Below are 55,530 nucleotides of genomic sequence, written 5' to 3' on the forward strand. Positions count from 1 at the left end.
TGCAGACCCCGGCCCGGAGTGGTCATGCACTCAGAGTACGCGGTAGATCACGAAGCTAAAAAGTCAGACTTATTCATCACAGCCTCTTGAATTCGTCGTACCTAATCGGTTTCAGTGTCGTCGGCGCCCGTTGGCGTCAGGTGTCGATGAAGACAGCGAGGCGAAGATGCGCACCCCCCAGGTCGTCGTGGTGATGGGCGTCGCCGGCACGGGCAAGACCACCATCGGTCCGCTGCTCGCCGCCCGGCTGGGCGTCCCGTACGCGGAGGGCGACGACTTCCATCCGCCGGCCAACATCGCCAAGATGTCGGTCGGCACCCCGCTCGACGACGACGACCGGTGGCCGTGGCTCGACGCCATCGGCGCCTGGGCGGACGAGCGGGCCGGGCTCGGCGGGGTGGTCAGCTGCTCGGCGCTGAAGCGGGCGTACCGCGACCGGCTCCGGGCCGCGGCCCCGGGAGTCGTCTTCGTGCACCTGGCCGGCGACCGGTCCCTGATCGAGGACCGCATGGAGCACCGGCAGGGTCACTTCATGCCGACCGCGCTGCTGGACTCCCAGTTCGCCACGCTGCAGCCGCTCCAGGCCGACGAGACGGGCGTCGCCGTCGACGTCTCCGGCAGCCCGGAGGCCATCGCCGGCCGGGCCGTGACGGCGCTCGCCGCCCTTCCCGAGCCGGCCGCGTAACCCCCTCACCCTCCCCCGTCACCGATAACCGCAAGGAAACCCCCGTGACCAGACTCAGCGTCGAGATGCTGGCGGCGGACACGGTCGAGCCGATCACCTCGGCCGGCCACGCGCAGCTGGGCATCGCCGTCCTGGCAGGCATCGCCTTGATCGTCCTGCTCATCACCAAGTTCAAGCTTCACGCCTTCCTGGCCCTGACCGTCGGCTCGCTCGCGCTCGGCGCATTCGCCGGGGCGCCCCTCGACAAGACCATCGCCTCCTTCACCGCCGGGCTTGGTTCCACGGTCGCCGGGGTGGGCGTGCTGATCGCGCTGGGCGCGATCCTCGGCAAGCTGCTCGCGGACTCCGGGGGCGCCGACCAGATCGTGGACACGATCCTCGCCAAGGCCGGCGGGCGCTCGATGCCGTGGGCGATGGTGCTGATCGCCTCCGTGATCGGCCTGCCGCTGTTCTTCGAGGTCGGCGTGGTGCTGCTGATCCCGGTGGTGCTGATGGTCGCCAAGCGGGGCAACTACTCGCTCATGCGGATCGGCATCCCGGCGCTGGCCGGGCTGTCGGTGATGCACGGACTCGTCCCGCCGCACCCCGGTCCGCTGGTCGCGATCGACGCGGTCGGCGCCAACCTGGGCGTCACCCTGGCGTTCGGCGTGCTCGTCGCCGTGCCGACGGTCGTCATCGCCGGTCCGCTGTTCTCGAAGGTCGCCGCCCGCTGGGTCGACGTCCCCGCCCCCGACCGCATGACACCGCAGCGGCCCTCCGAGGAGCTGGAGAGGCGCCCCGGCTTCGGCGCCACGCTGGCCACCATCCTCCTGCCGGTCGTGCTGATGCTGTCCAAGGCACTCGTCGACATCGTCGTGGACGACCCCGAGCACACCGTGCAGCGCGTGTTCGACGTCGTCGGCTCGCCCCTGATCGCGTTGCTCGCCGCCGTGCTCGTCGGCATCTTCACGCTGGGCCGGCCCGCGGGGTTCAGCAAGGAGCGGATCTCGCACCTCGTGGACAAGGGGCTCGCGCCCATCGCGGGCATCCTGCTGATCGTCGGCGCCGGCGGCGGCTTCAAGCAGACGCTGATCGACTGCGGCGTGGGCCGGATGGTCCTGGAGGTCTCCAAGGACTGGTCGATACCGGCCCTGCTGCTGGCCTGGCTGATCGCGGTGGCGATCCGGCTGGCGACCGGTTCGGCGACCGTGGCGACGATCTCGGCGGCCGGCCTGGTCGCGCCGCTCGCCGCCGACATGTCGACCGCGCACACCGCCCTGCTGGTCCTGGCCATCGGCGCCGGCTCGCTGTTCTTCAGCCATGTCAACGACGCCGGCTTCTGGCTGGTCAAGGAGTACTTCGGGCTGAGCGTCGGCCAGAACATCAAGACCTGGTCGGTCATGGAGACCATCATCTCGGTGGTCGCCGGCGGCCTGGTCCTGCTGATCTCGCTCGTCGTCTAGGAGATCGCGGGGCTTGCGGAGAAGGAATCGCGGGACTTGAGGAGAAGGAGAGGGGCACGCGGATGAGTCATCCCCTGTTCGACATCGGCGGCCAAACGGCGCTGGTCACCGGCTCCAGCCGGGGCATCGGCCTCGCCCTCGCGCGGGGCCTGGCGGAGGCCGGCTGCACGGTGGTACTCAACGGCCGCGACGCCGGGCGTCTGGAGCGGGCCGCCGCCGAGCTGCCCGGCGAGCGGGTCCACACGGCCGCCTTCGACGTCACCGACGGCCCGTCCGTCGCCGCCGGGATCGCCGACGTCGAGGAACGGGTCGGTCCGCTCGACATCCTGGTCAACAACGCGGGCGTACAACTGCGCGCCCCGCTCCTGGAGTTCGCGGACGCCGACTGGCACCGGCTGCTGGACACCAACCTCACCAGCGCGTTCCTGGTGGGGCGGGAAGCCGCCCGCCGGATGACGGAACGCGGCCACGGGAAGATCGTCAACATCTGCTCCCTGCAGAGCGAGGTGGTGCGGCCCGGCATCGCGCCGTACGCGGCCACCAAGGGCGCGCTGAAGATGCTCACCAAGGGCATGTGCGCGGACTGGGGTCCGTACGGCGTGCAGGTCAACGGGCTCGGCCCCGGCTACATCGAGACCGAGCTGACCCGGCCCCTGGTCGAGGACGAGGAGTTCAGCGCCTGGGTGCGCCGCCGCACCCCGGCCGGGCGGTGGGGCCGCACCGAGGACCTGGTGGGCGGGGTGCTGTTCCTCGTCTCTCCCGCGGCGGACTTCGTCAGCGGTCAGGTGCTGTACGTCGACGGCGGTATGACGAGTGTGCTCTGAGGGGACGTGCGGCGGATGCTGGGCTGTGTGATCCATGGTCGGGGCGACCTGCGCGTCGAGGAGCTCCCGACGCCGTCGCCCGGACCGGGCGAGGTGCTGGTCGCCGTCCGCTACGGCGGGATCTGCGGCTCCGACCTGCACTACTGGCGGCACGGCGGGGTGGGCGACTTCCGGCTGCGCGAGCCGATGGTGCTCGGGCACGAGGTGGTGGGGACGGTGCTCGCGCACGGCTCCCCCGCGCCGCGGGGCGTCCCGGCCGGCGCCGAGGTCGCCGTGCACCCCGCCACCCCGTGCGGGACGTGCCCCGAGTGCGCGCGGGGCCGGCGCAACATCTGCCGGGACGCCCGCTACCTGGGCAGCGCGGCCCGCACGCCGCACGTCCAGGGCGGGTTCGCGGCCCGGATCGTCGTTCCCGCCGATCAGGTACGACCGCTTCCCGCGGGACTCCCGTCGCGGCGGGCCGCGCTCGCCGAGCCGCTGTCGGTGGCGCTGCACGCGGTGCGGCGGGCCGGCCCGGTGGCCGGCCGCCACGTCCTGGTCACGGGGGCCGGACCGATCGGCTGCCTGGTGGTCGCGGCGGCGAAGGCCGCGGGCGCGGCCCAGGTGACCGTGACGGATCTGCTGCCGGCCGCGCTCGGGTACGCGCGCGCCGCGGGCGCCGACACGACCGTCCTCGCCGCGGATCCGGCGGATCCGGCGGATCCGGCGGATCCGGCCCGGCCGGACGAGGCGGAGGCGGACGTGGCCGTCGAGGCGTCCGGAGCGGCCGCGGGGCTCGACGCCTGTCTGCGGCGGGTGCGGCGCGGCGGCACCGTCGTCCAGCTCGGAATGCTGCCGCCGGGGCAGAGCCCGTTCGCGGGGAACCTGGTGGTCGGCCGGGAGATCGAGCTGCGCGGTGCGTTCCGCTTCGACGCCGAGTTCGACGACGCCCTGGCGCTGCTGGCGGGACAGCCCGCGTTCGACGGGCTGATCAGCGCGGTGGCGCCGGTGTCGGAGGCGGAGTCGGCGTTCGCGCTGGCGGCCGACCGGGAGCGCTCCTGCAAGGTCCTGCTGGACTTCGCAAGCTGACCGTCCGGCACCGTCGAGGGCCCGCCCCGGACCCGGCCCTCACGCGAGCCGCCGGGGGCCAGGGCAGAGGACCGGGGCGGGAGCGCCCTCCTGGCCGAGGTGACCGAGGCGGCCGAGCTGGGCGAGGCGATCCCGCGCCGGGCGGAGCAGCCGGAGGCCGGCCGTCTGCTCTGTGCGGCCGTCTGCTCTGTGCGGCCGTCTGCTCTGTGCGGCCGTCTGCTCTGTGCGCCATGGCCCGGACGCGGGCGCTCTCGCCTCGGCGAAGGGCAAGGGCAAGGGCAAGGGCAAGGGCAAGGGGCACGGTGGACCCGGCGGTCACGGCCGCCACAGGCGGTGTTCTCGCTCCGCCCACTCCCGGCTCACCGAGCCGGTGCGCATGCCGCGTCTGGCCTCCGGGTCGCCCAGGGCCATGCCGATGTGGCCGGCCAGGACGACGCCGATGGTCAGAGCCAGCCAGTCGTGGACGAAGGTCGCACTGGTGCGCCACATGATCGGGGTGAGGTGGGTGAACCACATGAGCAGGCCCGTGCCGAGCATGACCAGGGTCGCCCCCGCGATCCAGGACGCGTAGACCTTCTGCCCGGCGTTGAACTTGGCCGCCGGACGCGACTCCCGGCGCTTGTCCCGGCGCAGGGCGGCCCGCAGCCAGCGCCGGTCGTGCGGGCCGAAGCGGTTGAGGTGTCCGAGGTCGGCGCGGAACGCGCGGGAGACCAGGCCCGCCAGGACGGGCACGGGCAGGGCCAGCCCGGCCCACTCGTGGACGCGGACCACCAGCTCGCGGCGGCCCACGAGCTGGGCGAACTCGGGGACGTACAGGAAGGACGCGGTCACCACGCACACGCCCATCAGCAGGGCGGTGGTGCGGTGCACCCACCGCACGGCGCGGGTGAAGCGGCGCACGTCCGCGGCGGGTCGCGCCTCAGCTCGTAGGATCATCGTCCCGCCCGTTCGAACGACCGACCCAGGCGTCGACGTCATAGCCGCGGTCCTCCCAGTAGCCGGGGCGCACCTTCTCGGTGACGGTGATGCCCGAGAGCCACTTGGCGGACTTGTAGAAGTACATGGGCGCCACATAGAGGCGGACGGGTCCGCCGTGGTCGTGGCCGAGGTCCTTGTCCTGCATCCGCAGCGCGACCAGGACGTCGGCGCGGCGGGCCTGGGCCAGGGTGAGGCTCTCGCTGTAGGCGCCGTCGAAGCAGGTGAAGCGGACCGCGCCGGCCTTGGCCTGCACTCCGGCCGCGTCCAGCAGCGCGGACAGCCGTACGCCCTCGAAGGGGGTGCCGGGCACCCGCCAGCCGGTGACGCACTGGACGTCCTTGACCATCCGGGTCTGGGGCATCGCCCGCAGCTCGTCCAGGGTGTAGGTGACGGGCCGGTCGACGAGGCCGTCCACGGTGAGGCGGTAGTTCGCCGCGTTCTTGTGCGGCACGGACGAGGTCACCGAGTAGTAGCGGAAGCCGCCGCCGTTGGGGAGCAGCCCGGTGAGACCGGTGGGGTCCTTGACGGCGGCGCTGGCGAGGAAGGCTTCGAGGCCGCGCTGCAGGGGCGGCGCGGCGATCACTCCCACGGCGCCCAGGGCGAGCGTGCCGAGGAACACGCGCCGGCCGACGGGCGCACCGCGCTCACCGGACGACCCGGACGCACCCGGCGGCTCGTGCCGGTCCGGTCGCCCGGCCCGGTCCGGTCGCCCGGACGCACCCGGCGGTTCGGACGGGCGCGGCCGATCGGACGGTCCCGGTCGTTCGGACGGTCCCGGTCGTTCGGACGGTCCCGGTCGTTCGGACGGTCCCGGTCGTTCGGGTCGTTCGGGTGGTTCGGGTTGCTCGGACGGTTGGGGGTTCACCCTTCCATTCGAGCACCACGGGGCCCACCGGGGCCAGGGATCCAGAACCGCCGTCAGACTTCCGTCACACTTCTCACCCGCTTCTCAGCTGCGGCGCGGCCCCGCCGGTCCGGAGCGCGCCGGCCCGGGCCCTCCGGAACGCCTCGCCCGGGTCGCGGTCCGGGTACGACCAGGGCCTGCGGGTGACATGCCGGCCGATGCGCTGGAAGAGGGCGGCGGCCTCGGCTCCCCGGCCCCCGCACACCTTGGCGTGGGCGAGGAAGTTCAGGTCCACCAGATGCCGGGGGTGACCGTCGTGCTCCCACTCCAGCCACCAGTCGAAGGCCGCCTTCATCACGTCCCGGGCCCGGCTGTCGCGCCAGTGCCCGCAGGCGGCGGGGTCGGCCGGCGCGAAGCCGTGGGCGGCCAGCACCCGGTAGCGCTCGGCGTGCGCGACGACCGGGAGGATGGCCAGCGGGGAGTCCGCGGGCGCCTGCTCGGCGGCCCAGGCGGCGAAGTCGTACACCTCGTGCAGCGGGTCGGGGCCGCCGTCCGCGCGGCGTCCGGCGAGCCGGGCCACCATGAGGTGGTGCGCGTGGTGGTGGTCGCGGTGCCGGGAGCGGATCTCCTCGAAGATCCGCACCGCCTCGGCCCCGCCCGTCCGCTCCAGCCGCAGCAGGCCGAGCCAGGGGGTGGGATCGGCGGGAGCCAGCTCGGCGGCCGACCGGCACGCGGCGCGCGCGAGGGCCGGATCCTCCTTGCCGCGCAGGGCCCGGCGGACCCGGGCCAGGGCGAGCAGGACGGCGGCGTCGGCGCAGCCGGGTTCGGCGAGCAGCCAGTCGTCGGCCCAGGCGGCCGCATACGGTTCGAGGGCGAGGACGCAGACCCGGTGTGCGCGCCGGTCCCAGTCGTCGCCGGTACGGGCCAGCAGGGAGCGCACGGGCTGTCGACGGCCCTGGACCAACGCGGCGCGGGCGACGCCGAGTTCGACGTCGTCCAGGGCCGGGTCGGGGATCGGACCCGGGCGCTGCCGGCCGGGGCCGAGGGGTGGCGGGGGTAAATGCACCGCGGGACTTCCTCATCCTCCTCGGCGGCGGCTCTGGCATCGGCCCGCGATCGGCCGATCACACACAGCCAATCCCCGGTCGGCGCCCACCGTCAAGAGCCGGGAACCGTGACCCGCGCCGGCCGCCGCACGGCCTCGGCGGGCCGACGGGGGCCCGCCGCTGGTGGGACCGGTCGCGGGCGGGGCCGCCCGGTGCCGGTGTGGCGTACGCCATGGCGCTGCCCGGCCGCAGCCCACACCATGGCGATACGGCCACCACGGCCGTACGGTCGCGCCCCGGCCCTCGGGCCCGGCGCCTCGGGCGGGTCGACCGCCCGGTCAGGGGCACTCCCGGAAGCGTCGTCCCGGGACGGGCCCGAAGCGAAGGTTTCCGGCACTCCCAGGAGCACTGGGGGCGCGGGGACGCTACAGTCGGCCACACGCACCCCGTCCGTGGTCCGACCGGATGATCGAGGTACGCAGCGTGTCGGTACTGGTTCTGGTTCTCGCCGTGAGCGCCGCCTGCTGCCTGGGCTTCGGGTTCGTGCTCCAGCAGAACGCGGCCCAGCGGGCGCCGCTCGGCGACTTCCTCTCGCCGCGGCTGCTGCTCGACCTGATGAAGGTGCCGCGCTGGCTCGGCGGCATCGGCCTGATGGTGGCCGGCATGGCGCTGGGCGCGGTCGCGCTCGGCCAGGGCGAGATCTCCCTGGTGGAGCCGCTGCTGGCGACGAACCTGCTCTTCGCCCTCGCGCTCTCCCGGCACCAGACGAAACAGCCGCTGGGCCGCCAGGGCTGGTCCGGTCTGCTCCTGCTCGCGGGCGGGGTGACGGCCTTCATCGTGGCGGGCCAGCCGCGCGGCGGCCACGCGGTCGCGGATCCGCTGCGGCACTGGCTGCTCATCGGCGTGATGGTCGGGCTGGCGCTGCTGCTGACGACGTACGCCAGGCGTTCCCGGCTGAGTTCGGGTCCGGTCCTGCTCTCCCTGGCGGCCGGTCTGCTGTACGGCGTGCAGGACGCCCTGACCAGGGTCAGCGGGCAGCGTTTCGGCGCGGGCGGCCTCGGTGAGCTGCTCACCGGCTGGCAGCCGTACGCGGTGCTCGCGCTCGGCGTGACCGGGCTCGTGCTGGTCCAGAGCGCGTTCGAGACGGCGCCCCTGCGGATGTCGCTGCCCGCGCTGACCGCGGCCCAGCCGCTCGCGGGGATCCTCTGCGGCGTGGGCTTCCTCGGCGACCGGCTGCACACCGACACCGGCGCTCTGGCCTGGGAGGCGGCGGGACTCGCGGCGATCGTCGCGGGCATCGTGCTCCTCGGACTGCATCCGGCGATGCCCCGGGGCGCGGCGCCGCGCGAGCGCGTGCCGGACTTCCAGCCGCAGTGACCGACCGGCCGTCGCCGCGCCGGGCCGGCCCTCTCCCGGTTCCCGCCGCCGCGGCCGTCCTCGACCCGCCGGACCGGCCGTCCTCGTCCGAACGGCGCGGCCCGCCCTCCGGCGCCGGCCGCCTGCTTGGATGGGCGCATGAGCGCTGCTGACGAGATCCTCGACGTCGTCGACGAGAACGACCAGGTCGTGGGGCGTTTTCCACGGGGCAGGGTGTACGCCGAAGGGCTGCGGCACCGCTGCGTCTTCATCCAGGCCCGGGACGCCGACGGCCGGCTCTTCGTGCACCGCCGGACCGCGACCAAGCTGGTCTTCCCCTCGTTGTACGACATGTTCGTGGGCGGGGTGGTCGGCGCGGGCGAGGCGTACGACGACGCCGCCCTGCGCGAGGCCGAGGAGGAGCTCGGCGTGAGCGGTCTGCCCCGGCCGGAGTTCCTCTTCAAGTTCCTCTACGAGGGCGGGCCGGCCGGGAGCTGGTGGTCGGCCGTCTACGAGGTCCGCTGCGAGTTGCCGGTGAACCCCCAGGCGGAGGAGGTGGCCTGGCACGCGTTCCTGCCCGAGGAGGAGGTCGAACGCCGGCTGCCCGTCTGGGAGTGGGTGCCGGACGGGCTGGACGCGTACCGGCGTCTGAAGGAGTTCCGGCCGACGGGCTGAGCGGGGCCTCCGGGCGGCGGCGGACGGCTCCGGGCGGGACGCCGGAGGGCGGGTAGGGTCCGTCGGGTGATCGAGTTCGTGCAGAACGTCAGGCTGTGGTTCGCGCCCGAGCAGGTCCGGGAGGAGGGCAGCACACCCGACTACCGGTTCTCGCTGGCCAACGAGCGCACCTTCCTGGCCTGGATGCGCACCGCGCTGGCCCTGATCGGCGGGGGTTTCGCGGTGGACCAGTTCCTGCCGGACCTGCGCTGGGGCTGGCGGGTGGGGCTGGCGCTGGCCCTGCTCGGGGCGGGCGTGCTGTGCTCGTTGCGCGCGGTGAACCACTGGATGCGCTGCGAGCGGGCGATGCGCCGGGGCGAGGACCTGCCGGCGTCCCGCTTCCCGGCGCTGCTGGGCGTGGTGGTCGCGGTGGTGGCCGTGGCGATGGTCGTGGTGGTGCTGGTGGGGTGGGAGGGGTGAGCGGCGAGGCACTGTCCGTGCGCGATCCCGGGCTCCAGCCGGAGCGGACGCGGCTGGCCTGGCGGCGTACCACGCTGGCGAGCACCGTCACCGCCGTGCTGGCCGTGAAGGCGGCGCTGCACGGCGGGCCCTCGGCGTTCGGGATCGTCGCCTGTGCGCTGTGCTGCGGACTGTGGCTGGCCTTCCTGCTGCTCGCCCACGAGCGGATCCGGGCCCTCGCCGCCACGGCGAGTCCGGCGCCCCTCGCTCCGCGGCACGCCGCGTCGGTGGTCCTGTGCACGCTCGCGACGGCGGCGTGCGCCCTGGCACTGGTGATCTAGGGTCTGCCCTCCCGGGCCGGGTGTCGGGGCCGAGTGCTCGTGCCGGGCCGGGCCGTGCCGGGCCGGGCCGTGCCGGGCCGTGCCGGGCCGTGCCGGGCTGGGCCGGGCCGGGCCGTGCCGGGCCGGGCCGTGCCGGGCCGTGCCGGGCCGTGCCGTGCCGGGCCGTGCCGGGCCGGGCCGTGCCGGGCCGTGCCGGGCCGGGCCGTGCCGGGCCGGGCCGTGCCGGGCCCCGGCTTCTACCAGGGGCCGGCGTCCGCGCTCGCGCCGTCCCCGCCCGTCGCCGTCTCCTCGCCCGTCGCTGTCTCCGCGCCGTCCGTCGGGTCCCAGGCCACCGTGACGACGATCTTGCCGCGGGTGCGGCCCTCCTCGTTCAGGCGGTGGGCCTCCGCCGCGCGTTCCAGCGGGAACGTCCGGGAGACGTGCACGCGGAGCACGCCCTGTTCGGCCAGTTCCGCCACTCGGGTGAGGTCCTCGGCGTCGGGCCTGACCCAGTAGTAGCGGCCGCCGTAGCCGATGACTTCGCCGTCGGCGATCGACACCAGGCGTCCCTCCGGAGCCAGCAGGTTGGCGGAGACCTTCAGGGACTCCCCGCCGACCGTGTCGAAGGCCGCGTCCACCCCCTCGGGGGCCAGCCCGCGCACCCGCTCGGCCAGTCCCGCGCCGTGGGCGACCGGCTCGCCGCCCAGCGAGCGCACGAAGTCGTGGTTGGCCTCGCTCGCCGTGCCGATCACCCGTGCGCCCAGGTGGCGGGCCAGTTGCACGGCCATGGAGCCGACCCCGCCCGCGGCCGCGTGGACGAGGACGGTCTCGCCCCGCTTCACCTGGAGGGCCCCGGTCAGCACCTGGTAGGCGGTGAGGCCGGTCAGCGGCAGGCCCGCGGCCTCCTCCCAGGTGAGATGGCGCGGCTTGCGGGCGAGGGTGCGCACCGGCGCGGCCACGTACTCGGCGAAGGTCCCGCGGGAGAGGAAGTCCTCGCGGACGTAGCCGATGACCTCGTCGCCCACGGCGTACTCCGCGACGGACACGCCGAGCTGGACGACGACGCCCGAGACGTCCCAGCCGGGGACCACCGGGAAGACGGCGTCGAGCATCGGGTCCAGATGACCCTCACGGCACTTCCAGTCGACGGGGTTCACCGCCGCCGCCCGGACCTTCACGAGCACCGAGTCGGGGCCGACCTTGGGCTCGCGGACGTCCCCGTACACGAGCGTCTCGGGGCCGCCGTAGCGGGAGTAGCTGATGGCCTTCATGGGTCCGACCCTCAGGGGTCCCCGAACGCCACGCAAGCGGAATGACCCGATACGGGCGGTTCGCATGGCAGCCTGTCCGACGTCATCGCCCGCAGCGTCGAAGGTGAGCCCCCCATGACCGCCACCCACGCCGAACACGCCGCCCACTCGCACGCGCACGGCCCCGACTGCGGGCACGCGCGCGTGCAGCACGGCGACCATGTCGACTACGCCCACGACGGGCATCTGCACCGCGAGCACGGCGGCCACTGGGACGAGTGCGAGCCCGTGGGACACGTGACCCACGGCGGGCACGAGCACCGGCACGGCGAGGACTGCGGGCACGCGCGCGTGCAGCACGGCGACCATGTGGACTACCTGCACGACGGCCACCGCCACGCCGAGCACGAAGGCCACTGGGACGACCACTGACGCCGGGCGGGGCGTCCGCGCCAGGTCGGGCGGGCGGCCGGCGATCGTCCGCCGAGGGCTCCGCGGGTGTCGCCCGGGGAGCCTTCGTCCTATCGTGGCCCCGATCACGTTGGGCGGGACCACTGGACGGCATACCGACCGGTCGGCATCATGGGGCGAGTCCTGTTCACCCGTCCCGCCCACAGGAGCGACGCATGAGCCCCGACCACCCGCCCGGACTCGACCTCGACCGGCTGCGCGCCCTGTTGGAGCGCGAGCGTCCCGGCCTGGTCCACGGCCCCCTGACCGGCCGGCTGATCGAGGGCGGACGGTCGAACCTCACCTACGCGGTCTCCGACGGCGAGGCAAAGTGGGTCGTGCGGCGGCCTCCGCTCGGGCACGTGCTGGCCACCGCGCACGACATGCGGCGCGAGCACCGGGTGATCAGCGCGCTGCACCCGACGAGCGTGCCGGTGCCGCGACCGGTGCTGCTCTGCGAGGACGAGCAGGTGCTCGGGGCGCCCTTCTACGTCATGGAGTTCGTCGAGGGCACCCCGTACCGGACGGCGGACGAGCTCGTCCCGCTCGGCGAGCGGCGCACCCGGGACGCGATCCTGTCGCTGGTGGACACCCTGGTGGAGCTGCACGCGGTGGACCCCGCCGAGGTGGGCCTGGCCGACTTCGGCCGCCCCGAGGGCTTCTTGGACCGGCAGCTGCGCCGCTGGGGCAAGCAGCTGGACGCCTCCCGCAGCCGCGACCTGGCCGGGGTCGACGAGCTGCATGCGGCCCTCGGCCGCGAGCTGCCGCACTCCCCCGCGCCCGCCGTCGTGCACGGCGACTACCGGCTCGACAACGTGCTGATCGGCCCGGACGACACCATCCGGGCCATCCTCGACTGGGAGATGTCGACGCTCGGCGATCCGCTGACCGACCTGGGCCTGCTGGTGATGTACAGCGTCCCCCTGCGGCTGCCGGACTCGCCGATCTCCACGACGGCCTCCGCCCCGGGGCACCCGTCGCCGGCCGAGCTGGTGGAACGGTACGCGGCCCGCTCCGGGCGGGACGTCTCGGCGGTCTCCTGGTACACGGCGTTCGCCTGGTTCAAGCTCGCCGTGATCCTGGAGGGGATCCACTACCGGTACACGCTGGGCCAGACGGTCGGGCGCGGCTTCGACCGGATCGGGGAGCTCGTCCCCGTCTTCATCGAACACGGACTGACCACTCTCCAGGAAGGCTGACCGGCATGGACTTCACGTTCGACGCCCGCACCGAGGAACTCCGCGCCAGGCTGCTCGCCTTCATGGACGAGTACGTCTACCCGGCCGAGGCCGTGGCGGAGGAGCAGCGGGCGGCGCTGGCCTCCCCCTGGGACACCCCGGCCGTGGTGGGGGAGCTGAAGGCGCAGGCGCGCCGGCAGGGCCTGTGGAACCTCTTCCTGCCCGACGCCGAGCACGGCGCGGGTCTGACGAACCTCCAGTACGCGCCCCTGGCCGAGATCACCGGCCGCTCGCCGCATCTGGCGCCTACGGCCCTGAACTGCGCCGCGCCGGACACCGGGAACATGGAGGTGCTCGCGCAGTTCGCGGACGAGCCGCAGAAGAAGCAGTGGCTGGAGCCGCTGCTCGGCGGGGAGATCCGCTCGGCGTTCGCGATGACCGAGCCGGAGGTGGCCTCCTCCGACGCCACCAACATCACCACGCTCATCGAGCGCGACGGCGACGACTACGTCGTCACGGGCCGCAAGTGGTACATCTCGGGGGCGATGAACCCGGACTGCGCGATCTTCATCGTGATGGGCAAGACGAACCCGGACGGCGCCGACGTGCGCCGCCAGCAGTCCATGGTGCTCGTGCCGCGCGACACCCCGGGCGTCACGGTCAAGCGGGCCATGAAGGTCTTCGGCTACGAGGACCACTCCCACGGCGGCCACGCCGAGGTGGTCTTCGACCACGCGCGCGTGCCGGTGACGAACCTGATCGGCGAGGAGGGCGGCGGCTTCGCCATCGCCCAGGCCCGGCTCGGCCCCGGCCGCATCCACCACTGCATGCGGCTGATCGGCATGGCCGAGCGGGCGATCGAGCTGATGTGCCGCCGGGCCGTCTCCCGCGACGCCTTCGGCAAGTCGCTGGCCCAGCAGGGCGTGGTCCACAACTGGATCGCGGACGCCCGGGTGACGGTCGAGCAGCTGCGGCTGCTGGTGCTGAAGACCGCCTGGATGATGGACACCGTCGGCAACCGGGGCGCCCACACGGAGATCCAGGCCATCAAGATCGCGACGCCACGGGCGGTCGTCGACATCATCGACCGGGCGATCCAGCTGCACGGCGCGGGCGGCGTCAGCCAGGACTTCCCGCTGGCCGAGCTGTACGCCAGTGCGCGCACGCTCATGATCGCGGACGGGCCGGACGAGGTCCACCAGCGGTCGCTGGCGCGCCGGGAGCTGAAGAAGTACCTCTAGGGACCCGGCAGCGGGAACCGGTGAGGGGCGGTCGCCGTGGCCGTGGCGACCGCCCCTCACGCGTGCACGCCTCCCACGGCGGGGGCGCGGGGCCTACGGCCGCAGCGCCCGCAGCAGCAGGTCGGCGAGGTGGTCGGCGACCTCCTGCGCGCCCATCGGGCCGTCCGGGCGGTACCAGGTCGACAGGTGGTGGACGGACCCGAAGTGGTAGTCCACGACCAGGTCGGCCGGGGTCGCCGTGGAGAAGACGCCGGCCCGCTGGCCCTCCTCGACCAGCGCGCGGAAGCGTTCGTGGTAGCGCCGCCGCTCGGCGCGCACCTGCTTGTTCTTCTCGGGGCTCAGATGGTGCATCGAACGGAAGAAGATCATCGCGTCGTCGAGGTTCTCGATCGTCGTGACGACGACGTCCGCCGCCGCGCCCCGCAGCCGCTTCTCGATCGGCTCGTCGGCGCCCGCGAACGCGTCGAGGCGCTCCTGCTGGACGCGCAGCACGCGCGCGTAGACCTCGTGCAGCAGGTCGTCCTTGGAGCCGAAGTAGTGGTACAGCGCCCCCTTGGTGACGCCTGCGGCCTCGACGATCTCCTGCACCGAGGTGCGGTCGTAGCCCTGCTCGGCGAAGAGCCGGGTGGCGGCGGCGAGCAGCCGCTGCGGCACCGGCGTCCCGTCGCCGTCCGTCGTCCTGGGCACTGCCGCCACCTGCCTTCTTCCTCGATGCGTCACTGGCCGTCGTGTGCGCGGGAACGCAGTTCCCGACGGAGGATCTTGCCACTCGCCGTCTTGGGCAGGTCGGGCAGGATCTCCACCTGACGCGGGTACTTGTACGCCGCCAGCCTTTCCTTGCAGTAGGCCGCGAGCGTACCGGCATCCGCGTCGGCGCCGGGACGCAGGCTGATGTAGGCCTTGACGGTCTCGCCCCGATAGCCGTCCGGCACCCCGACGACGGCCGCCTCGCGCACCGCCGGATGCGTGTACAGCACGTCCTCGACCTCGCGCGGCCACACCTTGAACCCGGACGCGTTGATCATGTCCTTCTTGCGGTCCACGACGTACAGCCAGCCCTGTTCGTCCATGAAACCGATGTCGCCGGTGCGCAGCTCCCCGTCGGGGAAGGTCTCCGCGGTGGCGTCGGGCCGCCGCCAGTACCCGGGCACGACCTGCGGGCCCCGGACGACGATCTCGCCCTGCTCGCCGAAGGGCGCCTCCGCGCCCTGGTCGTCGACGATGCGCACGACCGTGTCGGGGCCGGGCACGCCGACGGCGAGGGTTCCGGAGGCCGGGTCGACCGGCGCCTCCAGCTGCGGCGGGACGGAGGCGCAGGGCGCGGTGCACTCGGTGAGCCCGTAGCCGTTGCGGATGTAGGGCCCGAAGCCGGCCCGGAACTTCTCCACCAGGGCCGGCGGCAGCGGTGCGCCGCCGGAGGAGATGTGCGCGAAGGAGGCGAAGTGGTCCCGGGTGCAGGTGGGGTGGGCGGCCAGCGCCATGAAGGCGGTGGACGGGCCGACCGTGTAGTGCGGCCGGTGCTCGGCGAACGCCTCCAGCACGACGCCCGCGTCGAAGCGGTACGTGAGGACGAGCGTGCCCGCGCTGTTCAGACACGCGACGAGCTGGCAGACCATGCCGGTGATGTGGAACAGGGGCGCGAGCGCGTAGTACACGGGCGCCTCGGGCAGGCGCAGCCCGGTGCGCTGCCGCTCGGCGTTGTGCATGATGTTGCCGTGCGTGTTGGTGGCGCCCTTGGGGGCCCCGCTCGTGCCGGAGGTGTAGCTGATCAGGGCGATGTCGTCCGGGGCCGCCTCGCGGCCCTCGGGCGCCTTGTGGCCGGCCCGGGCGACGGCGGTGAGGTCGTCGGCGTCGGGCGCCTGCGGGAGGCGTTCGAAGGCGAGCACGCGCGCGTCGCCCCGCGTCTGGAAGTCCAGCTCGCAGCCGGTGAGCGCGATCCGCACGGGCGAGTCGGCGGCCGTGTCGCGCAGATACGTCTCCCACGCGCGGTCGGAGCAGATCAGCGCCGCGACCTCGCCGTCCCGCAGGACGTGGGCGACCTCCGCGGACTTGTACATCGGGTTCACCGGGACGACCGTCGCGCCCGCCTTCCACGCGCCGAGCAGGGCGAGGACGAAGAGCGGGGAGTTCTGCAGCAGGACGGCGACCCGGTCGCCCGGCGCCAGGCCGCGGGCGGCGAGGTGGCCGGCCACGGAGTCGCTGAGCTCGTCGACCTCGCGGTAGCTGAGCCGGCCGTCGAAGTAGGCGAGGCAGGCGCGGTCGGGGGCCTCGGCCACGGACCTGCGGAAGGCGTGCACAGGTGAGTCGGCGGGCTCGATCGGGGCGCGCTGGGCGTCGTCGAGGAGGGCCAGCCAGGGCTTGGCGGCGTACCGGGAGGCGGACTGGGTCATTCGGCGGTCTCCCACTTCTGCTGCAGGTGGTTCATGTTGGTCAGCCAGCGGTCGGGGTCGCCGGCCCGCACCTGGTAGTACCCGGCGACCTCGGGGTGCGGCAGGATCAGGAAGCGGTCCTCGGCGATGCCCTTGAACAGGGCGTCCGCGACGTCCTGCGGCTCGATCGCGGTCGGCTTGAGCACCAGGTCGCCCGCGCTGCCGGTGGCGTCCAGCATGTCGGTGCGCACGCCCTGCGGGCAGATCGCGTGGACCTGGATCCCCCGGTGGCGGTAGGTGAGCGACAGCCATTCGGCGAAGGCGTACGCGCCGTGCTTGGTGACGCTGTAGGGGGCCGCGCCGATCATGGTGAGCAGCCCGGCGGCGGAGACGGTCGAGACGAACCGGCCGCGGCCGCGCTCCAGCCAGTGCGGGAGCAGCGCGTGCGCCGCGCGGACGTGGGCCATGACGTTGACGTCCCAGGCCTGCGCCCAGACGGCCTCGCCGGCCGCCTCCGAGCCGCCCGAGGCGACCCCGGCGTTGGCGCAGTACACGTCGACGGCGCCGCCGAGCGCCTCGCGGGCCCGGTCGACGATCGTGGAGGCGTCGCCGGGCACCGCGATGCCGCCGATCTCGGCGGCCACCGCCTCGGCCCGCCCGGCGTCCAGGTCGTTGACGACGACCCGGGCGCCCTCGGCGGCGAAGCGGCGGGCCAGCGCGGCCCCGATGCCGCCTCCCGCTCCGGTCACGACCACTCCGGCATCCTGCACGGCTTCCACCATCGGTCTCCTTCGACGCGACTGCGGCACGAATCGGCTCTGCTCGCCAGACTAACCAGTCGGTATGTTGCGGCGGAAGGGTTACCCCGGGATCGCCGCCGAGTCCGGCGGCCGTGAACGGGGACGCCCTCTGTCCGTATGCGTCGTGGCGTGCGCACGGGCCCATGTTCGCAGGACACTGCCCGCACGGACCCGACCCTGCCCGTCGCTGCCCGTCCCTGCCCGTGTCCTCCGACTCCGGCGGGGAGGGGGAAGGGCGCGGGGAAGGGCACGCGGGCGCCGGTCCGGAGGCCGGTCGGGGAGGCGCCGGACGCCGGGCGGGTGTGCGGCGGCACGACGGGGGGCGGGCCGTGCCGGCCACGCGGGCGTGCGCGCTCCCCCACGCGCGTCCGGCCCGCACGCGCGCCGGCCCGCACGACGACGGCGGCGGGCGCAGGGCTCGCGCGAGACGCCGACGGCGGGCCGCGTCCGTCAGGACACGACCCGCCGTCGCGGGGACTACCGGTGCGAGGCGAACTCCACCACCTGCTGGAAGGTGGGGCGGTTCTGCCAGCTGATGTTGCCGTGCTTGATGCCGCCCAGCGTGCGCTGGACGATCGAGTCGGCGCACCACTGGTTGCCCGCGGCGCACAGGGTGTCGCCCGGGTAGACCTGGGCCGCGGTCTTGCCGGCCGCCGTCTTCAGGGTGCTGATCAGGACGTCGCGGCAGCCGCCGAGGGTGCCGCCGCCGCAGTACTTCTGCGTCAGCCCGCCCTGCACCGACTGGCCGAGCACCGCCCGGACGTCCTTGTCGACATAGCTCCACCAGCCGTACTGGAAGGAGCTGCCGGCGTGCGCCCCGGTCGGGCCGTGGGCGGCCGACGGGGCCTCGTCCACGGGTAGGTTGGCGGTGAACGCGCTGTACAGGCCGGTGCCGAGACCGGGTTCGAACTCCGCCTTCACCAGCAGCGGCCACCAGGCGTCCAGGATGCGGATCGCGTCGGCGTCGGCGTAGGTCTTCGAACCGGCCGTGGTCTCCGTGCGCTTGCCGCCCGCCGTCAGCCACGCCTGGAGCTTGGTCACCGCGGCCGCGGCCGTGGAGTCGGTGACCGCGGAGCTGTTGATCACCTTCAGCAGATCGGGCAGGACGTCCTCGGCCCGCAGGTCGACGAGCGCCGCCTCGGCCATCGCCTTCGCCAGGGACGCGCGCGTGACGCCGCCGGCCGCGACCAGCTTCTTCACCCGGTCCTCCAGCAGGTTGCCGCGGTGCACGGACCCGTCGCCCCAGGAGGCCGTCGCGTAGTCCTTGGCCTGCTTGTTGTTCCAGGAGATGTAGTAGTCCTGGTCGACGGAGTTGGGGTGCGCCGAGGCGGGCGTGTACGCGGCCGTGTTGGTGGCCGGGACCCAGTCCTTCCACTCGTACGCCGCCTGCGCCCACACCGGGAACTCGGCGTCGACGCCGCTCGCGCGCACCGGGTTGTCACCGCTGTTGTAGTAGGCGGTGTGGGAGGAGTCGGCGTAGAACCAGTTGAACGTGTAGTTGATGTGCTGCACCGCGCTCTGGAAGGTCTGCGGGCTCTTGACGTAGTCCGGGTCGTTCAGCATCTGGAAGCCGATGATCGAGTCGGCCTCGTGCATGAAGGACGAGCGCAGGGTGGTGTAGGCGACCTTCTTGCCGCCGACGGTCGCCCGGTACTGCACGGGGCCGTACTTGGTGCGGTAGACGCGCATGGTGTACGAGCCGGCGGCCGTCCCGTCGGCGGTGGTCGGCTTCCAGGCGTTCTTCTGCTCGACGACGTCCATGGCCGTGCAGGCGCCGTGGTACAGGTAGTGGTAGTCGTCCTGGCACAGTTCGACCGCGTAGGAGTCGATGATGTCCTGGCCGGAGGTCGTGGCGCTCCAGGCGTAGTCCTGGCCGCGGCCGAGCTCGACGTACATGCTCAGGCCCGCGAAGGAGGCGCCGCGGGCGCTGATGCCCGGACCCTGGATCTCCTGGAGCATGAGCAGCTGGGGGGCGAAGTAGCCGGTCTGCGGGCCGAAGACGGCGATCGGGTGGCCGCTCGCGGTCGACCTGCCGCTCACCACCAGGGCGTTGGACATGCCGCGCCGGGCCGAGCTGAGGGCTGACGCGGTGGCCGCCGCCGCGGTGGCGGAGGCGCTCTGGTCGCCGCCGGTGCCGGTGGCGTCGTAGACCAGCGGCTGCGTGGTCACCGAGCCGCCGTCGGGCAGCGCCTCGCCCTGCGGGCTCGCGGGTTTGGCGGCGTACGGGAAGCTCTCGCCGTTGTGGACGGTGAGGGCTGCCTCGGGGTCGTTGCGCTCGCGGAACGCCTCCCAGACCTGGGTGCCCTGCTCCACGCCGTACTTCTCCTGCGCCGCGAGCAGCGACACGGCGTTGTTGACCTCGCCGCCGCCGCCGGAGCCGAAGAGCGCGCCGATCACCGAGGCCAGCGCCACCATGTCGGTGATCTTGAAGTGATCGATGGTGCCGGCGTTGGTGATTGAGTCCTTGTGGCCGGTGAGGACGTATTCACCGGGGAAGTAGCGGCCGCTGTCGGAGGCGTCGATGTACGCGTTGATACCGGCCAGGTAGGCGCCTGCGTCGGCGAGGGCCTGCTGGCCGCGCGCGCCGTTGGTCGCGACGGCGTTGTCGATCTGAGCCTGGAGGTCTGCCTCGGTGTACGGAGCATTACGCCAGAACTGCTGTTCCAGACCCTGGTTGGAGGCGGCGCCGCCCGCGAAGCCCGTGAGCTGGCCGCGGCCGACATGACGGAAGACGTCCATGAGCCAGAGCCGGTCCTGGGCGGCGGCGTACCCGGCGCCGAACTCGGTGCCGTACCGGGTGGTGCCGGTGATGTGCGGAACGCCCGTCTTCTTGTCGCGGACGATCGTCACGTCGCTGCGGCCCGCCGGACTCAGGGTGGAGGCGACCTGATCGGAGGGAACGCCGAAGGAGGCGTCGTTGAAGAAGGTGTTGACCGTCGCGTTGGTGAGCGTGGGGTAGCCCTTGGCCAGGTTGGCGTAGGGGCCCAGCTGGTCCTCGGCGTGGTCGGGCTGGGTCCCGAAGGCCTGGTTGAGCAGGACCTGGGCGAGAGTGGCGTTGCCGTTCTCGCCCGGCGGCAGGATGTCGGAACACTGGCCGCCGCAGTAGTCGTTCGAGGCGGTCGTCGCCTCGGCGGCGGCCGCAGCCTGGGTGATCGGCGACAAAAGTCCTGCGATCAGCGCGCATACGGAGGCTGTCTTCAGGAACCCGGGGAATCTGCCGGGAGTTCTCAGTCTGTCGAGAGTGTTGCGTGGGGTTCGCCGTGGCATCGGCTGCTCCTAGCGATGGGGGTGGCCGGAAGGTTACCGCCGGTAGCCCCCGGATTTGAAGATGAACATGCGTCAAGTTTTCGGCTGGGGGAGGTCATCGGAGATCGGATGGAGCCGAATCGCATGTCGATACGTCTATTCGACGACGTCCGTACGACGACGCCGAAGTGACCGAAGTACAGGTGCAGATGTGACGGAGGTGCAAGGCGATGGCCGGTTTCCGGAGTCTGGCGAGACAGGTGCGAGACCCGCGCTGCGATCTGGCGCTGCGGCGGTATTCGCTGCGCAAGTGCCTTGAGCGGTTCGCCCCCTACGGACACAGGGCGACCTGGGACCACCTGTGCTCCCGGGCCGGGTTCGGTCCGGAGGACCGCTCCCCCGACCCTGCGCGGCTCGTGGCCGCGTTGGACGAGCTGGAGGAGGCACGGGCCGTATGGCTGGCCTACGAGGTCGAGTTCGCCGAACGCCGCAGGAAGGAGAAGCACGACGGACTGCGCAGGCCCGGCACCGTGGACGACTGGCACCGGCTGACCTGGGGCGGTTTCGGCGTCGCGTGGTGCGACGACCCGCGGGTCCACCCCCGTGAACCGCTGGCCGAGGTGCTGCGCAGGCTGATCGCCGCGCTGGAGCGCGCGCCGGGCGCCGTCTGCCCGGTGTGCGGCGGCGAGGAACTGCCCTGGAAGTACGAACTGGACCACGAGCCCTCGGCGGGTCCGGTCTGCGCGGACTGCGGGATCCTCGTGCCGCGCCCGGTCCTCACCCCCGAGGCCCTGGCGTACGCCCGGCGTGGACGACTGCTGATGTCGGCCTGAGAGCACGACGCGGGTGCCGAGCACAGCGGGGGCGCAGAGCACAGCGGGGGCGCAGAGCACGACGGGGGCGCAGAGCACGACGGGGTGGTGCGCCGGGGATGGCGCACCTCCCTGCTCCCCTCTGTTCCCCCCTGTTCCTCCCTGTTCCGCTCTGCTCCGCTCTCCTCCGCCGGCCCGGCGGGCCGCCGACGGCCGCCCGGTCGGTTGTCGGTGCCGGATGCCACCATCGGGACATGGTGCAGGTCTGTCTGAACGGAACACGGGGAGCGGCGGACGGCGCGGTCGTGCCGCTGACGCCCGAGGCGCTGGCCGAGTCCGCGGCGGAGGCCGTCGCCGCGGGGGCCGCCGACGTCCATGTCCACCCCAGGACGCCGTGCGGACGGGACTCGCTCTCGCCGCGCGTGGTCGCGGCGACCCTCGACGCGATACGGGCGCGGGTGGCGGTGCCGGTCGGCGTCACCACGGGCGCCTGGGCGGAGCCCGACCCCGCGCAGCGGCTCGCCCGGGTGCGCGGCTGGACGGTGCTCCCCGACCACGCCTCGGTCAACTGGCACGAGCCGGGCGCGGAGGAACTGGCGGCCGCCCTGATGGACCGGGGCGTCGGCGTGGAGGCGGGCATCTGGTCGGGAACGGACGGAGCGGCGCGGTTCGCGGCCTCGCCGCTCGGCCCCAGGGTGCTGCGGGTCCTCGCGGAGGTCACCGACACCGCCGGGCGGACGGCCGTGACGACCGCGCGCGCCCTCCTGGCCGAGCTGGGGCCCGCGCTCGGCCGCCCCGTGCTGCTGCACGGCGAGGACGGCGGGGCCTGGCCGGTGCTGCGGCTGGCGGAGCGGCTCGGGCTGGCCACCCGGATCGGCCTGGAGGACACCCTGTGCCTGCCGGACGGACAACGGGCCTCGTCCAACGCCCAGTTGGTGTCACAGGCGACGGCCGGGCACACGGGCGGGCCCGGGTGAGCGCGGGGCAGGCCCCTGGGGCGCACCGGGGAACGCACCGTCGAGCCATGGCAGTCGGGCGATCCGCCGGTCCGGGCGCGGGGCGCGGGAGGCCGAGGGGTGGGTGAAGCGGCCTGTGTCGTCCGGGACTTGGGCATCGAGCCCCCGCCGACGCTAGCAGCCGGTAATCCGGTCGCTCCACCGGTTTCCCGCAAGGACAGTAGGGGCCGATGAAACACGACTGAGGACCCATCGAGTCCCTGAGGAGCCCCTGATGTCGACGCTGCGCGTCACCGCCGAAGTGCTGACCGTCCACGAACACCCCGACGCCGACGCCCTCGAGCTGGCCCAGGTCGGGTTGTACCGGGCCGTGGTCGCCAAGGGCGCCTACCGAACCGGTGAGGCGGCCCTGTACATCCCCGAGCAGTCGGTGCTTCCCGCCGCGCTGATCGAGGAGCTGGGGCTCACCGGGCGGCTGGCGGGCAGCGGGGCGGACCGGGTCAAGGCGGTGCGGCTGCGGGGCGAGCTGTCGCAGGGGATCGTGTGCCGGCCCGAGGCGCTGGCCGGCGTCGACCTGGCGCGGGCGGCGGCGGAGGGCACCGACTTCGCGGAACGGCTCGGCATCGTCAAGTGGGTGCCGCCGATCCCGCCGACCATGAGCGGTGACGTCGAGGCCGCGCCGGATCTGCTGCCCTGGGTCGACATCGAGAACATCCAGCGCTACCCCGGCATCTTCGAAGCCGGCGAGCCCGTCGTCGTGACCGAGAAGCTGCACGGCTCGGCCTGCCTGCTCACGTACGTGGCCGGCCAGGAGCGGGTGTACGTCTCCTCGAAGGGCTTCGGCGCGAAGTCCCTCGCCCTGACGGAGGATCCGCGCAACCTGTACTGGCGGGCCGTGCGCGGTCACGGCGTCCCCGAAGCGGCGGCGCGCCTGGCCGGCCGGCTCGGCGCCCGCCGGGTCGGCGTCTTCGGGGAGGTCTACGGAGCGGGCGTGCAGGACCTGACGTACGGTGCGGACGGACGGCGCGCCACCCTCGGGTACGCGGTGTTCGACGTCTGCGCGGACATCGACGGCACGGTCCGCTGGCTGGACGCGGCGCAGCTGCTGGACGGCGAACTGCCCCTGGTGCCGCGCCTGTTCGAGGGTCCCTACGACAGCGAGCGGATCCTGGAGATCGCGACCGGCCGGGAGACGGTGACGGGACGCGGGCTGCACCTGCGCGAGGGTGTGGTGATCCGGCCGGCCGTCGAGCGCCACAGCCCCGTGACCGGGGGCAGGGCGATCGCGAAGGCGGTCAGCGGGGCGTATCTGACCCGCAAGGGCGGCACCGAGTACGAGTGAGACCGGGCGCGGACGCGACCGTGCGCGCGCGGGACGGGCGTGCGGGACGGCCGTGCGGGACGTGCTGGACCGCTCACGAGGACTGGCGGGACGGCTCAGAGGACGAGCGGGACGGCTCAGCGGTCGCCGCACGCACGGTCGTCCGACCTCTTGCGCCCCACCATCAGCCGCGAGCCGGAGGCCCGCTGGCCGAAGACGTCGTCGGGGTTGGACAGGACACAGGTCGCCAGGGACAGGCAGCCGCAGCCGATGCAGTCGGTGAGGTGGTCCCTCAGGCGGTTGAGCTGCTGGATCCGCTCGTCCAGTTCCGCGCGCCACGCCCGGGAGAGGCGGGCCCAGTCCTCCCGGGTCGGGGTCCGCTCCTCGGGGAGCTCGGCCAGGGCGTCGCGGATCGTGGCCAGCGGGATGCCGACCCGCTGCGCCGCGCGGACGAAGGCGACGCGGCGCAGCGCGTCACGGTGGTAGCGGCGTTGGTTGCCTGCCGTGCGGCGGCTGCTGATCAGGCCCTTGGACTCGTAGAAGTGCAGGGCGGAGACGGCGGCGCCGCTGCGCGCGGCGAGCTGACCGACCGTGAGCTCGTGGACCTTCTCGGGAATCTGCGGCATCCCTCGAACCCTACCCACCCCGCCCGCCGCCGGGTCCGTTGACATCGGCCCGACGGCGGACCATGCTAAGCAGTCGCTTAGACCTATGGCACGGTGACATGGGCAGCTAGTGACGCGAGAGGGCCGCAGACATGGCAGAGCCGAGGATCTTCACGTCCGCCGACGACCTGAAGGCGGCGGTGGGCGAGCAGCTGGGGCACACCGACTGGGTGGAGGTCGACCAGAAGCGGATCGACCTCTTCGCGGAGGCCACCGGCGACCACCAGTGGATCCACGTCGATCCGGAGAAGGCCGCCGCCGGCCCCTTCGGCACGACCATCGCACACGGCTACCTCACCCTCTCCCTGCTGCCGCTCTTCGGCCCGCAGCTGATCACGGTCGAGAACGTGAAGATGGGCGTCAACTACGGGACGAACAAGGTCCGTTTCCCGGCCCCCGTCCCGGTCGGCTCGCGCCTGCGCGCGACCGCGACGATCACCGGCGTGCAGGACGTCACCGGCGGCGTCCAGGTCGCCGTCGCCTTCACCGTGGAGCGCGAGGGCGGGGACAAGCCGGTGTGCGTGGCGGAGTCGGTGTCCCGGTACTACCTCTGACCCCGCCGCGGCGGCGCGGCTACTTCGCCGCGCCCACCATCCGCAGCACGAGGTCGGCGTACAGCGCGCCGACCTCGTCGGGCGTGCGGGGGCCGTCGACGTTGAACCAGCGGGCCACGTCGATGCAGAGGGACAGCACGGCGAGGGTCGTCCCGTGGACGTCCGGCACGTCGAACTCGCCCGTGGCCACACCGTCCTCGATGATGCCGCGCACCTCGGCGTCGACCTGCCGGCGCAGGTCGAGGATCTCGGCGCGGGCCTCGGGGCCAAGGGCGTCCAGTTCGTACTGGACGACGCGCGCCGTGGTGCGCCGCCCGGCGTGCCAGCGGACGAAGGAGCTCACGGCCTCGGCGAGGCGCAGGGTGGCGTCGCCGTCGCCGGCGGCCGCCGTGCGCAGGATGTCCAGCGCACGGTCGTGGCCGATCCGGCTGATGCGGTGGAGCAGCTCTTCCTTGGTCTTGTAGTGGATGTAGAGGGCGGCCGGGCTCATGCCCGCGCGGCCCGCGATGTCCCGGGTCGTCGTCGCGTGGTAGCCGCGCTCGGCGAAGGCCTCCACGGCGGCGACCAGCAGTCGCCGGGCCGCGTCAGGGGTGACCTCGTCCCACGGCTCGATCTCGCCGCCGGCCGTCTCCTCCGCCGTACTCATCGCTGATCCGCCCCTCTCGCTGCAGGAGCTACACCATACAGCCGAAACTGAGCGCTCGCTTAGAACGCTCGCTCAGAGCTTTTCGAAGGGACTGTAAGTGCGGGCCGCGGCGTCCTGCTTGTCCCGGATCACCTTGGCCAGGGTGAAGGCGGACGTGACGAGGTAGAGAACGGCGATCGCGAGGAAGGCCCGCACCCAGGCGTCGGCGTTCAGCTTGAAGATGCCGACGGCGGTCGCCGCCATGGCCACGGCGAAGGACGCGACCGCCTGGCCGTAGAAGGCGGCGGTGTTCTGCTTGACCGGTGTGTCGCTCATGGCGACAGCCTGGCCGCCGGAGTGCCCGCGCCGCATCCGTCCGGGTACTCAGGACGTACTCAGAACGCCGGGACGTCAGAACGCCGAGACGCCCGTCAGCGACCGCCCGATGAGCAGCTTCTGGATCTGGCTGGTGCCCTCGTAGAGGGTCATCACGCGGGCGTCGCGCAACAGCTTGCCCGCCGGGTACTCGTCGATGTAGCCGTAGCCGCCGAAGACCTGCAGGGCGTTGTTGGCGGCGCGCACGGCGGCCTCCGAGGCGAAGAGCTTGGCCTTGGAGGACTCGGTGGCGAAGGGCAGGCCGCGGTCGATCAGGTCGGCGACCCGCCAGGTCAGCAGCCGGGCCGCGTCCACGTCGACCGCGATGTCGCTGATCAGCTCCTGGATCAGCTGGTGGTGGGCGATGGTCCTGCCGAACTGTTCACGCTCCCCCGCGTACCGCACCGCCGCGTCCAGGGCGGCCTGCGCGATGCCGACACAGCCCGCGGCGACCGACATCCGCCCCTTGGCCAGCGCCGACATCGCGACCGAGAACCCCTTGCCCTCGGGCGCCAGCAGCGCGTCGGCAGGGACGCGGACGTCCTCCAGGACCAGTTCGGCGGTGGCCTGGCCGCGCAGTCCGAGCTTGCCGTGGATGGCACGGCGGGACAGGCCGGGAGTGTCGGTGGGGACGAGGAACGCGGAGACGCCCTTGTGGCCCGGGGCGTCGGTCGAGCGGGCGAAGAGCAGGACGACGTCGGCCCAGGTGCCGTTGGTGATGAACGTCTTGGCGCCGTTGATGACGTAGTCGCCGCCGTCGCGGACCGCGCGGGTGGCGAGGTTGCCGGCGTCCGAGCCGGTGCCGGGTTCGGTCAGTCCGAAGCAGCCCACGTACGCGCCGGACGTCAGCCCCGGGAGCCAGCGGCGCTTCTGCTCCTCGCTCCCCCAGGCCGCGACGCTCTTGGCGACCAGCCCCAGGGAGACGGACACGATCCCGCGCACGGACGAGTCCCCGCGCCCCAGCTCCTCCGTGACCAGGCAGTAGGCGAGATGGTCGCCGCCCGAGCCGCCGTACTGCTCGTCGACGGTCAGGCCGAGGAAACCGATCGCGCCGAGTTTCGCCACGATGGACCGGTCGACCTCCTCGGCCCGGTCCCAGGCGACGACGTGGGGGGCTATCTCACGGTCGACGAAGTCCTTGGCGAGCCGTTGCACGGCCGCCTGCTCCTCGCTGAGCCCCAGATTCACCACGAGATCACCCCACCGACGAAGTCACACTTTAAATTAGCACTGCTAGTTTACATGGCGCAGCCCTACTATGTGCGCCATGGCCCGACCGCGCAAGCCCCTTCTCAGCACCGACCGGATCGTCCAGGCCGCACGGGCGCTCGTGGACGCGGAGGGGCTCACGGCCGTCTCCACCCGCCGGCTCGCCGCCGAGCTGGGAGTGAGCGGGCCCTCGCTCTACAACCACTTCCGCACGAAGGACGAGATCCTGGAGGCCGTCGCCGACTCGGTGAGCGCCCAGGTCGACCTGTCGATGTTCGAGGACGACCGCGACTGGCGCACCGCGCTGCACGACTGGGCCGTCTCCTACCGCGCCGCCCTGCGCGACCATCCGAACATCGTCCCGGTGCTCGCCCGGGGTCCCGGCCGGCGTCCCGCCGGTCTGCGGCTGGCCGACGCGGTGTACGGCGCGATGGTCCGCGCGGGCTGGCCCCCCGCGCAGGCCACCTCCATCGGCGCGCTGATGCGCTACTTCGTCATGGGGTCCGCGCTCGGCTCGTTCGCCGGCGGCTTCGTCGACGACGTGAGCGCCTACGACCCCGCCGACTACCCCCACCTCGGCCAGGCCCATCTGCTCGCCGACCAGCAGGAGAAGATCGACGAGCGCGCCTTCGAGACCGGCCTGACGGCCCTGCTGGACGGACTCGCCCGGCAGTTCGAGCAGCTGCCCTAGCACGGGCGGGCGAGCACGGTTCGGTGTGGGCCGAACCGTCCGTCGCGCATGCTGGACCTCGTGAGCGACACACACGCGGGTGATCATCGGGACGCAAGGGCGCCGGGGCTGGCCGCGCTCGCCGGGCTGGTCGCGGACGAGACGCGGGCCGTCTGTCTGCTGGCGCTGCTCGACGGGCGGGCCCGGACCGCCGGCGAGCTGGCCCGGCACGCGGGCGTGGCCGCGTCGACGCTGAGCGAGCACCTGGGCAAGCTGGTCGCCGGCGGGCTGCTGGCCGAGGAACGGCAGGGGCGCCACCGGTACGTGCGGCTCCTCGACACCCGGGTCGCCCAGCTCCTGGAGGACCTCGCCGCCCAGGTCGCCCCGGACCCCGCCCGCAGGCCGCGCGGTCTGCGGGCCTCGACGGCCGGTTCGGCGATGGCCCGGGGACGCACCTGCTACGACCATCTCGCCGGGCGGCTCGGCATCGCCCTCACCGACGGGTTCACGGCGCGTGGGCTGCTGAGCGGTGCGGGCCGGCGGGAAGGCGGGGCCGCCGGGTTCGCGCTGACCGAGGCCGGGGCGCGCTGGTTCGCGGACAACGGCATCGCGCTCGACCGGACGGGCCGCCGGCCGCTCGCCCGCGCCTGCCTCGACTGGACCGAGCGCCGCCCCCACCTGGCGGGCGCCGCGGGCGCGGCCCTGTGCCGGCACGCGCTCGACGCGGGCTGGTGCGTGCGCATCGGTTCGGAGCGGGCGGTGAAGGTGACGCCGGCCGGCGAGCGGGCGCTGGCCGGACTCCTGGGCGTCGAGACGGCGGCGCTGCGCTGACCGGCCGGCCCGGCAAGGCGCTGCCCGGCCCGGGGCGCCGCGAGGCCGGAGCGTGCGCCCCCGCCGGTTCACCGTCCGGAATCCGCGAGACCCGGCACTCCCCCCTTCCCATCCTGGAGACCATGATGAACAGTCCACAGCGTGCAGGACGTCGTACGGAACGAGCGGCCGCGGGGGCGGCGGCGGTCAGCGTCGTGCTGTGGGCGTCCGCCTTCGTCTCCATCCGCAGTGCGGGGGACGCGTACTCGCCGGGGGCGCTGGCGCTCGGGCGGCTGCTGTCCGGCGCGGCGGTGCTGGGGGGCGTCTGCGCGATACGGCGTGAAGGGTGGCCGCCGCGGCCCACCTGGCGCGGGATCGCCGTGTCGGGGGTGCTGTGGTTCGGCTTCTACATGGTGGTGCTCAACTGGGGCGAGCAGCAGGTGGACGCGGGGACGGCGGCCCTGGTCGTCAACATCGGGCCGATCCTCATCGCGCTGCTCGGCGCGCGGCTGCTCGGCGACCTGATGCCGCCGCGGCTGCTGGCGGGGATGGCGGTGTCGTTCGCGGGCGCGGTCGCGGTGGGGCTGTCGATGTCCGGCCGGCGGATCATCCGTGCTGGGCGTGGTGTTGTGTCTGCTCGCCGCCGTCGGCTACGCGGGCGGTGTCGTCGCGCAGAAGCCGGCCCTGGCCCGGGCGAGCGCGTTGCAGGTGACGACGTTCGGGTGTGCCGTCGGGGCGGTGGTGTGCCTGCCGTTCGCGGGACAGCTGGTCCACGAGACGGCCGACGCGCCGCTCTCCGCGACGCTGAACATGGTCTACCTGGGCGTCTTCCCGACCGCGCTGGCGTTCACCACGTGGGCGTACGCGCTGGCCCGGACGACGGCCGGCCGCATGGGGGCGACCACGTACGCGGTGCCCGCGCTGGTCGTCGGGATGTCGTGGCTGGTGCTGGCCGAGGCGCCGGGGCCGCTCACCCTTGCGGGCGGGGCGCTGTGTCTGGCGGGGGTGGCCGTGTCCCGGTCGGGGCCGCGAGCGGCGCCCCCGGCCACGACGGCGGGGACCGCGGGGACCGTGACCGCAGGGCCTGCGCCTGCGGGGACTGCGCCCGCTGGGACCACGGGCGCACAAACCACGACCGCGGGGACCGCGAGCACGGAGACCGGGACCTGAGGGGCCGCGACCGGGGAGGCGTCCCTGCTGTCCTCCCCGCTGTCCACCGGGCGGTCCGCCCCGGAGCCGCGCGCCGGGCGGAGCTCCCGCTCCACCCGACCGGGCCCGCCGGGCGACCGGCGCCGAGGGCCGCCCGCCCCGCCGACCGCCGTCAGAAGATCACCAGTGCCCGTCCGCCCTTGCCCGCCCGCATGGCGTCGAAGGCCGCCGGGATGTCCGCCAGCCCGATGCGGTCGGTGACCAGCGCGCTCAGGTCGAGGCGGCCGCCCCGGACGTGTCCGGCCAGGACCGGGAGGTCCTTCGCCGGGTCGGAGTTCCCGTAGACGCAGCCCGAGAGGGTGCGGCCCCAGTGGAAGAGCTCCAGGGCGTTGAACGTGACCTCCTGGTCCTTGCCGCCGATGCCGACGACCGTGGTGCGGCCGCCGCGCCGGGTGGACTCCCAGGCGGCGCGGATGGTCACGGCGCGGCCCACGCACTCCACGGCCACGTCGACGCCCTGTCCGCCGGTGAGGCCGCGGATGTCGCGCGCCGTGCGCTCGGAGGCGACGACGTACTCCGTGGCCCCCGCCGCCCGGGCCAGCGCCTCCTTCTCGGGGGAGACGTCGACGGCGACGATCGTCGAGGCGCCGGCGATGCGGGCGGCCTGGAGGGTGGCGAGGCCGACCCCGCCGACGCCGAAGACGGCGACCGTCTCGCCGGACCGGACCCGGGCGCTGTGGTGGACGGCGCCGTAGCCGGTGAGGACGGCGCAGCCGAGGAGGGCCGCTTCGGTGAGGGGGACGCCGTCCGGCAGGGGCAGGGCGCAGGAGGCCGGGACGACGGTCTCCTCGGCGAAGGCGGCGACGTTCAGGCCGGGGTGGAGGTCCGTGCCCCGCGTCGTGCGGGCGTGGACCTCGGCGGCGCCGGCGAGGGCGTTGGCGCACAGCCAGACCTCGCCGAGGGAGCAGGCGTGGCAAGCGCCGCAGGACGGGGCCCAGTTGAGGACCACCTGGTCGCCGGGTGCGAGGCGCTCGACGCCCTCGCCGACGGAGACGACGGTGCCGGCGCCCTCGTGGCCGAGCACGGCGGGGACCGGCACCCTCATGGTGCCGTCGGACAGGGAGAGGTCGGAGTGGCACACCCCTGCGGCGGCGAGCCGGACGCGGACGCGGCCGGGCCCCGGCTCGGGCAGCTCGATCTCCGTGATCTCCAACGGAGCCCCGACGGCGGGGAGTACGGCGGCACGGACAGCCATGTTCGATGACTCCCTTAGAACTGGAGGGACTTGGTCTGGAGATACTCGGCGAGACCGTGCGCGCCGAGCTCGCGGCCGACGCCCGACTGCTTGTAACCGCCGAAGGGGGCCAGCGGGTTGAAGCGTCCGCCGTTGACGTCGACCTGGCCGGTGTCCATCCTGCGGGCGAAGGCCACCGCCTCCGCCTCGTCGCCGGCCCAGACGGCGCCGGCGAGTCCGTACACCGTGCCGTTGGCGATCCGCAAGGCGTCCTCCTCGTCCTCGTAGCGCAGGACGCACAGCACCGGGCCGAAGATCTCCTCCTGGGCGATCGTCATGTCGGGGGTGACGTCGGCGAAGACCGTGGGGCGGACGAAGTAGCCCTGTCCGCGCGGGGATCCGGGGCCGCCGGCCACCAGCCGGGCCCCCTCGGTCACGCCCTTCTCGATGTACCCGAGCACGCGCTCGCGCTGGCGGGCGTTGACGACCGGGCCGATGCGGTCGGCGTACTTGGCGGCCGCCGCGGCGGCGAGCCCGACCGCCTCGTCGTACCGGTCGCGGTGGACGAGCATCCGCGTCCAGGCGCTGCAGGTCTGGCCCGCGTTGGACATCACGTTGGCGACGCCCACGTTGACGGCCCTGGCGAGGTCGGCGCTCGGCAGGATGACGTTGGCGGACTTGCCGCCGAGTTCGAGGGCCGCCTTCTTGACGGCCGCGCCCGCGGTCGCCGCGATCCGCCGGCCCACGGCCGTGGAGCCGGTGAAGGAGACCAGGTCGACCTCGGGGTGTTCGGCCAGGGCCTGGCCGGCGACCGGGCCCACACCGGTGACCAGGTTGAACACTCCGGCCGGGACGCCCGCCTCGTGGACCGCCTCGGCGAACAGCTGGGCGGTGAGCGGGGTGTCCTCGGCGGGCTTGAGGACCACCGTGCAGCCCGCGGCGAGCGCCGGGGCGACCTTGGCGACGATCTGGTGGAGCGGGTAGTTCCACGGGGTGATCGCGCCGACCACGCCGATCGGCTCGTGCAGGACGGTGGAGTTGCCGATCTTCTCCTCGAAGACATGGGTCGCGGCGAGTTCGGCGTAGGAGGCCGCGACCGCGATCGGCACGGCCGCGTGGACCGCCTGGGAGAAGGCCAGGGGCGAGCCGAGTTCGGCGGTGACGGTCTCGGCGATCTCGTCCTTGCGGGCGGCCAGGACGTCCCGCAGGGCGGTCAGGCGGGCCGCGCGCTCGGACGGCGGCGTCGCGGCCCAGCCGGGCAGGGCGGCGCGGGCGGCGCGCACCGCGGCGTCGACGTCGTCGGCCTCGGCCGCCGGGACCCGGCCGATGATCTGCTCGTCCACCGGGTTGACCACCTCGATCACGTCCTGGCCCGCGGCCGGCCGCCACGCCCCGTCGAGGTAGATGCCGTCATGTGCCTTCATCGCGTTCCCTCCGGGCGGGCGTCGTCGTCCACGACCTGAAACTAGCGTCGATAGTTTTCTGGCGCCAGGGGACACGGGAGTACGCCCGCTCACTCGTCCAGGGATGTGCTCCCGTCCGGCGATCATCCGGAGCACGGTGGACTTTCCGCAGCCGGAGGGGCCCGGCGCCGGTTCAGCGGGTCTGCGTCAGATGGGCGAAGACGACGACGTTGCTGGTGTAGCCCGTCCCGCGGCGGAAGAGCCCTCCGCAGGTGAGGACCCTGAGCTCGGGCCGCCTGCTCGGGCCGTACACCTCCTTGTCGGGGAAGGTGGCCTTGTCGAACACCCGCACCCGGTCCACGGTGTAGACGGCGGTGCGTCCGTCGGCGCGCCGCGCCTCGATCCGGGCTCCGCGCGCCACGCGCGCGAGGCCGGCGAAAACCGCGGGGCCGGTCTTGGTGTCGCGATGGCCGACGGCGACGGCCGTGCCCCGCTCTCCCGGGGTCGGGCCGCCCGCGTACCAGCCGACGAGCCGGGGATCGTCGACCGGCGGCGTCCCGAGGTGCCGGCCGGGGCCGAGCCGGAGCGGGACGATCGGCGCGTCGATGCCCAGGGAGGGCACGCGCAGGGCGGTCGCCGGAGACCGGGTCAGCGGACGTGGCGGGGGTGCGGGCCGCTCGGACCCCTTCTTCCCCTCCGTCCGGTCCCCTTCGCCGTCGCCCCCGGCGACTGGGGCGGCGGCCGTGCCGTCGGAGGCCGCCCCGCCCGCCCGGACCGGGGCTCCCGGGCCGTCGTGCCCCCAGCACCGGACGCCGACCGTCACCAGGACGACCGCGAGCACGGCCGTCCTGGTGAGGCGAAAGGCACGCGTCCGGTACCAGGGCCTGCGTACGCGCCTACGCGGCACCATGGTTGCGCCGGCGGGTCAGTCGGAAGTAGGCGACGCCGCCGATGGCCGCCAGGCCGACGGCCGCGGTTCCCGCCAGCGGGGTGAAGGACTGCGAGGTGTCGGCGAGGCCGCCGCCGCCGGCGTGCACGCCGCCCGCCGGGCCGCCGCCCTTCTCACCGCTCCAGCCGTTGCCGCCGCCCTGCCCGGCGCCGTTCTGACCGGCGCCGCCCTGGCCGCCGCCGTTCGGGCCGCCGGCGTTCGGGCCGTTGGGGGCCGCGGCCTCACGGCCGTCGTCGGTGATCGGCCGGTTCGGGCCCTCGTTGCCGCCGCGCCGGCCCTCGGGGCAGCTGATCTTGAAGACCTTCACCTTGGGCGAGGGAGCCGGAGGGGCGCCGGGGGCGGCGGCCGGAAGGGTCCACTCGAGCGTGTAGGACCCCTCGGCCAGACCCAGGGTGTCGGTGTGCCCGGCGCCGTCGGTCAGGGCGATGTTGCCGGTGACGGTGGCGGTGTCGGGGGCCGGGGGCCGCGCCTTGATGGTGTAGCCGACGGTCGGCAGTTCGCCGAAGTTGGCGGCGTCGAGGTAGAACCGGCAGGCCACCGGGTCGTCCTTGGAGACGCCTGGGGGGACCTGCTCGCGGTGGATCCTGATGTCGCCGGCCTCCCCTACGGCCATGGCGGACGGCGCCGCGAGGCAGGTGAAACCCGCTGCGGCGAGCACCGTGAGAGCCGTGGCGCCGAGGCGGGCGCCGAAGGCGGGCGGGAGCGTCGAGCTGGACATGCGCATTCCTCCGAGTCAGGACGATTTTCATACAAATCGCTCTTGCACCTGACTCTCTTTCACATCGCCGCCCCTGGTGGTGGGAGCGCCGCCCGACGCGCCGTCAGACGTCGCTCGACCGGCGCAACCCCGCCCCGGACCGGCGGCCGGGCGGGGCCGCGCCCGCGCCCTCGTCCCCCCGCGGACCGCCCGACGAGCGCACGGCCACCCCCGCCGACAGCAGCAACAGCGCCCCCAGCATCACGAACGGCGCGGCCACGCCCGCGACCCCGGCCACCAGACCGGCGGCGGCGGGCGCGGCGGCCTGGCCGAGCCGGTTGCCGGTCAGGCGCAGCGCGAGGGCGGTGGAGCGGGCGCCCTCCGGTGCGGCCTGGACGACCGTCGTCATGGACAGCGGCTGGCCGACCCCGAGGCAGAAGCCGAGCGCGCCGAGGATCACGCCCAGCGCCCAGACCGGCGCGGGCAGCGCGATCCCGGCGCACAGCAGGGCCGCCAGCAGACAGGTCGCGCAGAGCAGCGCCGTCCGGCCGAGCAGCCGCAGCAGCGGCGTGAGGACGAGCCGGCACGCTATGGAGGCCGCCGCGCGGACGCTGAGCAGCACGCCGATCACGGCCGGCGCGATGCCCCGGTGCTCGCCGACCACCGGCAGATAGGCGGTGAGGATGTCGGTCGCGGACAGCACGGAGAGGCTGATCAGGATGCCGGCCGGGACGCCCCGCGTATGCAGGATGCGGCCGACGGGGACTCGGCCGCCCGGCCCGCCGCGGGAGGCGGTCGCGGTGTCGCGGTGCTCGACGCGCCACAGCGAGGTGAAGGCCGGCGCGCAGCCCGCGCCCGCGACGAGCAGGGCCAGCGCGCTGCTGCGCGCCATGTCGGCGCCGTCGATCAGCGCTCCGGCCGCGACCGGGCCGACCAGCTGACCGAGGGAGGCGCCGATGGTGAAGTGGCCGAAGTTGCGGTCCTGTTCGTGCGGCGCGGACTGACGTGCGACCAGGGACTGGGAGCCGATGACGAAGCAGAGGTGGCCGAGTCCCATCACCCCGCTCCACAGGGCCATCGTCCACAGCGAGCCGGCCAGGCCGCTCAGCACGCAGCCGCCGGATATCAGGACCACGCCGACGGGCAGCAGGGGTGCGCAGCGGCCGTGGTCGGTGCGCCGGCCGAGCGGCACGGCGGCCAGGAGCGGCAACAGGGCGTACACGCCCGCGATGACGCCGATCGCCCGCTCGTCCGCGCCCAGCGCGAGGGCCCGGTAGGACACGGCGGGCCGGGCCATCGACACCGCCCCCTGCGCGAAGCCGAAGGCGATGACGAGTCGGAGCAGCCAGCCGTGGTTCCCACCGGGCCTCACGAGTTCCTCCACGGCAGGGTCAGATGATCCCGAACAGGATGCCCGCGCCGAGGATGGCCAGGCAGGTGCAGGCGGCCCACTTCACCACGAACCGGGTGTGGTCGCCGAACTCGACCTTCGCCATGCCGACGAGGACGTAGACGGCCGGGACGAGGGGGCTGGACATGTGCAGGGGCTGGCCGACGAGCGAGGCGCGGGCCATCTCCAGCGGCGTGACGCCGTGGGCCGCGCCGGCCTCGGCGAGGACCGGCAGCACGCCGAAGTAGAAGCCGTCGTTCGACATGAAGTAGGTGAGCGGAAGGCTCAGGACGCCGGTGACGAGCGCCATGTGCGGGCCCATTCCGGCGGGGATGACGTCCACCATCCACCTGGCCATGTGGTCGACCATGCCGGTGCCCTGCAGGACGCCGGTGAAGACGGCGGCGGCGAAGACCATGCCGGAGACGTTGAGGACGTTGTCCGCGTGGGCCGCGAGCCGCGCCTTCTGGTCCGGGATGTGCGGGAAGTTGACGGTCAGGGCGAGCGCCGCGCCGAGCAGGAACAGCACCGGGATGGGCAGCAACTCCATGATCATGGAGGTCAGCAGTCCGACCGTGAGCAGCGCGTTGAACCAGTACAGCCGGGGGCGCAGGGTGGCCCGTCGCGGGTCGAGGCCCTGGAAGCCGTCGTCGCTCCCGTCGTCCTCGCTCCCGTCGCCGCTCTCGTCGTCGCCGAGGCCGACGGCCGCACCGGAGCCCGCGGCCGGCGCGGGGGTCGCGCCCGGGCCCGAGCCGCCGGCCCCCACGAGGACCGTCTCGGTCCGCTCGGCCGTCTCCTTGTCCTTGACGTGACCCCCCACCAGCACCTCGTCCAGCGTCAGCACGCCGAGCCGGGTGCGCTCGCGGCGGCCGAGGACGTAGGCGAGGACGAAGACGAAGAGCAGGCCCACGGCCAGGGCCGGGATCATCGGCACGAAGATGTCGCCGGCGTCGAGCTTGAGCGCGGTGGCCGCGCGGGCGGTCGGGCCGCCCCAGGGCAGGGTGTTCATCACGCCGTTGGCCATGGCCGCGACGCCGGTCATCACGACCAGGCTCATCTTCAGGCGCTTGTACAGCGGGTACATCGCGGAGACGGTGATCATGAAGGTCGTGGAGCCGTCGCCGTCGAGGGAGACGATCGCGGCGAGCAGCGCCGTGCCGATGACGATGCGGAGCGGGTCGGCCTTGCAGAACTTCAGGATGCCCCGGACGATCGGGTCGAAGAGGCCGACATCGATCATCACACCGAAGTAGACGATCGCGAACATGAGCATGGCCGCCGTCGGGGCGAGGCTCGTGACGCCGTCGAGGACGTAGTCACCGAGCTTGGCGCCCTTTCCGACGAAGACGCAGAACAGCGCCGGGATCAGCACGAGCGCCGCGATCGGCGACATCTTCTTCAGCATGATCAGGACCAGGAAGGTCGCGATCATGGCGAAGCCGAGGATGGTCAACATGAGTGGATACCTAACGTTCGCCCTTGAACATCCCACCTGGGGGTCGGCGGTGGGTCGACGTTAGGTCCGTTCAAACGGTGTTAACAAGACGTTGACCTGCGAGCAATAAGCGCAAAACTCCAGGTCACAGCTTTGCTCAGCTCACAGGGCCGGGACGGCGGCAAGTTCCACCGGCACTCCGTTGAGGACGGCGTTGCCCGACAGGGGGTCCAGCAGGCTGCCGTCGAGGAGCTGGTTGACGTTGACGCCGGGGTCGGCCGCGGCATGGCTCAGGCGGGTGCCGGGGCGGTCGTGGCCCCAGCCGTGGGGCAGGCTGACGACGCCCGGGCGCACGCCGTCGGTGACCTCGGCCGGCGCCGTCACCTCTCCCCCGGCGCCCTTCACCCGCACCGGCGCGCCGTCGCGCACGCCGAGCCGCTCGGCGTCCTCGGGGTGGATGTGCAGGGTGCAGCGGTTGGTGCCGCCGGTGAGGGCGGGGACGTTGTGCATCCAGCTGTTGTTGGACCGCAGATGCCGCCGTCCGACGAGGACGAGTCCGTCCGTGCGCTGCCGCATGCCCTCCCGCAGGCGCGGCAGGTCGTCGGCGATCGGCTGCGGCAGCAGTTCGATCCGGCCGCTGCGGGTCTTCAACGGCTGGGGCAGACGCGGGCGCAGCGGGCCGAGGTCGATGCCGTGCGGCGCGGCGAGCAGCCGGGTCAGCCCCAGTCCGTCCGGGCGGGCGCCGAAGCCGTCGCCGTAGGGGCCGAGGCGCAGCATCATGTCCAGCCGGCGCTCGGGGCCGGTGTCGCCAGCGAGCTGTGCGGCGAGCTCGTGCGGGTCGCGGCCGTGCACGGGCGAGTGCGGGTCCTTGACCGCCTTGCCGAGGGTCTGCCCGACGACCAGGTCGTCCACGGCACCGGGGTCGGCGCCGTGCATGCCGGTGGCGGCCAGGGTCAGCCGGGCGAGGATCTCGGTCTCGGCCATCCGGCCGGGCTCCAGCGGGACGGCCGGGCGGGTGTAGCGGACCTGGTTGCGCACGGCGAGCGTGTTGAAGGCGAAGTCGTGGTGCGGGCTCTGCGAGGGCGGCGGCGGGGGAAGCACGACGTCGGCGTGGCGCGAGGTCTCGTTCAGGTAGGGGTCGACGCTGACCATGAAGTCGAGGGCGTCGAGGGCCTTGTCGAGCCGGTCGCCGTCCGGGGCGGACAGGACGGGGTTGGCGGCCACCGCGACGAGCGCCCGGATCGGCTCGCCCTCCTCGGTGGCGGTGTCGATCTCCTCGGCGAGCGCGGAGAGCGGCAGTTCGCCCTTGGCCTCGGGGTGCCGGCTCACGCGGGAGTGCCAGCGCGCGAGCTGGAAGCCGTGCCCGGGGCCGGCCGGACGGGGGGTGCGGTCGGTGGCGGCCTGCGGGAAGAGCGCGCCGCCGGTCCGGTCCAGGTTGCCGGTGAGGATGTTGAGGACGTCGACGAGCCAGCTGGCGAGGGTGCCGTAGGGCACCGTGCAGCTGCCGATGCGGCCGTAGACGGCGGCGGTGGGGGCGGCGGCGAGCTCGCGGGCCAGGGTGCGGATCAGCGCGGCTTCCACGTCGCAGGCGCCGGCGACCGCCTCGGGGGTGAACTCCCGCACCGCTTCGGCTAGTTCGTCGAGGCCCTCGACGTGCGGGATCAACTCGCCGAGGGCGACGAGGGATTCCTCGAACAAGACGTGGGTCATGGCGGCGAGGAGCAGCGCGTCCGTGCCCGGCCTGATGGGGATGTGCCGGTCGGCGAGCTTGGCGGTGCGGGTGCGGCGCGGGTCGATGACCGTGAGGGCGCCGCCGCGGGCCTTCAGCGCCTTGAGCTTGCCCGGGAAGTCTGCGGCGGTGCACAGACTGCCGTTGGACTCCAGGGGGTTGGCGCCGATGAGCAGGAGGTGGTCGGTGTGGTCGAGGTCCGGCACGGGGATCGCGCCCGCGTCGCCGAAGAGCAGTCCGCTGGAGACATGCTTGGGCATCTGGTCGACGGTGGAGGCGGTGAAGAGGCTGCGGGTGCCGAGGCCGGCGACGAGCACGGCCGGGTAGAGCGCGCCGGCCATGGTGTGCACGTTGGGGTTGCCGAGCACGACGCCGACGGAGTTCGCCCCGTACCGCTCGACGACCGGCCGGATCCCGGCGGCCACCGCGTCGAAGGCCTCCTCCCAGGTGGCCTCGCGCAGCTCCCCGTCCTTGCGCACCAGCGGGGTCCGCAGCCGGTCCGGGTCGCCGTCCACGGCGCCGAAGGAGGCGCCCTTGGGGCAGATGAAGCCCTTGCTGAAGACGTCCTCCCGGTCGCCGCGGGCGCCGGTGACCTTCGTCCCCTCGATGGTGAGCGTGAGCCCGCAGGTGGCCTCGCACAACGGGCAGATTCGCAGGGCGGTGCGGGACACGGGTCCTCCTGGGGCGGCAGTGCCTTGTCCCGACCGAGCATACCGAGCGGTATGGCCCGTGGGGAGGGGGTCGGCCGCGGCCGTCAGTCCAGGGTGCGCGCCAGATACGCGCGCAGCAGCTCGCGGGTCTCGTCGATCACCTTGGGGTCACCCTGCGGATCCACCCGGAAGGCCAGGTGGACGAGGGTGTCGGCGGTCTCCACGGCGATCAGGAAGGTGCGGCGCAGATCGTCGTCGGGAGCGCGGACGAGATAGTCCGAGAGCAGGTCGGTGAGGCGGTCGGCGACGCGGTGGTTGGGTTCGGCGTGCCGGGCGCCGACCGGGATCTGGTTGCCGAAGTCGACGAGGGAGAAGCCGGGCGCGGTGCGCTTCATGGCGAGGTACTCGTCGAGCACGGCGTCCATGGCGGCCCGCCAGTCCCCACGGGCGGCCTCCTTCAGCCGCTCGGTGACGCGCTCGGCGTAGCGTTCGAGGTTGCGCTGCGCGAGCGCGTCGGCCATCTGCCGCTTGTTGCCGAAGAAGCGGTAGACGGAGCCGATGGGGACGCCGGCGCGCTCGGCCACGGCCCGGGTGCTCAGGGCGTCGTAGCCGACCTCGTCCAGCAGGTCGGCGCAGGCGTCCAGGATTCTGGTCAGCCGTTCGGCGCTGCGCCGCTGCACGGGCGCGCGACGGAGCGATGTCGCTTGGGGCACGGACCTCATGATGCCTTTCCGCCGCGTCCAGGTGAACCTCGCCCCTGTGTACGGAGAAAGGTGCCCGATGCACTCAAGCGGACGGGGACGCGGTCGGCGATCCGGACGCGGACCCGGACAGGGATCCGGTCAGCGATCCCGACGGGGATCCGGCGGGCGACTGCTCCGACGCCGTGACGTCCGCCGTGGCCTCCACCGGCTTGCCCTCCACCGCCCACACCGTCGCGTCGTCGGCGTAGAGGCGGACGGTGACCTCGTGCGTGCCGTGCGGGAGATATCCGGCCGGAATGCGGTACGAGGGGCCGCGCAGGTCGGCGACCCGCCGGCTGTCGACGTAGAGCCGGGCGATGCCTCGACCGGCGACCGCCTCGACGGGCGTTCCCGTCGGCGAGAGCCGGAAACGCGCCAGCTTCAGCCGCACGTCCCAGCCGCCGTGGGCGTCCGGCTGGACCTCCACGCCCACCTCGGGCGCCCCCTTCTTCGCGACCTCGCGGTAGTGGCGCCCGTCGTCGTCGGTGTGGTCCAGCACCTTGCCCACGGGCGAGGGCGACTGCGCGTTCCCCCCGTCCCGCGTACCGCTGGAGCCGCAGCCCGCGGATCCGGTCAGCAGCAGGACACAGACCGCGAGCGCGGCGGGATGAGTGCGCGTCCACGACATGATCGGGACACTAGAGCACCGGTCCGGCACGCGGATCCCCCTGAAGTCTGGTTCTGGCCGTGCCGTGATCGTCCTCCGAGAGGAGGACCCCGGCCCTCTTGCGTCCGTGAAAACGCAATCCTACGGTGATGCATAGGAATCAGCCGGGCAAGGGAGCCACGATGAGCAGCGGGGACGCACGCAAGACGGCCGAGGGGCTGACCTACCTCTCCGGGTTCGGCAACGAGCACGCCTCCGAGGCGGTGCCGGGCGCCCTGCCGCAGGGCCGCAACTCCCCCCAGCGCGCACCCCTGGGCCTGTACGCGGAGCAGCTCAGCGGCACGGCGTTCACCGAGCCGCGCGCCCACAACCGCCGCTCGTGGCTGTACCGGATCCGCCCCTCGGCCGCGCACCCGGCGTTCACCCGGTCCGGCGACGGCGCGATCCGCACCGGCCCCTTCGGCCAGACGGTCCCCGACCCCAACCGGCTGCGCTGGGACCCGCTGCCCGAGCCGCCCGCCGGCACGGACTTCCTCGCCGGTCTGTGGACCCTCGGCGGCAACGGCGACGCGGCCCAGCGCACCGGCATGGCCGTGCACCTGTACCACGCGAACGCCTCCATGGAGCGCGTCTTCGGCAATGCGGACGGCGAGCTGCTGATCGTCCCCGAGGCGGGCGGGCTGCTGCTGCGCACGGAGTTCGGGCTGCTGCACGTCGAGCCCGGCGAGGTGGCGCTGATCCCGCGCGGGGTCCGCTTCCGCGTCGACCTGCTGGACACCGCGCCCGACGGCGGGCAGGGCCCGACCGCACGCGGTTACGTCTGCGAGAACTACGGCGCGCTCTTCCGCCTCCCCGACCTCGGGCCGATCGGCGCCAACGGGCTCGCCAACCCCCGGGACTTCCGCGCACCCGTCGCCGCCTACGAGGACGTCGACGGCCCGGTGGAGGTGGTCAACAAGTTCTGCGGCCACCTCTGGAGCGCCACCTACGACCACTCCCCGCTCGACGTCGTGGCCTGGCACGGCAACCTGACGCCCTACGTCTACGACCTGCGCCGCTTCAACGTCATCGGAACCATCTCCTACGACCACCCCGACCCGTCGATCTTCACCGTGCTGACGTCCCCCTCGGACACCCCCGGGCTGGCCGGCGTCGACTTCGTGGTCTTCGCCCCGCGCTGGCTGGTCGGCGAGGACACGTTCCGGCCGCCGTACTTCCACCGCAACGTGATGAGCGAGTACATGGGCCTCATCGAGGGCGCGTACGACGCCAAGACGGCGGGCGAGGGGGGCTTCGTGCCGGGCGGCGGCTCGCTGCACAACATGATGTCGGCGCACGGCCCGGACCGGGAGACCTTCGACCGGGCCGGCGCCGCCGAACTCGAGCCGCACAAGCTCGACGACGGGCTGGCGTTCATGTTCGAGACGCGCTGGCCGCTCGTCCTCACCCCGCAGGCGGCCCGCGCCGAGCATCTGCAAGAGCGCTACGACGACGTCTGGCAGGGCCTCGAACGCCACTTCCGGCCCTCCGACGACACATTGCACTGAACGGTGCCGACCGGTACGGATAGGCCGTGACCTCCTTCGCCCCGGACTCGATCGTCCTCACCCGAAAACTGCCGCTCTGGTATCAGGTGTCGCAGTCGCTGCGCGCCTCGATACTCGGCCGCTCCCCCCGCGACCCGCTCCGGCTGCCCACCGAGGAGCAGTTGGCCGGGCACTACGGGGTGAGCGTGCTGACCATGCGGCAGGCGCTGAAGGAGCTGGAGGACGAGGGGCTCATCACCCGGCACCGCCGCCGGGGCACCTTCATCGAGCCGACCGCGCGGCGCGGCGCCCCGGTGCGGCTGCTGGGCTCGGTCGACGCGATCGTGGCCCAGCAGTCCGGCATGACGACCGAGCTCCTGGAGCACGGCAGCACGGCCGTCCCCGCCGAGGTCGCCGAGCACTTCCCGGACCTGACCGAGGTGGCGGCCTACCACCGCCTCAGGAGCGACGAGGTGACGGGCGAGCCCACCAACCACGCCCGCAACTACGTCCGCCCCGAACTGGCCGCCCGCATCGACCCAGACGACCTGGTCCGCTGGCCCATGACGAAGGTGCTGCGGGACGTCGTCGGCGCGGACATCGGCAGGATCACGGACACCGTCGAGGCACGGCTGGCGGACCCGGAGACGGCCCGGCTGCTCCGGGTCCCGCTGCTGAGCCCGATCCTGCACTACACGGGGGTCACCCACGACGCCTCCGGCCGGGTCCTGGACGCGGCGGTCATCCACTACCGGGGCGACCGTTTCTCCTTCACGGTCACGCTCGACGCGACGTGACGCGCCGTGCCGCGCCGTCCGCGAGCCGTCGTACGATGCCCGGCGTGACGCACGACGACGCTCCGCCGCTGGCGGACCTGATGCCGTGGTCCGTCGCACCGCCGCGGCTCGGCCGGGGGTGGCCGACGGCGCCCGACCCGGCGTCCCTGAAGGCCCGCTGGGACGCCCTGCTGAAGGCCGAGGGCGCGGACCGCGAGGCCCTGTTCGAGCCGACCCGCTCACGCACCCTGCACTCGGCGGTCGGGCAGCTGCCCGGCCTCTCCGGCGGGACGCAGAAGCTGGTCCGCGCCTCGGGTCCCTGTCCGGAGCCGGTCCGGGTGCTGGCGGCGCCCTTCGACGAACAGTGGCTGATCCCCGACCAGCGCCTCATCGACGCGGCCCGCCCGGAGTTGTGGCGGGTGGCGGACGAGCGGCAGGTCTTCGTGGTGGAGACGCCGGAGTCGCCCCTCCTGGTGTCCTCGCTGCTCCCGCTGGTGCGGCCCGGCCGCATCCGACCGCTGTACCGGCGGCCCGGCGGCGAGGAACCCAATCTGGCGCCGGGCCTGCCGGACCTGCTGCGCCGGCTGGGCCACTCCCCCGATCCGGTGGACTTCCTGGCCTGGACCCTGACCGCCGTCCGCCCCGACCTCACCGTCCCGCTCACCCGCGACCGCGGGGTCTGGGCCGAAGGGGTGGAGGCGGGCCGCCGCGCGCTGTGGCTGCTGCGCCGCGACGGCGAGCGGCCCCGGCTCCCCGGCGGCCGCCGGCCCTACGTCCGCGCCCCGCTCCCGGCCCGGCCTGCGAGCCTTCGCTACGACCGCGACGCGGAGACCCTCCACCTCGACGAGGGCCGGATCTCCCCCGTCCCGCCGCAGGCCTGGGAATTCGAGGCGGGCGGGGCCCGGGTGCTGGAGCGGTGGTTCGCGGTGCGGACGGCGCAGGACGCCGGGCCCGGCGCGCTCGCGGCGATCCGCCCGGCGACCTGGCAGCAGACGTGGACGTCCGAACTCCTGGAGCTGATCACCGTGTTGACGCTGCTGGCCGAAGTGCGCGACCGGTGGGCGGAGTGGGAGGTCACCGACACGGTCACCACGGCGGAGCTGCGCACGGCGGGCGTGCTGCCGGTCCCGGACTCCGCCCGCCGCCCGGCGACCGTTCTGGACCATCACGAGGAGGGCCCGGAGGGCCAGTTCGCGCTGCTGTGAGACGGGGGGCCGAACCCGGGCGGCCGCGCGCCACGGCGAGCGCGACGCCGGACGGCCTTGCGGACCGGCCCGCTCCGACGCCGCCCCGCGACGCCTTCCCCCCCGCCGCCACGCGGCGCCTCCCCCGGCCCGGCTGACAGAGCGACCGGTCAGGGGACATGATCCCCTGCATGGACCAGCCCCTTCAGCCCCCGCCGCAGCCCCAGCCCCTGACCGTCCCCCAGCCCCTGCCCCTGGAGGGGCTCACCGTCGTCGCCGTCGAGCAGGCCGTCGCGGCGCCGTTCGCGACCCGGCAGCTCGCCGACCTCGGCGCCCGGGTGATCAAGGTCGAGCGGATCGACGGCGGTGACTTCGCGCGCGGCTACGACACCGCCGCCGGCGGCCTCGCCTCCCATTTCGTGTGGTGCAACCGGGGCAAGGAGTCCATCGCGCTGGACCTGAAGGATCCGCGCGGGCTGGACGTCGTACGGCGGCTGGTCGCCGGCGCGGACGTGTTCGTGCAGAACCTCGCGCAGGGTGCGGCGGCCCGGCTGGGCCTGGACGCGGCCACCCTGTGCGCGAGGCATCCGCGGCTGGTCGCGGTGGACGTCTCCGGGTACGGGCCGAGCGGGCCCTACGCCGACAAGCGTGCCTACGACATGCTCGTGCAGTGCGAGGCCGGGCTCGTGTCGGTGACCGGGACGCCCGAGCAGCCGGTGAAGGCGGGGATCCCGGCGGCGGACATCGCGGCGGCCATGTACGCCTTCTCCGGCGTGCTCGCGGCGCTCGTGCGCCGGGGCACGACCGGGCGGGGCGGTCCGGTGCAGGTGTCGATGCTGGAGTCGCTCGCGGAGTGGATGGGACACCCCCTGCACCACACGATGCACGGCGGCGCCGCCCCGGCCCGCACCGGCCTGGCGCACACGGTGATCGCGCCGTACGACGCCTACCCCACGGCGGACGGCGGACGGGTGCTGCTGTCGGTGCAGAACGACCGGGAGTGGCGGCGGCTGGCCGAACAGGTCGTCGGACGCCCCGCGTGGGGGACGGATCCGGCGTTTGCGACGAACGCGGCACGGGTGGCGAACCGGGAGCGCACGGACGCCGTGGTGGCGGAGGCCCTGGGCGCGCTGAGCACCGACGAGGCGCTGGCACGGCTGGAGGACGCGGGCATCGCGTGCGCGCGTCTGCGGGATCTGCACGAGCTGGCGGAGCATCCGCAGCTCGCGGCCCGTGAGCGCTGGCGGGAGGTGGGAACGCCGGTCGGACCGCTGCGGGCGCTGCTGCCGCCGATCACGCTGCCGGGCGGAGCGGAGGCACGGATGGGGGACGTGCCCGCGCTCGGGGAGCACACCGAAGCGCTGCTGCGTGCCGTGGGGATGACGGACGAGGAGATCGCAGCGCTGCGCCGGGACGGTGTGGCCGCCTGAGCGCGGGACTCAGTACGTGACGACGTGCCGGACGGTCAGTGCTTGTTGCCGCCGAACAGCGAGCGGCGCAGTCGGCGCAGGGGCGCGAAGAGCGAGACGCGGCTGACCCGGGCCCGCGTCGTCCGGGCACCGTGGTCGCGGTCGCGCAGCGGTTCACGCGCGGTCAGCTCCCGCATGAGCGAGGTCGCCTCGACCGTCTCCCGCTGCGGTATGGCGGGACCCGCCAGCACCGAGAGATGGCGGTCCAGGCGCGAACTGGTCGCGCTGCTCCCGCAGGTGATCGCAGGGACGCGCGCCCTGCTGTGCATCGTTATCTGTTCCATGTCACTCCCCACCCGTACGAGTCCACCCGGCCCGGGCAGGGTAACCCTATCGCCCCGTCGAGGCACACATGTATCGAGCTCACGTGATTCACCTTCCCCGTAAGGGGGTTGACGAAGCCTGGCCGATCACTCTCCGAATCCAACCGATTTCAGGGTGAGTTGGACAACCGGCTGAGTAGTGGGCTGCGGCGATCCCCCGTCCGGCTCGACGGTCACAGCGAGTGACGTCGCCGCTTTGTCGAGACCGTCGGCGACCAGGGGCGTGTCGCCCGAGAAGAGCCCGAGGGAGCGCGGTTGCGCGTTCGGGCGCATGAGCCACAGCTGGTGCACCCGCCCGGCGGGCAACGCGCCGTATCCGCTCAAGGTGACGATCGCCTGCCCCTCCGAGGCGGAAGCGATCACTGCGATGCCCCGGCCCTCGGCGTCCTTCCCGTTGCCCGCCCGCGCGTCAGGAGCCGCGAGAACGTGGGCGATCTCACGCGAGTGGGCGCGCTCGGCGTCCAGCCGGTCCTGGGTCCGGCCGGCCTGGACGGCGAGGACGGAGGCGACCACGAGGGCCGCGGCGGCGGTGGCCGCCGCCAACGGCGCGAACAGCGGGCGGCGGGCGCGGGGCGCTCCCCCACGGCCGGACGCGTGGGAGGTGCCCCCGGAGCGTCGCGGCGGCGGCTGCGCGCCCCAGACGTGCGGGGGCAGTTGGGGCGCGTGCTCCCGCACCGGCGTACGCGCGGCCTCCTGCGGGGTTCTCTGCACCGCCGCCAGCACCCGCTCGCGCATCGCGGGCGGCGGTGGGGCGGCCGTCGACCAGGCGAGCCGGACGGCGTCCTCGGCCAGCGCCCGCACCTCGGCGGCGCAGCGGTCGCAGCGCTTGAGGTGTCTTTCGAAGCGGTGGCGCTCGTCTGCCTCGAGGGCGTCGAGCGCGTAGGGGGCCGCCAGCGAGTGCAGGTCCTCGCGGCGGAACAGGCCGAGCAGACTCATGCGGCGCCTCCCAGGCAGTCGCGCAGCCGCGTGAGCCCGTCACGCATCCGTGTCTTCACCGTGCCCAGCGGGAGCGAGAGCCGGTCGGCCACCTCACGGTACGTGTAGCCGTCGTAGTAGGCGAGGGTGACGGACTGGCGCTGAAGAGCCGTCAGCCGGTTCAGACAGCGGCGGACCAACTGGCGTTCCAGGCCTGCCTCGACCTCCTCCGCCACCTGGTCGAAGGCGGGGTCGTGGTAGCGCGAGGCCTCGCGCTGCTCGCGGTCGACGGCCGCGCGGGCGCTGCGCACCCGGTCGACGGCACGGCGGTGGGCGAGGGTGAGGATCCAGGAGAGGGCGCTGCCGCGGTTCGGGTCGAAACGGCCGGCGGAGCGCCAGGCCTCCAGGAGCACCTCCTGGGCGACCTCCTCCGACTGTGCGGGATCCCGGACGACCCGGCGCACGAGGCCGAACACCGGCCCGGAGACGACGGCGTAGAGGCGTTCGAACGCCCGCTGGTCGCCCCTCGCCACGAGCACCAGAAGCTCGTCCGCCTCCATGCCGTCCCCCTCTCTGCGACCGCCGCACCCGGGCCGCCCCGTCACACCAGGCATCCGCAAACGAACACACCTCCGGTGGATGGGTACGGATCCGAGCGGCGAAAACGCGGGTGAGCAGGAAAGAAAAAGTTTTTCGTTCCCGACCAATCCGAACCCGCCCTCCGTTCCGTATCACTGTCCGTCAGGCAACTTGGCACAGAGGACGGACGGCATGACAGCTTTCTCCAGGAGCGGCAACGGACGCAGGAGCGTCGCGACCCTCATATGCGGTGCGTTGGCCGCCGGGGGGCTCGCAGCCGCCGGCGCCGCCGCGCTGGCCCCGGGGGCCGCCTACGCCTCCAGCCACCGCGAGGCTCCTCTCATCTCGGGCACCCCGCAGTACGACAACACGGACCTCTACGCGTTCGTCAGCCCGGACCACCCGGACACGACGACCATCATCGCGAACGTCATCCCCTTCGAGGAGCCCGGCGGAGGCCCGAACTTCTACCAGTTCGCCGAGGACGCCCAGTACGACGTCCGCATCGACAGCAACGGTGACGCCAAGGAAGACCTGATCTTCCGCTACACCTTCAAGACGAACGTCAAGAACCGGAAGTCGTTCCTCTACAACACCGGCGTGGTCGACAGCCTGTACGACCCCGACCTGAACGTCACGCAGTCCTACGACCTGGAGCTGATCAAGCTCAAGAAGGGCAAGGTCGAGCACGAGACCAAGCTCGCGGACGACGTGCCGGTGGCCCCGTCCAACGTGGGCAAGGCCTCGATGCCGAATTACTCGAAGCTGCGCGACCAGGCGATCTACAAGCTCTCCAACGGCTCGAAGACGTTCGCCGGCCAGGCCGACGACCCGTTCTTCGCCGACCTGCGCGTCTTCGACCTGCTGTACGGCGGCAACCTCTCCGAGGTGGGCAACGACACCCTCAAGGGCTACAACGTCAACACGATCGCCCTCCAGGTGCCGAACGACCTGATCGCCGAGTCGAAGCACCAGCCGATCGTCGGCATCTGGTCGACCACCCAGCGCCAGAACGCCCAGGGCTACTACACGCAGGTCTCGCGGCTGGGCAACCCGCTGGTCAACGAGGTCGTCAACCCGATCAAGGACAAGGACAAGTTCAACGCGTCCAAGCCCAAGGACGACGGCCAGTTCCTGAAGAACGTCACCAACCCCGAGCTGCCCAAGCTCATCGAGGCGATCTACAAGATCAAGGCGCCGGCCGAGCCGCGCAACGACCTCGTCGACGTGTTCCTCAAGGGCGTCAAGGGCCTCAACCAGCCCCCGTACGTGACGCCTTCGGAGGAACTGCGCCTCAACACCTCGGTCAAGCCGAGCATGCACCCGAAGCGACTGGGCGTGCTCGACGGTGACAACGCGGGCTTCCCGAACGGCCGTCGCCTCACCGATGACGTGATCGACGCCTCGCTGCAGGTCGTCGAGGGCGAGCTGGTCGGCTCCAAGAACGACCTGGGCGACGCGGTCGACAAGAACGACAAGAGCTTCGAGAAGTACTTCCCCTACATCGCCCTGCCGACCGAGGGCTCGCGCGGCGCGACCGCCAAGAGCGGCGCCGACGTCAAGAGCCAGCTCGGTGACGCCCTCACGGGCTCGAACGACAACACCACGCTGATCGCGTCCTCCGCGGGCGCCGGCGCGGCGGGCATCCTCCTCATCGGCGGCGGCCTGATGTGGTGGCGGGGCCGGCGGCGGGCCTACTAGGCCCTCCCTCTGAGCGGGCCGGGGAGAATCCTGCGCTCCCCGGCCCTGTCCCACCGACTGGCGCGGCCCGCGTACTCATCCCCCACGGCGCGGGCCGCGCCGCCCCCACGTGAGCAGACGGAACCATCCCAGGCGATCTAGGAGAGGGCATGTCCCCGCGGACGAACGACGGCGCACCGGAGCCCACCCGACCGGCCTCCGCCCGACCGGAACCGGTCACCGGCAGGCCGGTCTCCGGCGAACCGGCCTCCGGCGCGCCGGTCCCGGACCCGGGACGGCCGGCGCCGACCACCGCCCCGGCACCCGGGGGAGCCTCCACCGCGGAGGACGCGACCGGGTCCGACCCGGGGGCAGCTGACACGGAGACCCGCACGACGGCGGACGCCGACGCCGACCACGCCGATCACGTCGGCGCAGGCGGAGCCTCGGCCGACACCGGCGTCGCCCTCGGGGCCGAGGCCGGGGACGACGCGGGCGGCGACGTTCGAGCGGTCCCTGTCACCGACCGGGAGACGGGCGACGACGCCACGGACGACATGGCCGACGAGCCCGACGCGGCCGGTGCCGATGGCGGTACCGATGCCGACGCCGGTGCCGATGCCGACGAGCGGGTCGCCGCGGTGCGGCGGGCGGGGGCCGCGGGACGTCGCTGGCGGGCCGCCCAGCTCACCGCCTGCGCCGCCATGGTGGCCGTGGCGCTGACCGCCGGGGCGATCGCGCTCGGCGCGGTGCACGACGGACGCGACATGCCCGTGGCGACCGCCGCGGCGGTGTCCCCCGGCCTGCTCGCCGGCGGCGACCTCGACGCGAGCATCACGGCCCTGCAGGCCCATCTGCGCGTCCAGCCAAGGGACTTCGGCGGCTGGGCCACGCTCGGGCTGGCCTACGTCGAGCAGGCCCGCACCAAGGGAGACCCCTCCCGCTATCCGCAGGCCGAGCAGGCCCTGAAGCGTTCCCTCTCCCTGCGCGCCGACAACGACCAGGCGCTGGCCGGCCGGGCCGCCCTGGCCGCCGCGCGGCACGACTTCGCGAACGCCCTGAAGCTGGCCGACGGGGCCCTGAAGCAGAACCCCTACAACGAACGCGCCCTGTGCTCGCGCGTCGACGCCCTCGTCGAGCTGGGCCGCTACGACGACGCCGAGGCGGCCGTGCAGACGGCGGACCAACGACGCCCCGGGGTACCGGTGTTCACCCGCTACGCCTACGTCCACGAACTGCGCGGCGACGTCGCCACCGCCCGCCGGGTCCTGGAGCGGGCCCTCGCCGTGTCCACGTCGCCCGGCGACATCGCCTACGTCGCCGCCCAGCTCGGCCAACTCGCCTGGAACCAGGGCGACTACGCCACGGCCCTCACCCACTACGCCCGCGCCCTCGCCGCGGACGAGAACTACCTCCCCGCGCTGGAGGGCCGCGCCCGCGCCCAGGCGGCGAGCGGACAGCAGGCCGAGGCCCTCAAGGGGTTGGAGCTGATCGTCGCCCGCTATCCGCTCCCCGGACCGCTGGTGGAGCTCGGCGAGCTGTACGAGGCCAGAGGCGGCGCCGGAGACAGGACGAAGGCCCAGGAGCAGTACGCGCTCGTCGACGCGTGGACCGCGATCGCCCGCGCCAACGGCGTCAACGCCGACCTGGACACCGCGCTCGCCGCCGCCGACCACGGCGACCGGGCGACGGCCCTGCGCGCGGCCCGCGACGACTGGTCCCGCCGGCACACCGTGCACACGGCGGACGCCCTGGCCTGGGCTCTCCACGTCAACGGCAAGGACGCCGAGGCCCTCCCCTACGCCCGGCAGGCCACGGCCACCGGTTACCGCAACGCCGCCTTCCTCTACCACCGCGGTGTGATCGAGAAGGCCACGGGCCACCTGGCCGACGCCCGCACCCACCTGGCCGCCGCCCTGAAGCTGAACCCCGGCTTCTCGCCGCTGGGCGCCCGTCAGGCCCGGGCGGCGCTCAAGACGCTGGAGGCGAGCAAGTGAGCACCCGTCGACTGTTCGCCTCCTGCGCGGCCGTGTTCACGGCCGGCTGTGCGCTCGCGCTGGTTCCTTCCGCCGGCGCGAGCGCGCACCCGCTCGGCAACTTCACCGTCAACCGCTACGACGGTCTCGTCGCCGCCCCGGGACAGCTGCGGGTCGACCATGTCGAGGACCTCGCCGAGATCCCGGCGACCCAGGCGAAGCCCGACATCGAGCGGCTCGGGATGAGCGCCTGGGCCCGGGAGCGCTGCGCCACGGCCGCGTCCGGCAGCAGGCTCACCGTCGACGGCCGGGCCGTGACCCTCACGGTGGGCTCCAGCAAGGCGTCCGTGCGGCCCGGTCAGGCGGGGCTCGACACGCTGCGCGTCGAGTGCCGGCTGGCCGCCCCGCTGCCCGACGTCGCCGACGGGGACGCCGTCTCCGTCGGCTTTCACAGCGCGGGCGTCTCCACCGGCCCCGGCTGGCGGGAGATCACCGCGCGCGGCGACCGGATGACGCTGACCGCGTCCGACGTCCCGAAGAAGTCGCTGTCGGGCGAACTGACCAGCTATCCCAAGGAGTTGCTGTCCTCCCCGGCGGACACCTCGACCGCGTCCGTGCGGGTGCGGCCCGGCGGTGCGGCGCTCGTCGAGGAGAACCGGGACGCACCGGCCGCCTCGGTGCTGCCGCGCGGCGCGGACCGCTGGACACGGGCCCTGGACGATCTGGTCGCCCGCCAGCACCTCACCCTCGGCTTCGCCGCGCTCGCCCTGGTGATCGCCATCGGTCTCGGCGCGCTGCACGCGGTCGCCCCGGGCCACGGCAAGACCATCATGGCCGCGACGGCGGCGGCCCGGGGCGGCAGGGCGCGGATGAAGGACGTTCTCCCGCTCGCCGCGTCGGTGACCGTCACGCACACGCTCGGCGTCGTCGCGCTGGGCCTTCTCGTCACCGCCGGTTCGGCCGCGGCGCCCTCGGTGATCGCCTGGCTGGGGCTGGCGAGCGGCGCGCTGGTGCTCTTCGCGGGCGCGACCCTCGCACGCCGGGCCTGGCGCGGCCGCGGCGGCACCGGCACCGCGCACGGACACGCCCATCCCCACCCCCACCCGCACCCGCACCCGCACCCGCACCCGCCGGGTGGTCACTCGCCCGCCCACGAGCCGGCGAAGGCCGCGGACCGTCAACTCGCACTGGTGGGGGCCACCACCGCGCACACCCATGCCCATCACGACCACGACGCCCCCGACCCCACTCACGGGCACCGTCACGAAACCGGTCACGAACACGAGCACGGACATGACCACGAGCACGGTCACGAGCACGGCCACGGGCCTCACCGCGAAGACGGTCATGAGCACGACCACGGGCACACCCACACGCACACCCACGGCGGCCACACCCACAGCCACGCCGTCGCCCCCACCCTGCGCGGCACGCTCCTGCTCGGGTTCGCCGGCGGCATGGTGCCCAGCCCGTCGGCGGTGGTCGTGCTGGTCGGTGCGGCCGCGCTCGGGCAGGCCTGGTTCGGGCTGCTGCTCGTGGTCGCGTACGGCGTCGGTCTCGCGCTGACCCTGACCGCCGCCGGGTTCGCCGTCGTCAGGCTCGGCGCGGGGGCGACCCGCCTCCTGGACCGTCAGCCGCGCTGGACGACCCACCCGGCCGTGACGCTCGTGCGCCGCAATCTGCCCCTGTGGTCCGCCTTCCTCGTGGTGGTCCTCGGTGCCGGACTGGTGCTCAGGGGGGCCGCATCCGTACTGGGCTGAGCTACGTTGGTGGGGTTGCGGAGGTTTTCGCCCGGATGCGAAGAGCGAAATGGGGGCGCGGTGTCCGAAGAACCGGGCAGTGAACGTCTGATCGCGGGCCGCTACCGTCTGCTGACCCCGCTCGGCGAGGGCGGCATGGGCACGGTGTGGCGGGCCCGTGACGAGGTGCTGCACCGCGAGGTCGCGGTCAAGGAGGTGCGCGCGCCGCACGGGCTGGCCGCCTCCGACGTGGAGCGCCTGTACGCCCGGCTGGAGCGCGAGGCCTGGGCCGCGGCCCGGGTCGCGAACCGCAACGTCGTCACCGTGTACGACGTGGCCGCCCAGGACGGACGGCCCTGGATCGTCATGGAGATCGTGCACGGGATCTCCCTCTCCGAACTGCTCGACGCGGAGGGGCCGCTCGAACCGGCGCGGGTCGCGCACATCGGCGCCGAGGTGCTGGCCGCGCTGCGGGCCGCGCACGAGGCGGGCGTGCTGCACCGGGACGTCAAACCGGCGAACGTGCTGATGTCGAACGACGGCCGCGTGGTGCTCACCGACTTCGGCATCGCGACCGTCGAGGGCACCTCGGCGCTGACCATGACCGGCGAGGTCATCGGCTCTCCCGAGTTCCTCGCGCCGGAGCGCGCGCTGGGGCGTACACCGGGTCCCGAGTCGGATCTGTGGTCGCTGGGCGTGCTGCTGTACGCGGCGGTGGAGGGCAACTCCCCCTTCCGGTACGACACTCCGCTGAGCACGCTCCGGGCGGTCGTCGACGAGGAGCTGCCGCCGCCGCGCCGGGCGGGGCCGCTCGCGCCGGTGATCGAGGGCCTGCTGCGCAAGGACCCGGCCGAACGGCTGTCCGCCGAACGGGCCGAACGGGACCTGCGGTTGATCGCGGCCGGGGGCACGCCCTCCGGGGGAGGCGATCCGGGCGCGGGCACGACCCGCGGGGCGATGTACGCGCCGTATCCGCCGACGGCGGCGACCCCCGCCGAACCCTTCCGGCACGGGCCCGCGGACCCGGCCGCGCCACAGCCGTGGACGTCCGCCCCGGCGGGCGCGGCGGGGCGGGGCGCCTCCTCGCCGGAGCCGGACCGGGGCCGGCGGGCCGGCGTGCTCCTCGTCACGGGGGTGGCGGTGCTGGCGCTGGCGGTCGCCGGACTGACGTACGGGCTGCTGCACCACGACGTCGGCCGCCGCAGCGGCTCCGGCGGGGTCACGAACAGCGCCTCGGAAGCGGTGAGTTCGCCCGCGCCGCAGCGGGAGCCGAGCAGGTCGGCGGCGGAGTCCGCGAGCCCGAGCCCGAGCGGGAGCCCCTCGTCCGCCGCACCGGAGCAGACGGTCACGGTCAGCGTCGCCGGCGCGCACACGGACTACACCGGTGCGTGTCCGCCGCAGGACGCCGACGCGCCCGCCTTCACCGCGACGATCACGGTGGGACGGCTGCCCGCGACGGTGTCCTACCGCTGGGTGTCGAAGGACGGCGAGCTGTCCGGGCAGACCTGGAAGACGCTCGACTTCCCGTCGGGCGGCGGGAAGTCGAAGCAGGACAAGGTGATCGTGTCGACGTACGCCGGGAGCGGCACGTACCGGAACTCCATCGCCGTCGAGGTGCGCAAGCCGGTGAAGGCGACGTCGGACGCGGTGCCGTTCTCGGTCACCTGCGAGACGGAGACCCCGTCGGGCGGGGCCTCCCCCTCGTCCTCGCCGTCCGAATGAGCCGGGCGGCGGCCGTCAGGCCGCGCTGGTGAGGACCGGCAGGTAGCCGCCGGACTGGCCGGAGGCGGTCGGGTGGTAGGACTCGCCGATGTTCAGCAGGTCGAGGCTGTGCAGCCAGGAGCTGCCGGAGCAGATCTCGTGGCCGCCGAAGGGGGTGCGGACGTCGCCGAAGACGAAGCCGTGGGCGGCCGCGCGGCGGGCGACGGCGGCGTCGAGGTAGTCGGCCGCGCCGTTGATGGCGGAGCGCTTGGTCTCGGACAGGCCGAGGCACAGGGAGCCGAGCCGGTAGAAGCGGGGATAGCCGATGACGACGACGCGCGCGTTGGGTGCTTTGGAGCGGATCGCCGAGTAGACGCCGTCGAGTTTGCCGGGGAGCGTGGAGTCGACGTAGGCGCGGGCGGTGTCGATACGGCCGAGGCAGCCGCTGTCGGAACTGGTGACACAGGTCGTCATGACGTCGGCGAAGCCCGCGTCGTTGCCGCCGATGGTGATGGAGACGAGGCCGGTGGAGGAGTTCAGGCCGCCGAGCTGACTCGCCAGAACATCACCCGTACGGGCTCCCGAGCAGGCAGCGAAGGTGAACGAGGCGGGGCCGTGGGCGGCGTTCCAGAGGTACGGGTAGGCCTTGGTGCTGCGCTTACAGTCGCCGCTGGAGCTGAGGTAACTCCCCGCGCCGACGCCGGAGGAGTAGGAGTCGCCGAGGGCCACATAGCCACCGGTGGCGGCGAGGTGGGATCCCTGCGCGGAGCCCGCCCCGGTGAGGGCGGCGCCGAGGGCGAGGAGGGCTGAGCTGACGAATACGACAAGTCGGGAACGTCTCATGGAACCTCCTTTAGCAGGTTCTCTGCCACAACTTTCGTAGCAAGCACCCGCATTGACGGGAAGTGTCCATGCCAAGACTTTTCGCCCTCACGACGGCCGTGGGGGCCGGTTCGGGCCCACTTGCACCCCGAGGCGTACGGAGTAGCGCTCTTGACCGGTCGTCAAACGGAGGCGGCGGCGCGAGGACCGGCGGGACCGGCGGGACCGGCCGACCACCGGACGAAACTCGCGTATCCGGCATGTCCGGCTTACCCGACACGCCACGCGCAGTGCGGAAACCGGGTGCGGACAGGGGCCCGGTGCCGGATCATGGGCGCATGTCTGTCCAGCCACAGGACGCTCTGCCGATCCGGCTCACCGTCGACGACTCCGACTCGCCGTCCGATGTCGTCGACGCGCTGTTCCTCGGCCGCTTCGCGACCGGCGAGCAGCCGTACTCGCACGCCGCGAACATCGACCGCGTACGCTCCGGCGCGACCCTGCTGCCGGCGCACGCCCGTGTGCTGCGGGTCGCCCGCGACGAGGACCGCAGCGCCACCCTGGCCGAGGGGGACGGCTGGACGCTGCTGGTCTCCCGCTGGAACCGCGGCGCCGACGTCACGGTCACGGCGACCACCGCCGAACTG

At 73.5% G+C, this 55,530-nt stretch carries 52 protein-coding genes and 1 pseudogene (2 of these 53 running past the window's edge); 27 read left to right on the forward strand and 26 right to left on the reverse strand.

Annotated features, from left to right (window positions below; translation table 11 throughout):
• A protein-coding gene (locus Sri02f_RS15820; RefSeq protein WP_109001924.1) for a FadR/GntR family transcriptional regulator crosses the window boundary here: on the reverse strand, positions 1–26 show its 5' end (the start). Its footprint begins 676 nt before the window's first position; 26 of the gene's 702 nt are visible here — the first part of the coding sequence; it begins with the start codon at positions 24–26; its stop codon lies off the left edge, out of view.
• A 140-nt stretch (positions 27–166) separates the two neighbouring features.
• On the opposite strand from Sri02f_RS15820, the gene Sri02f_RS15825 reads away from it, so the two are divergent.
• From Sri02f_RS15825 to Sri02f_RS15840, 4 genes are all read left to right on the forward strand, one after another.
• On the forward strand, positions 167–685 hold the full coding sequence (locus Sri02f_RS15825) for a gluconokinase (protein ID WP_109001926.1): 519 nt from the start codon (positions 167–169) through the stop codon (positions 683–685).
• Positions 686–729: 44 nt separating this feature from the next.
• A complete protein-coding gene (locus tag Sri02f_RS15830; protein WP_109001928.1) occupies positions 730–2,127 on the forward strand; it encodes a GntT/GntP/DsdX family permease in 1,398 nt (465 codons plus the stop codon).
• 62 nt (positions 2,128–2,189) lie between these two features.
• On the forward strand, positions 2,190–2,951 hold the full coding sequence (locus Sri02f_RS15835; RefSeq protein WP_109001930.1) for an SDR family oxidoreductase: 762 nt from the start codon (positions 2,190–2,192) through the stop codon (positions 2,949–2,951).
• Positions 2,952–2,966: 15 nt separating this feature from the next.
• Entirely contained in the window at positions 2,967–4,019 is a 1,053-nt protein-coding gene (locus tag Sri02f_RS15840) for an L-idonate 5-dehydrogenase (RefSeq protein ID WP_109001931.1), read from the forward strand.
• 315 nt (positions 4,020–4,334) lie between these two features.
• Here the strand turns inward: Sri02f_RS15840 and Sri02f_RS15845 are convergent, their stop codons facing one another.
• The 3 genes from Sri02f_RS15845 to Sri02f_RS15855 all read right to left on the reverse strand — a co-directional run bounded on the left by Sri02f_RS15845 (position 4,335) and on the right by Sri02f_RS15855 (position 6,907).
• Positions 4,335–4,955 carry a cytochrome b/b6 domain-containing protein gene (locus tag Sri02f_RS15845; RefSeq protein ID WP_109001932.1) on the reverse strand — a complete coding sequence of 207 codons (621 nt, stop codon included), beginning with the start codon at positions 4,953–4,955 and terminating at the stop codon, positions 4,335–4,337.
• Positions 4,939–5,616, reverse strand: coding sequence for a molybdopterin-dependent oxidoreductase (locus tag Sri02f_RS15850; protein ID WP_109001933.1), 678 nt, complete (start codon positions 5,614–5,616; stop codon positions 4,939–4,941). The genes Sri02f_RS15845 and Sri02f_RS15850 overlap by 17 nt, the downstream gene beginning before the upstream one ends.
• 319 nt (positions 5,617–5,935) lie before the next feature.
• Positions 5,936–6,907, reverse strand: a complete 972-nt coding sequence (locus tag Sri02f_RS15855; protein WP_109001934.1) for a hypothetical protein — start codon at positions 6,905–6,907, stop codon at positions 5,936–5,938.
• 463 nt (positions 6,908–7,370) lie between these two features.
• Between Sri02f_RS15855 and Sri02f_RS15860 the strand changes: the two genes are divergently transcribed.
• From Sri02f_RS15860 to Sri02f_RS15875, 4 genes are all read left to right on the forward strand, one after another.
• Positions 7,371–8,264, forward strand: coding sequence for a DMT family transporter (locus Sri02f_RS15860; protein WP_109001993.1), 894 nt, complete (start codon positions 7,371–7,373; stop codon positions 8,262–8,264).
• Between the two features lie 138 nt (positions 8,265–8,402).
• Positions 8,403–8,918, forward strand: a complete 516-nt coding sequence (locus Sri02f_RS15865; RefSeq protein WP_109001935.1) for an NUDIX hydrolase — start codon at positions 8,403–8,405, stop codon at positions 8,916–8,918.
• 66 nt (positions 8,919–8,984) lie between these two features.
• Positions 8,985–9,377 (forward strand): YidH family protein, encoded by a 393-nt coding sequence (locus tag Sri02f_RS15870; RefSeq protein WP_069773531.1) that lies wholly within the window; start codon positions 8,985–8,987, stop codon positions 9,375–9,377.
• On the forward strand, positions 9,374–9,697 hold the full coding sequence (locus Sri02f_RS15875; RefSeq protein WP_109001936.1) for a DUF202 domain-containing protein: 324 nt from the start codon (positions 9,374–9,376) through the stop codon (positions 9,695–9,697). Before Sri02f_RS15870 ends, Sri02f_RS15875 begins: the two co-directional genes overlap by 4 nt.
• Before the next feature lie 236 nt (positions 9,698–9,933).
• Here Sri02f_RS15875 and Sri02f_RS15880 read toward each other — a convergent pair whose 3' ends face one another.
• Positions 9,934–10,947 (reverse strand): NADP-dependent oxidoreductase, encoded by a 1,014-nt coding sequence (locus tag Sri02f_RS15880; protein ID WP_109001937.1) that lies wholly within the window; start codon positions 10,945–10,947, stop codon positions 9,934–9,936.
• 114 nt (positions 10,948–11,061) lie between these two features.
• On the opposite strand from Sri02f_RS15880, the gene Sri02f_RS15885 reads away from it, so the two are divergent.
• The 3 genes from Sri02f_RS15885 to Sri02f_RS15895 all read left to right on the forward strand — a co-directional run bounded on the left by Sri02f_RS15885 (position 11,062) and on the right by Sri02f_RS15895 (position 13,795).
• Positions 11,062–11,358: a hypothetical protein gene (locus Sri02f_RS15885; RefSeq protein WP_109001938.1), complete on the forward strand. Its 297-nt coding sequence runs from the start codon at positions 11,062–11,064 to the stop codon at positions 11,356–11,358.
• A 194-nt stretch (positions 11,359–11,552) separates the two neighbouring features.
• Complete coding sequence (locus tag Sri02f_RS15890; RefSeq protein ID WP_109001939.1) at positions 11,553–12,575, forward strand: phosphotransferase family protein; 1,023 nt, start codon at positions 11,553–11,555, stop codon at positions 12,573–12,575.
• Positions 12,576–12,580: 5 nt separating this feature from the next.
• Positions 12,581–13,795 (forward strand): acyl-CoA dehydrogenase family protein, encoded by a 1,215-nt coding sequence (locus tag Sri02f_RS15895; RefSeq protein ID WP_109001940.1) that lies wholly within the window; start codon positions 12,581–12,583, stop codon positions 13,793–13,795.
• 93 nt (positions 13,796–13,888) lie between these two features.
• Here Sri02f_RS15895 and Sri02f_RS15900 read toward each other — a convergent pair whose 3' ends face one another.
• The 4 genes from Sri02f_RS15900 to Sri02f_RS15915 all read right to left on the reverse strand — a co-directional run bounded on the left by Sri02f_RS15900 (position 13,889) and on the right by Sri02f_RS15915 (position 20,231).
• Positions 13,889–14,482 (reverse strand): TetR/AcrR family transcriptional regulator, encoded by a 594-nt coding sequence (locus Sri02f_RS15900; protein WP_109001994.1) that lies wholly within the window; start codon positions 14,480–14,482, stop codon positions 13,889–13,891.
• Positions 14,483–14,511: 29 nt separating this feature from the next.
• Complete coding sequence (locus Sri02f_RS15905; protein ID WP_109001941.1) at positions 14,512–16,185, reverse strand: class I adenylate-forming enzyme family protein; 1,674 nt, start codon at positions 16,183–16,185, stop codon at positions 14,512–14,514.
• Positions 16,182–16,946, reverse strand: coding sequence for an SDR family oxidoreductase (locus Sri02f_RS15910; protein WP_109001942.1), 765 nt, complete (start codon positions 16,944–16,946; stop codon positions 16,182–16,184). Before Sri02f_RS15910 ends, Sri02f_RS15905 begins: the two co-directional genes overlap by 4 nt.
• A 495-nt stretch (positions 16,947–17,441) precedes the next feature.
• Positions 17,442–20,231, reverse strand: a complete 2,790-nt coding sequence (locus tag Sri02f_RS15915; protein ID WP_109001943.1) for a penicillin acylase family protein — start codon at positions 20,229–20,231, stop codon at positions 17,442–17,444.
• Between the two features lie 209 nt (positions 20,232–20,440).
• Between Sri02f_RS15915 and Sri02f_RS15920 the strand changes: the two genes are divergently transcribed.
• The 3 genes from Sri02f_RS15920 (at position 20,441) to Sri02f_RS15930 (ending at position 23,320) form a co-directional block, all read left to right on the forward strand.
• A complete protein-coding gene (locus Sri02f_RS15920) occupies positions 20,441–21,043 on the forward strand; it encodes a hypothetical protein (protein WP_109001944.1) in 603 nt (200 codons plus the stop codon).
• A gap of 233 nt (positions 21,044–21,276) precedes the next feature.
• Positions 21,277–21,999, forward strand: coding sequence for a 3-keto-5-aminohexanoate cleavage protein (locus Sri02f_RS15925; RefSeq protein ID WP_109001945.1), 723 nt, complete (start codon positions 21,277–21,279; stop codon positions 21,997–21,999).
• Between the two features lie 253 nt (positions 22,000–22,252).
• On the forward strand, positions 22,253–23,320 hold the full coding sequence (locus Sri02f_RS15930) for an RNA ligase (ATP) (RefSeq protein ID WP_109001946.1): 1,068 nt from the start codon (positions 22,253–22,255) through the stop codon (positions 23,318–23,320).
• A 116-nt stretch (positions 23,321–23,436) separates the two neighbouring features.
• On the opposite strand, the gene soxR is transcribed toward Sri02f_RS15930, so the two are convergent.
• Positions 23,437–23,925 carry a redox-sensitive transcriptional activator SoxR gene (soxR, locus tag Sri02f_RS15935; RefSeq protein ID WP_109001947.1) on the reverse strand — a complete coding sequence of 163 codons (489 nt, stop codon included), beginning with the start codon at positions 23,923–23,925 and terminating at the stop codon, positions 23,437–23,439.
• 131 nt (positions 23,926–24,056) lie between these two features.
• On the opposite strand from soxR, the gene Sri02f_RS15940 reads away from it, so the two are divergent.
• Complete coding sequence (locus tag Sri02f_RS15940; protein WP_109001948.1) at positions 24,057–24,518, forward strand: MaoC family dehydratase; 462 nt, start codon at positions 24,057–24,059, stop codon at positions 24,516–24,518.
• 19 nt (positions 24,519–24,537) lie between these two features.
• Here the strand turns inward: Sri02f_RS15940 and Sri02f_RS15945 are convergent, their stop codons facing one another.
• The 3 genes from Sri02f_RS15945 to Sri02f_RS15955 form a co-directional block, all read right to left on the reverse strand.
• The gene (locus Sri02f_RS15945) at positions 24,538–25,164 is read right to left on the reverse strand and encodes a TetR/AcrR family transcriptional regulator (protein ID WP_109001949.1); all 627 of its coding nucleotides are present in this window, start codon (positions 25,162–25,164) and stop codon (positions 24,538–24,540) included.
• A 72-nt stretch (positions 25,165–25,236) separates the two neighbouring features.
• Complete coding sequence (locus tag Sri02f_RS15950) at positions 25,237–25,479, reverse strand: YiaA/YiaB family inner membrane protein (RefSeq protein WP_109001995.1); 243 nt, start codon at positions 25,477–25,479, stop codon at positions 25,237–25,239.
• 75 nt (positions 25,480–25,554) lie between these two features.
• Positions 25,555–26,706: an acyl-CoA dehydrogenase family protein gene (locus Sri02f_RS15955; RefSeq protein WP_109001950.1), complete on the reverse strand. Its 1,152-nt coding sequence runs from the start codon at positions 26,704–26,706 to the stop codon at positions 25,555–25,557.
• Between the two features lie 79 nt (positions 26,707–26,785).
• On the opposite strand from Sri02f_RS15955, the gene Sri02f_RS15960 reads away from it, so the two are divergent.
• The 3 genes and pseudogenes from Sri02f_RS15960 to Sri02f_RS15970 all read left to right on the forward strand — a co-directional run bounded on the left by Sri02f_RS15960 (position 26,786) and on the right by Sri02f_RS15970 (position 29,377).
• Positions 26,786–27,418, forward strand: a complete 633-nt coding sequence (locus Sri02f_RS15960; protein WP_109001951.1) for a TetR/AcrR family transcriptional regulator — start codon at positions 26,786–26,788, stop codon at positions 27,416–27,418.
• A gap of 48 nt (positions 27,419–27,466) precedes the next feature.
• On the forward strand, positions 27,467–28,228 hold the full coding sequence (locus Sri02f_RS15965; protein ID WP_109001952.1) for an ArsR/SmtB family transcription factor: 762 nt from the start codon (positions 27,467–27,469) through the stop codon (positions 28,226–28,228).
• Positions 28,229–28,353: 125 nt separating this feature from the next.
• A pseudogene (locus Sri02f_RS15970) lies at positions 28,354–29,377 on the forward strand (DMT family transporter).
• Positions 29,378–29,528: 151 nt separating this feature from the next.
• Here Sri02f_RS15970 and Sri02f_RS15975 read toward each other — a convergent pair.
• The 9 genes from Sri02f_RS15975 to Sri02f_RS16015 form a co-directional block, all read right to left on the reverse strand.
• Entirely contained in the window at positions 29,529–30,611 is a 1,083-nt protein-coding gene (locus tag Sri02f_RS15975) for a Zn-dependent alcohol dehydrogenase (RefSeq protein WP_109001953.1), read from the reverse strand.
• Positions 30,612–30,625: 14 nt separating this feature from the next.
• Positions 30,626–32,014, reverse strand: coding sequence for an aldehyde dehydrogenase family protein (locus tag Sri02f_RS15980; RefSeq protein ID WP_109001954.1), 1,389 nt, complete (start codon positions 32,012–32,014; stop codon positions 30,626–30,628).
• 172 nt (positions 32,015–32,186) lie between these two features.
• Positions 32,187–32,903, reverse strand: coding sequence for a class F sortase (locus Sri02f_RS15985; protein ID WP_109001955.1), 717 nt, complete (start codon positions 32,901–32,903; stop codon positions 32,187–32,189).
• Positions 32,890–33,660, reverse strand: a complete 771-nt coding sequence (locus Sri02f_RS15990) for a hypothetical protein (protein ID WP_109001956.1) — start codon at positions 33,658–33,660, stop codon at positions 32,890–32,892. Before Sri02f_RS15990 ends, Sri02f_RS15985 begins: the two co-directional genes overlap by 14 nt.
• Positions 33,661–33,763: 103 nt before the next feature.
• A complete protein-coding gene (locus Sri02f_RS15995; protein WP_109001996.1) occupies positions 33,764–35,011 on the reverse strand; it encodes an MFS transporter in 1,248 nt (415 codons plus the stop codon).
• A gap of 19 nt (positions 35,012–35,030) precedes the next feature.
• Positions 35,031–36,485 (reverse strand): CitMHS family transporter, encoded by a 1,455-nt coding sequence (locus Sri02f_RS16000; protein ID WP_109001957.1) that lies wholly within the window; start codon positions 36,483–36,485, stop codon positions 35,031–35,033.
• A 141-nt stretch (positions 36,486–36,626) separates the two neighbouring features.
• Positions 36,627–38,864, reverse strand: coding sequence for a molybdopterin oxidoreductase family protein (locus tag Sri02f_RS16005; RefSeq protein WP_109001958.1), 2,238 nt, complete (start codon positions 38,862–38,864; stop codon positions 36,627–36,629).
• Positions 38,865–38,947: 83 nt separating this feature from the next.
• Entirely contained in the window at positions 38,948–39,565 is a 618-nt protein-coding gene (locus Sri02f_RS16010) for a TetR/AcrR family transcriptional regulator (protein ID WP_109001959.1), read from the reverse strand.
• A gap of 64 nt (positions 39,566–39,629) precedes the next feature.
• Positions 39,630–40,214 carry a hypothetical protein gene (locus Sri02f_RS16015; protein WP_174855655.1) on the reverse strand — a complete coding sequence of 195 codons (585 nt, stop codon included), beginning with the start codon at positions 40,212–40,214 and terminating at the stop codon, positions 39,630–39,632.
• A gap of 161 nt (positions 40,215–40,375) precedes the next feature.
• Between Sri02f_RS16015 and hmgA the strand changes: the two genes are divergently transcribed.
• The 4 genes from hmgA (at position 40,376) to Sri02f_RS16035 (ending at position 45,109) form a co-directional block, all read left to right on the forward strand.
• Positions 40,376–41,740: a homogentisate 1,2-dioxygenase gene (gene hmgA, locus Sri02f_RS16020; RefSeq protein ID WP_109001960.1), complete on the forward strand. Its 1,365-nt coding sequence runs from the start codon at positions 40,376–40,378 to the stop codon at positions 41,738–41,740.
• Positions 41,741–41,766: 26 nt separating this feature from the next.
• Positions 41,767–42,516, forward strand: a complete 750-nt coding sequence (locus Sri02f_RS16025; RefSeq protein WP_109001961.1) for a GntR family transcriptional regulator — start codon at positions 41,767–41,769, stop codon at positions 42,514–42,516.
• Between the two features lie 35 nt (positions 42,517–42,551).
• Entirely contained in the window at positions 42,552–43,700 is a 1,149-nt protein-coding gene (locus Sri02f_RS16030; protein WP_109001962.1) for a type ISP restriction/modification enzyme, read from the forward strand.
• 170 nt (positions 43,701–43,870) lie between these two features.
• Positions 43,871–45,109, forward strand: coding sequence for a CaiB/BaiF CoA transferase family protein (locus tag Sri02f_RS16035; RefSeq protein WP_109001963.1), 1,239 nt, complete (start codon positions 43,871–43,873; stop codon positions 45,107–45,109).
• Positions 45,110–45,144: 35 nt separating this feature from the next.
• Here the strand turns inward: Sri02f_RS16035 and Sri02f_RS16040 are convergent, their stop codons facing one another.
• The 3 genes from Sri02f_RS16040 to Sri02f_RS16050 all read right to left on the reverse strand — a co-directional run bounded on the left by Sri02f_RS16040 (position 45,145) and on the right by Sri02f_RS16050 (position 46,946).
• On the reverse strand, positions 45,145–45,432 hold the full coding sequence (locus Sri02f_RS16040) for a hypothetical protein (RefSeq protein ID WP_109001964.1): 288 nt from the start codon (positions 45,430–45,432) through the stop codon (positions 45,145–45,147).
• Positions 45,433–45,558: 126 nt separating this feature from the next.
• Positions 45,559–46,407 carry an anti-sigma factor gene (locus Sri02f_RS16045; protein ID WP_109001965.1) on the reverse strand — a complete coding sequence of 283 codons (849 nt, stop codon included), beginning with the start codon at positions 46,405–46,407 and terminating at the stop codon, positions 45,559–45,561.
• Positions 46,404–46,946, reverse strand: coding sequence for a sigma-70 family RNA polymerase sigma factor (locus Sri02f_RS16050; protein ID WP_109001966.1), 543 nt, complete (start codon positions 46,944–46,946; stop codon positions 46,404–46,406). The genes Sri02f_RS16045 and Sri02f_RS16050 overlap by 4 nt, the downstream gene beginning before the upstream one ends.
• Positions 46,947–47,157: 211 nt before the next feature.
• Between Sri02f_RS16050 and Sri02f_RS16055 the strand changes: the two genes are divergently transcribed.
• From Sri02f_RS16055 to Sri02f_RS16070, 4 genes are all read left to right on the forward strand, one after another.
• The gene (locus tag Sri02f_RS16055) at positions 47,158–48,666 is read left to right on the forward strand and encodes a DUF4331 domain-containing protein (protein WP_174855656.1); all 1,509 of its coding nucleotides are present in this window, start codon (positions 47,158–47,160) and stop codon (positions 48,664–48,666) included.
• Positions 48,667–48,815: 149 nt separating this feature from the next.
• Positions 48,816–50,642 (forward strand): tetratricopeptide repeat protein, encoded by a 1,827-nt coding sequence (locus tag Sri02f_RS16060; protein WP_109001967.1) that lies wholly within the window; start codon positions 48,816–48,818, stop codon positions 50,640–50,642.
• Entirely contained in the window at positions 50,639–52,381 is a 1,743-nt protein-coding gene (locus Sri02f_RS16065; RefSeq protein WP_109001968.1) for a sulfite exporter TauE/SafE family protein, read from the forward strand. Before Sri02f_RS16060 ends, Sri02f_RS16065 begins: the two co-directional genes overlap by 4 nt.
• Before the next feature lie 60 nt (positions 52,382–52,441).
• Positions 52,442–54,082 (forward strand): serine/threonine-protein kinase, encoded by a 1,641-nt coding sequence (locus tag Sri02f_RS16070; RefSeq protein ID WP_109001969.1) that lies wholly within the window; start codon positions 52,442–52,444, stop codon positions 54,080–54,082.
• 15 nt (positions 54,083–54,097) lie between these two features.
• Here Sri02f_RS16070 and Sri02f_RS16075 read toward each other — a convergent pair whose 3' ends face one another.
• The gene (locus tag Sri02f_RS16075; protein WP_109001970.1) at positions 54,098–54,904 is read right to left on the reverse strand and encodes an SGNH/GDSL hydrolase family protein; all 807 of its coding nucleotides are present in this window, start codon (positions 54,902–54,904) and stop codon (positions 54,098–54,100) included.
• 317 nt (positions 54,905–55,221) lie between these two features.
• On the opposite strand from Sri02f_RS16075, the gene Sri02f_RS16080 reads away from it, so the two are divergent.
• On the forward strand, positions 55,222–55,530 hold the 5' end (the start) of the coding sequence (locus tag Sri02f_RS16080) for a DUF5925 domain-containing protein (protein ID WP_109001971.1). The gene runs 786 nt beyond the window's last position; 309 of the gene's 1,095 nt are visible here — the first part of the coding sequence; it begins with the start codon at positions 55,222–55,224; the stop codon falls past the right edge of the window.

This window comes from Streptomyces rishiriensis (genome assembly GCF_003112535.1).
Classification (GTDB): Bacteria; Actinomycetota; Actinomycetes; order Streptomycetales; family Streptomycetaceae; genus Streptomyces; species Streptomyces rishiriensis.

Bases quoted from the DNA above. Each gene is read 5' to 3' on its own strand.
- Sri02f_RS16015 (WP_174855655.1), bottom strand. From the start codon at position 40,214: ATGTCGTGGACGCGCACTCATCCCGCCGCGCTCGCGGTCTGTGTCCTG.
- Sri02f_RS15910 (WP_109001942.1), bottom strand. From the start codon at position 16,946: ATGGTGGAAGCCGTGCAGGATGCCGGAGTGGTCGTGACCGGAGCGGGA.
- Sri02f_RS16000 (WP_109001957.1), bottom strand. From the start codon at position 36,485: ATGTTGACCATCCTCGGCTTCGCCATGATCGCGACCTTCCTGGTCCTG.
- hmgA (WP_109001960.1), top strand. From the start codon at position 40,376: ATGAGCAGCGGGGACGCACGCAAGACGGCCGAGGGGCTGACCTACCTC.
- Sri02f_RS16030 (WP_109001962.1), top strand. From the start codon at position 42,552: ATGCCCGGCGTGACGCACGACGACGCTCCGCCGCTGGCGGACCTGATG.
- Sri02f_RS16035 (WP_109001963.1), top strand. From the start codon at position 43,871: ATGGACCAGCCCCTTCAGCCCCCGCCGCAGCCCCAGCCCCTGACCGTC.
- Sri02f_RS15925 (WP_109001945.1), top strand. From the start codon at position 21,277: ATGGTGCAGGTCTGTCTGAACGGAACACGGGGAGCGGCGGACGGCGCG.
- Sri02f_RS15990 (WP_109001956.1), bottom strand. From the start codon at position 33,660: ATGTCCAGCTCGACGCTCCCGCCCGCCTTCGGCGCCCGCCTCGGCGCC.
- Sri02f_RS15880 (WP_109001937.1), bottom strand. From the start codon at position 10,947: ATGAAGGCCATCAGCTACTCCCGCTACGGCGGCCCCGAGACGCTCGTG.
- Sri02f_RS15985 (WP_109001955.1), bottom strand. From the start codon at position 32,903: ATGGTGCCGCGTAGGCGCGTACGCAGGCCCTGGTACCGGACGCGTGCC.
- Sri02f_RS15960 (WP_109001951.1), top strand. From the start codon at position 26,786: ATGGCCCGACCGCGCAAGCCCCTTCTCAGCACCGACCGGATCGTCCAG.
- Sri02f_RS15825 (WP_109001926.1), top strand. From the start codon at position 167: ATGCGCACCCCCCAGGTCGTCGTGGTGATGGGCGTCGCCGGCACGGGC.
- Sri02f_RS15905 (WP_109001941.1), bottom strand. From the start codon at position 16,185: ATGACCCAGTCCGCCTCCCGGTACGCCGCCAAGCCCTGGCTGGCCCTC.
- Sri02f_RS15865 (WP_109001935.1), top strand. From the start codon at position 8,403: ATGAGCGCTGCTGACGAGATCCTCGACGTCGTCGACGAGAACGACCAG.
- Sri02f_RS16060 (WP_109001967.1), top strand. From the start codon at position 48,816: ATGTCCCCGCGGACGAACGACGGCGCACCGGAGCCCACCCGACCGGCC.
- Sri02f_RS15940 (WP_109001948.1), top strand. From the start codon at position 24,057: ATGGCAGAGCCGAGGATCTTCACGTCCGCCGACGACCTGAAGGCGGCG.
- Sri02f_RS16075 (WP_109001970.1), bottom strand. From the start codon at position 54,904: ATGAGACGTTCCCGACTTGTCGTATTCGTCAGCTCAGCCCTCCTCGCC.
- Sri02f_RS16010 (WP_109001959.1), bottom strand. From the start codon at position 39,565: ATGAGGTCCGTGCCCCAAGCGACATCGCTCCGTCGCGCGCCCGTGCAG.
- Sri02f_RS16040 (WP_109001964.1), bottom strand. From the start codon at position 45,432: ATGGAACAGATAACGATGCACAGCAGGGCGCGCGTCCCTGCGATCACC.
- Sri02f_RS15845 (WP_109001932.1), bottom strand. From the start codon at position 4,955: ATGATCCTACGAGCTGAGGCGCGACCCGCCGCGGACGTGCGCCGCTTC.
- Sri02f_RS15930 (WP_109001946.1), top strand. From the start codon at position 22,253: ATGTCGACGCTGCGCGTCACCGCCGAAGTGCTGACCGTCCACGAACAC.
- Sri02f_RS16045 (WP_109001965.1), bottom strand. From the start codon at position 46,407: ATGAGTCTGCTCGGCCTGTTCCGCCGCGAGGACCTGCACTCGCTGGCG.
- Sri02f_RS15975 (WP_109001953.1), bottom strand. From the start codon at position 30,611: ATGGCTGTCCGTGCCGCCGTACTCCCCGCCGTCGGGGCTCCGTTGGAG.
- Sri02f_RS15885 (WP_109001938.1), top strand. From the start codon at position 11,062: ATGACCGCCACCCACGCCGAACACGCCGCCCACTCGCACGCGCACGGC.
- Sri02f_RS15890 (WP_109001939.1), top strand. From the start codon at position 11,553: ATGAGCCCCGACCACCCGCCCGGACTCGACCTCGACCGGCTGCGCGCC.
- Sri02f_RS15965 (WP_109001952.1), top strand. From the start codon at position 27,467: ATGCTGGACCTCGTGAGCGACACACACGCGGGTGATCATCGGGACGCA.
- Sri02f_RS15895 (WP_109001940.1), top strand. From the start codon at position 12,581: ATGGACTTCACGTTCGACGCCCGCACCGAGGAACTCCGCGCCAGGCTG.
- Sri02f_RS16055 (WP_174855656.1), top strand. From the start codon at position 47,158: ATGACAGCTTTCTCCAGGAGCGGCAACGGACGCAGGAGCGTCGCGACC.
- Sri02f_RS15920 (WP_109001944.1), top strand. From the start codon at position 20,441: ATGGCCGGTTTCCGGAGTCTGGCGAGACAGGTGCGAGACCCGCGCTGC.
- Sri02f_RS15980 (WP_109001954.1), bottom strand. From the start codon at position 32,014: ATGAAGGCACATGACGGCATCTACCTCGACGGGGCGTGGCGGCCGGCC.
- soxR (WP_109001947.1), bottom strand. From the start codon at position 23,925: ATGCCGCAGATTCCCGAGAAGGTCCACGAGCTCACGGTCGGTCAGCTC.
- Sri02f_RS15835 (WP_109001930.1), top strand. From the start codon at position 2,190: ATGAGTCATCCCCTGTTCGACATCGGCGGCCAAACGGCGCTGGTCACC.
- Sri02f_RS15945 (WP_109001949.1), bottom strand. From the start codon at position 25,164: ATGAGTACGGCGGAGGAGACGGCCGGCGGCGAGATCGAGCCGTGGGAC.
- Sri02f_RS15950 (WP_109001995.1), bottom strand. From the start codon at position 25,479: ATGAGCGACACACCGGTCAAGCAGAACACCGCCGCCTTCTACGGCCAG.
- Sri02f_RS16050 (WP_109001966.1), bottom strand. From the start codon at position 46,946: ATGGAGGCGGACGAGCTTCTGGTGCTCGTGGCGAGGGGCGACCAGCGG.
- Sri02f_RS15840 (WP_109001931.1), top strand. From the start codon at position 2,967: ATGCTGGGCTGTGTGATCCATGGTCGGGGCGACCTGCGCGTCGAGGAG.
- Sri02f_RS15915 (WP_109001943.1), bottom strand. From the start codon at position 20,231: ATGCCACGGCGAACCCCACGCAACACTCTCGACAGACTGAGAACTCCC.